Here is a 56,826-nt window from a genome sequence, read left to right as displayed (position 1 = left end):
TGGAGGGAGTGTCAATGGGAACGTCACTAACTGAACATTTGGTGCCACAGATAGAGCCACCTTTGGTTCCCACCAATGATACCGCGTTGGGTGTACCGGTGGCGGTGGTGGAACACCTGGTGATTAAGCACATCTCTGCGTATCCGAAAATTGATCTGATCGAACTGTCACACCGGTTGTGTGTTGTTTCACATATTGTCGAAGATGCTCTGGCACAGTTACGCAAACGTAGCTGGATAGAAGTCTACCAGCCTGTTACGACGCTATCTGAAAGTTCATATGCCCAGGTGCGTTATGGGTTAACTGAACTGGGGATGGCAGAAGCCGAACTGGCGTTTCGTCGTGATGCTTATATCGGTCCGGTGCCGGTTTCCATGGAACAATACTGGCAAGTGGTGCAAGCGCAGGATTTGCGTCGTCAGCCGATTGGCCGTGCCGATGTGGAGCGGGCCTTATCTGACGTCTATGGCTCTGAACGTTTGGTTCAGGTGCTGGGGCCTGCGATTAACTCTGGCCGTGCCATGCTGCTTTATGGCCATGCCGGGACAGGGAAAAGTTACGTTGCAGCCCGAGTGCTGAATGCACTCAATACGTCGGTGTTTATTCCGTATGCGGTGTACGCCGACGGCAACATCATCAAAGTGTTCTCTGAGCATCATCACCGCCGGATGGACGATGACCATACTCAGGTGTTTGTTAAAGTCACTCAGCACTATGACAAACGCTGGATACTGTGCGAGCGACCAAACATTCAGGTGGGCGGTGAGTTGACTCTGGAGATGCTGGAAGTCAATCACAGCGATCACAATCGGGTGTGGAATGCACCACTGCAGATGATGGCTAATAATGGCATTCTGGTGATTGATGACTTGGGGCGTCAGTCTATTTCGGTGGCGGCATTACTCAACCGATGGATAGTGCCAATGGAATATTTCGTCGATCACCTGGCGTTGCCCAATGGCCAGCATATTTCTGTGCCGTTCACGCTGACGCTGGCTTTCTCATCCAACCTTTCTCCGAGCTCTATTGCCGATCCGGCTTTTCTACGACGTCTCGGATACAAAATTGAGTTCAACCCGCTCGAAGAAGCAGAGTATCTGGAATTGTGGTCTGAAATGGCGACAACGATGGACATTGAGGTTGAACCGTTAAGCATAACAACGTTGTTGGCACTACATAACGAAAATAATGTTGAGTTCTTTCCTTGTTTACCAAAGGACTTGTTAGGGATCAGTCGAGATATCCTGACGTTTGAGGGAGGGAGCAGTGTTGTCTCTCCCGATATTCTTGTGAGGGCGTGGGGATTGTACTTCACCACGGATTAACATGGAGGTTTCATTATGAGCCGGAGCCAAGTCGTCATTCTGCTTCTTCTCTCGGTGGTATTCGGTCTGGCGGCCGTTATCGTTGCGAAAAAGTGGATAGACAGTCAAACCACACCGACCGTTGAGGTCGAACGAGTTGAACGCCATCCTGTTGTTATTGCAGCCAGTGAACTGGAGCCGGGGACGGTACTCGAAAGCAAGCATCTCACCACCAAATTACTGGAAGTAAAATGGATAAATGAAGAGACGCTGGAAAAACCGGAAGATGTCGTAGGGCGCATCGTCGCCAACACCATCTACGAAGGGGAGTTGATCCATCCCGCTCGTCTGGCCTTGCCTGGGGAAGGGGCCACACTGGCGGCATTGATACCGGACAACAAGCGTGCGGTCACCATTCGGGTTAATGATGTTATTGGTGTCGCGGGATTTCTATTGCCGGGCAATAAAGTTGATGTGTTGAACACCGTCAAAATTGGTAAAGCGCGAGCCACCACGAAAACAGTGCTGAAAAACATCAAAGTTCTGGCGGTGGACCAGACTGCGAAAACCAAAGAAAACAAGCCGGTTATCGTTCGGGCTGTAACACTGGAAGTGTCGCCGAAAGAAGCCGAACGCCTGCTGACAGAGAACAGCAAAGGCGATATTCAGCTTGCGCTAAGAAACCCTCACGAGATCGACAAACCTGCGCCGGTCAGAAAATACACGCCGGCACCGAGTGTAACCATTATAAAAGGTGCTCAGGCGTCTAACGTTCGAGTAAGTAATTAGGTGACTTATGAAAAGAATAATATTCGTGATATGTCATTTACTTATGACAAGTTTTGCGCTTCACGCTGCCACGATCCCATCCGGCAAGGTTGTCAGTGTTGCTCATCATCAGTCGACTCAGGTTGTGATTTCTGGGTCGGCGAAGAAAGTGACGTTAGGGGATCCGTCGGTGGTCGACATTCTGGTGTTACGCTCAAATGAGTTATTTCTGGTCGGGAAAAAGCTTGGCTCTACCAATGTGTCTGTGTGGGATCGCCGCGGTCGATTGATTGAGTCGTTTAACGTTGAAGTAACGCATGACCTAAATACGCTCAAAGCTAAACTGCATCAGTTTTTGCCTAACGACCGGATTGAAGTCTACAGCTCTCAGGAGAAAATCGTCCTGCGTGGTCTGGTGAGTAATCAGCAGAACATGGATACCGCAGTGAAGATTGCTGAAACCTTTGCTGCCGGGAAAGCGGCGGATGAGGGGGACGACAAGAATGACGACGATGCTTCGGTGATTAATTTGCTGACCATTGGCGGTGCTCAACAGGTCACTCTGGAGGTTACCGTGGCCGAGGTACAGCGCACGCTGGTAAGACGTTTTGATTCGAACTTTCACTTTTTCCAAAAGAGCGGAGATTTCACCTGGGGAACCACTTCAGCGGGGGCGGCAATCGACAGCATTGGTCCGATTCTCAATATCCCTGCAGCAAATGATTTCGGCTTCCTCGGTTCGTTTATCGACAGCAATACCTTGTTCACATTTGCTTTAGATATCGCGAAGCAGAACGGTGTGGCCAAAGTCCTGGCGGAACCCAGTTTGACCGCACTGAGTGGCACCAAGGCCGATTTTCTGGCGGGGGGGGAGTTCCCGATTCCGGTGCCCAATGATGATGGCATCACCATCGACTATAAAGAGTTTGGTGTGGCGCTGGATTTCATTCCGTACGTGCTGAGTGACAAGAAAATCAACCTCAAACTGTCGGTGAATGTCAGTGAGATCGCTAACTCAGGTGTACTGACGTACAACCCAGGCGACGTGAATGCGGCCTTCTTTATTCCGCCGATCACCAAGCGCAGTGCCGGGACCACCCTCGAACTGGCCGACGGTCAAACCATCGGTATCGCCGGGTTGCTCAGTGAGAATGCGCGCGACGTCAACAGCCGTATGCCGGGTTTTGGGGATATTCCGGTATTGGGGCAACTGTTCAAGAGTGAGGAATTTACATCCGGTGAAACTGAGCTGGTTATTTTGGTGACGCCGCGCCTGGCTCAGCCTATTGACCGTCGCCGAGTGTCGTTACCTACGGATGGCTTTGTCAGTCCGAACGATGTGGAATTCTACTTACTGGGTCGCGGGGCTCGTCTTGACTACAGCAAATACAAACGCGGAACCACCAGTCAGGGCAGTGCAGAGTCTTATAACTATACGTCGTCAGAGGGTGGCTCTGAAGGTAAGTTCGGCCACAGTCTGTAAGAGGAATACGAGATGAAAAGCGTACATATTGCCTTAACCGGAGCACTGTCGCTCGTTTTGCTGGGCTGCGCCAATGAGCCGAGTATGGGGATGTCAGTCAGCCAGTTAAGAGCGGAACAAACCCTGAACCCCACCGCATGGCAGGAAAACCTGGGTTACCTGCCTGAAGGAAGTGGGGAAAGAACATACGTCAGTCTGGAAGTTTATAACAATAATGGAGTCGCCAAAGAGTAAGTGATTTCTATCACGTAGGAGGGGCTATGTTAGTGCTTCATCATGGCCGACGTAAAGGAACGCAAAAAGGCATTACGCTGGTATTGATCAGTCTGATTATGCTGCTGTTGTTGGGTGTCGCAGCATTCAGTCTGGATTTGAACCACATGGTGCTGAACAAAACCCGGCTGCAAAATGCCGTTGATTCGGCCGCTTTGGCCGGTGCGGTGGTGGCAGACGACACAGGTGATGTGGATCAGGCTGAAGTTGCCGCTATTGCTGCAATGAACAGTTTTGCCACGTCAACCGGAAACTCAGAACTGACGTACACCGCAGAGAACATTGCTGTCACATTTTCTTATGACTATCAGACCTTTGTCCCTGCCGCGAGCTTTTCACCACCATCGGAAGATGCGGACATTTATGTGCGCGTGGCGGTGACGGATGTCTCTTTGACCGAGTTTCTCAGCTCATTGTTTGGTATCAACAAAGCGGTGGCAGCCAGTGCTGTGGCTGGTCGCAGTGCGGCCATCACTTACTCATGCAATATAACACCGATGGCGGTATGTGGTGATCCGGTCGCTGGGCAGGACGCAGTGTGGGGCTATCAGAACGACCCAAATATCTACGATGACATCAACTTGCCAGATCAGATTCATGAGTTGAAAGTGGGAGATCAGGATAACTCCGGCATGGGCCCCGGGAATTTTCAGCTGCTCGACTTTGGTCAAGGGGATGGCAATGGCGGCGGTGCCGCGTTGGTACGTAAGGCGATGTCCGGAGAGTATAACGGCTGTGCCACCATTGGGGATACGGTAACCACCAAGCCGGGGAACAGCATTGGCCCGGTGGCGCAAGGATTAAATACACGCCTGAACGATTTTACCGGGCCGATTCCTAACGATGGTACCGTCTTGCCGGATCTCTATGTTCGTGAGCCAAATACTTTGGCTGAGTCAGATACGCCTTATGCCGGAGATCTGTACTACAGCGATTACCTCAACGAGCTCAGAAACTGTGAAGGTAATGGGGCCGAAGCTTCATGCGTACCGAACGACTACATAGAAAGTGGGCAAGCGGGGCGCCGTATCTTGCGGATTCCCATCGTGAACTGCACCGACGCAGGCGGTAAGACCGATCTGGATGTGCTTGGCTTCGGTTGCTTCTTCTTGTTGCAGAAAGTGGAAAACTCCGGTCAGTCGAGCGTGTTTGGCCAGTTCTTGTATGACTGCCCGATAAAAAACGGTTCGACGGGTATTGAAGCCAGTGACGTCGGTTTGTATCGCATCCAGCTGTATAAGGATCCGCTAGGGGGAGTGTCATAATATGCGTGTCATTACTCCCGTTAACCATCAGAAAAAATCGCAAGGGTTGGCAGCGCTGGAATTCATCATCTGTTTACCCGTGTTGTTGATGCTATCGGTACTGGTTCTGGACGTTGGACGGGTATTGATCCAGTACACCGAACTTAACAAAGCACTGCAAAATGGTGTGCGTTATGCGGTCGTGGATACCTACGGTACGCTCGATTTTACCGCGATAGCGGATGAAGGCAGCATCAAAAACGTGGTGATTTATGGTAATCCGCAGGTGAATGACAGTTCGGAGCCGATGATCGATTACATCTCAGCTGACGATATTGTCATCACGCAACCGACGCCGATCAGCAAAGAAGTGACCCTGTCGGCCAGCTTCGTTTATGAGCCGTTTTTCTCTGAGCTGCCATTTTCCGACGTCTCACTGGCGTTTAACGTAGCGGCCTCATCGAAAATGAGGACAGCGCCATGAAGATATCAAGATTGCACCGTTTACAACGTGGTGTCACGCAATTGGAGTTCTTGATCATTGCGCTGGCGGTATTGCTGATTATCTTCGCCATTCTGGAGTTTGCGGCTTATTTCTATTCGATTCAGATGGTGAACGAAGTGACAAGGCGCTCGGCCAGGCTGGCCACGGTATGTTATATCGCCGACCGGGACGATATTCCTGAAATGGAATCAGTTTCCGGCCTCTATCCGGCGGGTTTTTCCAAAAACAACCTGGAAATTACCTATCTGGATCAGAACGGCAATGAAGTCGATGTGTCCGGGTTTTTATCCACGCCGCCAGCGGACAATGCCACGCTGGATGCACAGTTTTCACAAATCAAGTATGTCAAAGCGCGCTCGGTGAACTATACCTTCCGATTTTTTGTGTTGTCAGCGTTGATTAACGCCATCGGTACCGCGCCCAGCTTTGAAACCATACTGCCGGCTGAGAGTCTGGGGATTCTTCGGCCGACCAGTCCGACAAGTACGGACAAGTCAGATTGCTAATGGAGATAGCCATGCTGAAGCCAGTGAAAGTGGAAAATGAATACGCCTCTCTCAAGACCAACCTGGTGTTGTGGGCGGTGTATTCGACGCCAACCTTTAAAGCTCACATGAGTAATGAGTTATCCAAATGTCTTAATCTCAATATTGAATGGATAGAACTCAGTGACTTCAACCTAGAAAAAATTCAAGGCAAACCGATCCCGGATCTGGTTTATATCGAAACCGGTGACAAATGGGCGCAAAAAGTCGCTCATGTGTATTCCAATGGTGAAAACTTCCAGAATGCCCACACATCGTTGATCGTCTTTGGTGACGAACACGACACCCCCTCGCTTAAAATGGCGCTGCGCCTCGGGGCGTCGGATTACTTTTCCGATCAGGTGATGTTTGAAGAGCTCTACCCACTGCTCAAAGAGGTAGCGGACGATAAGGTGGCGAACCGGAAAATGGGCAGCCTGACGTTGTTCCTTAATACTAAAGGGGGCTCGGGGGCAACGACGCTGGCGTTGAACACGGCAATTGAGCTGGCCGGTTACGCCAAGAGCAGCGTGTTACTGGTCGACCTGGACATGCGATTCAGTGACAGCGCGGACTACCTCGACTGCAAACCGAAGTACAGCATCAACAGCGTGATCGATTCGTTGAATGATCTGGATGAAATGTCGTTGGAAGGGTTGGTACACAAACATCACTCTGGGCTGAATTACCTCGGTTTTGATCCTTTGAGTCTCAAAGATAACCACGACCACGCCGGGCGGGTCAGCGCGTTGTTACCTGAACTGAGACAGTACTACGCACACATCATTGTGGATATGTCCGGTGGGGTGGAGCATATGTTCCAGAAAATCGTCTCTCCTGCCACGCGGGTTTTTCTGGTGATGCAGCAGAACGTGATTTCGGTGAAACATGCGTCGCAGTACCTGCGTAGTCTGGAATACGATTTTGGTCTCAACAAAAGCCAGATAGAACTGCTGGTGAACCGCTATGACAAAAAGGCCTCGATCTCGACCAAAGACATTGAAAAAGCGATTCCGAACGTACCGGTGCACATGGTGCCAAACAATTTCAACCTGGCGATGGAATGCGCCAACCTGGGTAGCCCGATTGTTCAGTCGAAGAAAAACAGTGCACTGAAATCGTCTCTGGCCGAAATCTCACACAAACTGGAAGTGCCTGATGAGGAAAACGCCAGTTGGATCAAGAAACTCTTTTCTTAAGGGGGAGCTATGTTTTTCAAAAGAAAAGCCATCAACAGCGACTACGAAGAAACCAGCTCTCTCGGTAATCTGGTTCAACGCTCTGAAGAGCTGAAAGCGGCCGAAGTGCTAGAAGAAAGCGGCACCAAGTTGTCCAACATTGACGCCAAAGTGAAGTTTATCGAAGAGCAGAAAAAGCAGCTTGAGCAGGAGATGGAAATTAAGCATTACTACCACAAGAAGCTGCTGGATACGCTTGATTTAGGCCTGCTCTCTCACCTTGAAGAGGATCGAGCCCGGACGGAATTGCGTGAAGCCATCATTCACCTGCTCAATGATGACCGTACCCACCCGATGAGCTCGGAAGCGCGTACCCGAATCATTGCGCAGATTGAAGATGAAGTGTTTGGCTTGGGGCCGCTGGAGCCGTTGCTGTCAGATCGCACCATCTCCGATATTCTGGTCAACGGGCCGAAAAACATCTACGTGGAACGGTTCGGTAAGCTGGAGCGAACGCCTCATACCTTCCTGGATGAGCGTCATCTGCGCAACATCATTGACCGGATTGTCAGCCAGGTCGGCCGGCGTATTGATGAGTCCTCTCCTATGGTGGATGCCCGCCTGAAAGACGGCTCCCGCTTTAATGCCATCATTCCTCCTCTGGCGATTGACGGGCCATCAGTCTCGATTCGCCGGTTCTCGGTGGATCGCCTGACGATGGATAACCTGCTGGAACTCAACTCGTTGACGCCACCAATGGCTAAGTTTCTTGAAGCTGCCGTGGTGGGGGAAATGAACATCCTGATTTCTGGGGGGACCGGTTCGGGTAAAACCACCACTTTGAACATTTTTTCCGGCTTTATTCCGAAAGATCAACGTATTGTCACCATCGAGGACTCGGCGGAACTGCAATTGCAACAGCCGCATGTCATTCGTCTCGAAACCCGCCCGGCCAATATTGAAGGCAAAGGGGAAATCACTCAGCGTGAGCTGGTGAAAAATTCACTCCGGATGCGTCCGGACCGGATTGTGATTGGTGAGGTGCGCGGCAGCGAAGCGGTGGATATGCTGTCGGCGATGAACACCGGTCACGACGGTTCTCTGGCGACCATTCACGCCAACACACCACGCGACGCCCTGAGCAGGATAGAAAACATGTTCTCTATGGCTGGCTGGAATGTTTCGACCAAAAACCTGCGTTCCCAGATTGCCTCGGCGATCCATATTGTGGTGCAAATGGAGCGCTTGGAAGACGGTAAACGTCGTATGGTCAGCGTGCAGGAAATCAACGGTATGGAAGGCGATATCATCACCATGTCTGAGATTTTCCGCTTTCAGCGTCAGGGAGTCGACGAAAATGGCAACGTGATTGGTCAGTACATGCCGACGGGGATAGTGCCGCATTGCCACGATCAATTGGTCAAACGCGGGCTGGATGTTCCGTTTGAAATTTTTAACGACAAGGCTCGTTAATTAGGGAGGCGCTATGGATAGCCAATTACCCATCTTTTTAATCCTGTTGTTTTTGTCGGTGTTTTTCATCAGCCAGGCGCTGATCCTGCCGTCGGCCGGGAAGAAGGTCAGGCACAAACAACTGGTGAAGCGACTGCGGGACAGTCAGCGCAACATCGATCAGGAGAGCATTTCCCTGTTGAGAGAAAATGCGCTTAAGGATCTCTCTCCGTTGGAGAAATGGCTGATTCAGTTCTCGTATTTTGAAGGCTTTAAGAAAAAGCTCGAGCTGGCTGGGATTCAAATGTCGTTCAGTAAGTTCATGTTTTTATCTTTCTTGCTGGCCTTTACCGCAGCGCTGGTGTTGGTGTTGTTTGATCAGGTTTGGTATGTCTGTCTTGGTGGCGCGCTGAGTGTTTGGGGAGCCGAGCATTTCTTCATCAGTAAACGCATTTCCGATCGGTTGATGAAGTTTGAAGAGCAGTTGCCTGAGGCGCTAGACATCATCAAGCGGGTATTGCAAGCCGGCCAGCCGATCAATCAGGCGTTCGGCGAAGTTGGACGGGAAATGCCTGAGCCCATCGGCTCTGAATTTCGCAATACGTTCAACCTGCTGAACTACGGGTACGATATCCGTTTGGCGGTCACGCAGATGTCCGAACGGACACCTACCGTGTCGATGCTGGCATTTTCCAGTGCGGTGTTGTTGCAGAAAGAGACCGGCGGTAACTTAACCGAAAACCTCGATAAGTTGTCTCGGCTGTTGCGGGCCCGATTTAAACTCGGGCGTAAGATCCGGACCATCTCTGCGGAGTCCCGTATGTCGGCCTGGGTGCTGGTGCTGGCGCCGTTTGCGCTCTACATCATTATTGCGCTGATCAAACCGGACTATATCTCGGCCTTGCATACTCACCCGACCGGGATCAAGCTGGTGGGCGGCGGGATGGTGGCGTTGTTCCTCGGCACCTTGTGGATTCGTAAAATCATCAACATCGAGGTGTGAATCATGAATACTGATGCCATTCGTTCCTGGTTTAATTCTCTGTTGGTCAACCAAGAGCTGTTATTTATCGCTTTTGTCGTGATTACTACTATGTTGTTAGTACTCACTGTCGGCTCCGTGTTGATCGGCGTACGTTCGCCGATGAAAAGAAAACTGGCGGAGTTGTCGGGAGAGAAAGCCGATGTGACACCGAACCCGAACGTATTTTCAACTCTGGAGTCACTGGCGCCGATCATGTCGCCGAAAAGTGACAAAGAGCGTCAGAGTACCCGTGCCAAACTGATGCACGCTGGGTTCCATCGCGGCAACGCGTTGTCACTGTTTTATTCGCTTAAATCGGTGACCACCATTGTCGGGTTGGTGGCCGCAAGCATTATTTATCTGTCGATTCCGGATTCTAAATATCTGGTTCTGAGCATGGTGTTTGCGGTGGGATTGGGCTTGTTCCTGCCGGACATCGTCTTGGCCAGAATGGTCAAAAACCGACAAAAGAACATTCGTGCCGGTATTCCTGATGCGCTGGATCTGCTGGTGGTTTGTACCGAGTCGGGGTTGGGGTTTAATGCCTCTTTGCGGCGTGTGGCCGACGAGTTGGTGATCTCTCACCCGGAACTGGCCGATGAACTCGATACGGTGTGCGTCAAGATTAAAGCGGGGATCACCATGCCGGATGCGCTGCGAGAGCTGGTGGTTCGTACTGGTCTGGAAGAGTTGATGGGGCTGGTCAGTATGCTCAGCCATGCATCACGTATTGGGGGCAGTCTGGTCAATTCTTTGCGTGAATATACTGAAGATTACCGGGACAAACGTCAGCAGGCTGCGGAAGAGATTGCGGCAAAAATTCCGGTAAAAATGATGTTTCCGATGGTGCTGTTTATCTGGCCGTGTTTCTTTATCGTTGCAATCGGTCCGGCTCTGATTTCTCTGTCTGAAGCTTTTGCTAAGTAAGGGGGCGTTATGTGGATGAAAAAGGGAATGGTTGTCATCACCCTCGGTGTACTGACAGCGTGTAGCACAGGACCACAAGGTCCGAATTTTGACGATACGCTTTATGCCGGTAAACCGGTGGACTCGCTGACCAGCGATGCGCCGCCCAAAACGGAGAAAGAAGCCATCACCCGGGGTGATGTCGCGTTATCCAAGAAAAACGTGGATCTGGCGCTGTATGAGTACATACGTTCGCTGTCATTTCAGAATGCACAATACAAAGATCAAACGCTGTATACCATTGGTCGTATTCACCTGACCCGCGAAGACAATGCACTGGCGGAAAAGGCATTTCTAGCGTCGATCGATGCCAATCCGAACTTTCCCGGATCATTGGAAGAGCTGGGAGTCATGTACGCCAAGCAGGGTCGCAAAGATGAAGCGATGGGGTATTTCCTCAAAGCGATTAATGCGGACCAGATTCGCCTGGGTGGCAAACCGGATCTGACGTTGAGTAATCTCAATGAAGACAAAGTGGCGCAATTGAAAGAAGACGCCAAATCACCGCTGAAAGCACTGGTGGGGATTGGGGTATTGTATGATGTCAAAGACGAGCATGTGCTGGCGCAAAGCCTTTACAATAAAGCCTTGTCGGCGAATGCCCAGAATGTCAGCGCGTTGGTGAATCTCGGGTATTCATACTACATGTCGGATGAATACAACGATGCAGAGCAATATACCAACCGGGCGTTGAGTTTGGATCCGGGCAATGAACGGGCGATCAATAACTTGGCGTTGATCTACATTTCCAAAGGTAAGATGCGTCAGGCGCTGAATATTTTCAGCCGTCATATGAGTGAACCGGAAGCGCTTAATAACATTGGTTATTTTCTGATCTTGCAAGATCGTCCCGAAGAGGCGATCCCTTATCTCCAGGAAGCGATAGACAAGAGTCCGTCATACTATCCGGTGGCCAACGAAAATCTTGAACGGGCGCTGGCTGAAGTGCGTGAAATGGACATCAAAACCTGAAATCAGGATCATTCGGTGATTCCAACCGTCAAAAAGGAGAGCATCGGCTCTCCTTTTTATTTGTTTGGCGGTGGGTGTGTACGCGAACGCTTAAAAACTACCGAGTATCAGCCCGCTAAAAATAAACAACGCCACCATCCAGACAATCGGCAGGCGCCACTGTTTAAGCAGGTAAACGCCCAGCAACACCATCGCCAAATCCAGGGGAGCCGAGACGGCGCTGGTGAACACTGGCGTGTATAACGCAGATAACAACAAGCCCACCACGGATGCATTTACTCCGTTCACCGCACCTGAGATAGCCGGCCGGCGGGCCAGAAGCTGCCAGTTTTTCAGTACTCCGAGCAGCAGCAGAAATCCCGGTAGAAAAACCGCCAGAGTGGCCAGAAGGGCACCGAGCAGTGGAGTATCGGGTAGCAGTTCAAACCCCAGGTAAGTGGCAAAAGTAAACATCGGGCCCGGAACCGCCTGAGCGGCGGCGTAGCCGGTCAGAAAGACATCACGGGAGAGTTGTTCGCCGATGAGGTTTTGCAACAGCGGCAATACTACGTGACCACCGCCAAACACCAGACTGCCAGCTTGATAAAAGTGGCTGAACAGTGCTAGTGCCGGATTGAGATTGGCGAGCCAGGGGAGCGCAATCAGTAACGTAGCAAACAAGAATAGGGGAAGGATGTTCGTCGATAGTGTCTCTTGAGCCTCCGTCGAATCCGGTCTTTGACTAAGATATCGCACACCGATCACGGCCGAGCCGACCAGTACGGTGATTTGAGCCCATAGTCCTGGCACCAGTAATAAGGTGATGGCAGTGAACAGACACAGCGTGACGGTGAGGCGGTTCTGGCAAAAGTTGCGATACATGCCAAGCGTAGCATCGGCAACCACTACTACGGCCAGCAATTTCAGCCCGTGTACCGCATGGTGAAACAGGCTGGCATCGGTGAACTGGCTGCTGAGCGTTGCCAGTAATAGCATCAACAGAACAGAGGGCAGTGTAAAACCGATAAAAGCCAGACATGCGCCCGCCAAACCACCGCGTTTATACCCCAGAGCGAAACCTACCTGACTGGAGCCGGGACCAGGCAGAAACTGACTCAGCGCCACCAGTTGTGCGTATTCGTGATCGTCCAGCCACTTCAGTTTTTCAACGAAGGTTGTCCGGAAGTAGCCGATGTGCGCCGCTGGTCCGCCAAAACTTATCCAACCGAGCGCAAAAAAGGTTTTGAAAATTGAGAACATGATGACTCTCTGAACATGAACAACAGGCTTAATCTAAGGCTTGCTTTATAATGACTCAAATTAATAGTTTAGATAATTAACATGAATAAGATGGGATATTGTGAAAATGCGTACGGATATCAACTGGAGAAGTATTGATCTTAATTTGCTGGTCAGTTTTTCGTTTCTCTATCAGTATCGTAGTGTGAGTCTGGCTGCGGAGCAGTGTCATGTCAGCCAGTCGGCCATGAGCCACAGTTTGTCGCGTCTGAGGCAATGGCTGAACAATCCGTTGTTTGAGCGTCGGGGTTATCTCATGGAGCCGACGGAGGTCGCGCACCAGTTGGCGCCGATCATTGAACGGATCCTCTGCACCGTCCAGAGTGAATTGCTGACCGTGCCGGAATTTATTCCGGCTGAATATCAGGGAGTCTGCCGAATCGGGTTGACCGATTATGCCGAGTTTATTTATGCGCCGGATCTGTATGATGCGATTCACACTGCAGCCCCTCAGGCTCAGGTGAGCTTTGTGAATGTCAATCGTCACAATTACCAAAAAGTGGTGGAGGAGGACAAGCTGGATTTGGTGATTGGCAGCATTGCGAAGCCCGCTGAGGCTTTTGAGACTCAGTGGCTCTATACCGAGCAGCACGTGTGTCTGTTTGACCCCAACTGCGTCCCTATGGAGGCGCTTGATGATGTTGCGACGTTTGCTTCAATCGAGCAGGCGCTGGTCAGCCCCGATGGTCAGCTAGGCACGCCGGTGGACGCCAGTCTAGCAGAGCATGGACTGACACGTCGTGTGACGGTGGCGTCGCGCAATTTTCTGACCATTCGCAGTTTGCTCAGTCGCCGACCTCTGGTGGCTATTGTGCCCAGACAAATGGCATTGGCGAGTGGGTTTGATGATGCGCTCGCGTTTGCTCCGCCTCCTGTGGTGGTGGGGGATTTTGACATTTCGATGCTGTGGCTGAAAGCCCGCACACTGGATGACAAAAGCGGTTGGTTAAGACAACTGGTGCAAGCGCGTCTGGGCGACAATGGCGAGAAAAAGACTACACTGAAATAAGGTAAGGATACCAAGGCGGAGGCTCAGTGGCCGAGCTTAGTCGCAGCAAACTTAATCTTCAGGTGGATTGGCAGGCAGTCAGAATGGACTTATACCAGGATCGACTGCTGTATTGGTTTGTGCTGTTTTCGTCTCTGGTCACGGCGGTGATAGTGTGGTTCAACCGCGAACGCATCGTCTATCAGTACCAGTTTGATGTGTACCTCAGCCTGATCTCAACCTGCCTGAGCGCGACGTTTATCTGTTGGGTGATTTACTACTATTTTCGTCTGATGTTTCAGCGCGAGCCGAGGCCGTTTCTGAAATTTTATCAGGCCGTGAAGGCTATGGTGTGGCCTCTGAACCGACCGATCACGTTTGCGGTCAGGATCCTGCTGCTCAACATCTGTTTCGCCAATTACACCTACATCAAAGAGATCATTCCCGAGCTGCAACCATTCCAGCTTGATGAGATGTTTTATCGTTGGGATCAATGGCTGCATGGCGGCGTGGATCCATGGCAACTGACACATGCCGTGTTTGCCAATCAGTACGCATCCCTGTTTTTGAATGTGTTGTATCACCTGTGGTTTTTCTTTTTGTGGGGCAGTTTTCTGTATTTTGTCTGCGTGTGTCGTCAGCAACGTTTGCGGTTGCAGTTTTTGCTCAGTTTGCTGGTGTGCTGGTTTGTGCTGGGGAATCTGCTGGCGATTGCGCTGTCGTCCGCCGGGCCATGTTTTATTCAACTGCTTGAGCCGGCTAACAGCAGCTATCAGCCCTTAATGGCGTTACTCGAACAGCAAAACCTTGCCCTCAAGTCGGCGCAGTTTTTTGAACTCTGGGCGCTCAATGTTCAGGATCTGCTTTGGCAGGCACATACTCATCGTGGAACGCAGCTAGGCTCCGGGATCTCGGCTATGCCGAGCATGCACGTTGCTTCGGCGGTGTTGTTCGCACTGGGCGCTTATCAGGTGAATAAACGCCTCGGATGGGTGATGTGGGGCTACGCCGCATTGATACAAGTAGGCTCAGTTCATCTGGCCTGGCATTATGCCGTGGATGGTTATGTGGCCGCGGCGGCGACGCTGTTGATCTGGTTCAGCGTGAAATGGCTGCTCAGTCGCACATCGTCATGTTGAGCCGCGATATCATTTAGCGAACTTCGGCCAACAAGGCGTCAATCACGGGTTGATGGTGGGCTTCCACACCGGCGAGGTTACCGTATTTGGGAGCCTGACGGTCATTTTCCAGAGGGAAGTGCCAACCCACCGTATGTTCTACAAAGTGACGGGCAAATTGGGCGGACACGTTCAGACAGCCGGCCAGGACAGTATCAACGTACGTCTGCATGATTGGGCTGAGCGAGCAAGGTGGCTCAGGTGTGTCTTTAACGTATACCCAGATGGTTTGTCCGCGTTCGAAGTGATGCTCGGCTTCTATTTGCTCTGCATCGATGGCGACGCGGTGATATCCTCGCTCGCGGCGGTCAAACTCTTCCAACGCTGCCGGATCGATATCAAGCAAAACGCCATTGACCTGACCTTCTCCTCGGTTAACCACCAGTGGCGACAGGGTGTAGCTGTCATCAATTTTCCCCCAGTAGCGCACCAATCCATGCGCGATCGCCGGAATGGCCTGGCCAGTCTGGCCTGTAAGTTGACGAGAGGCGGCGTTAATCAGGCTTCCGTAGCCAAAAATGTACATGGTAATTTCCTTGTGAGTCGGCTGAGAAGGTTTTATTGATTCCATCGAGTCATATTGACTTGTTTTTGGTTGAGTCAATATGACCACACTGTCATTCAATGTATTGATTCTCTTGGTTTTGTTTAGTTGGAACAAAAGCTGCATTGGTCAGATAAGTTTTTATGATGGTCAATGCCTGACTGGCTGCTTTGGAGTTCCGTCTTGCTCAATATTACTGATAAACGCGTTGAAGAAAAGATCCCGGCGTGGTTGCGCTTGGGATTTCGTCCTTTTTTCCTGCTTGGTTCGACGTACGCGCTGATTGCCATTCCTCTCTGGGTGTGGATGTTTCAGCATGGACAACCCGAATGGTTGCGTGTCCCGGCGTTGTGGTGGCACGTGCACGAAATGTTGTTTGGTTTCGCCATGGCCATAGTCGCCGGGTTCGTGTTGACTGCGGTGCAAAACTGGACTGGCATCAATGGCACCAAGCATTACCGTTTGGCGCTGTTAGTGGGGCTGTGGCTGGCGCCGCGTATTTTGTTCTGGACTCCGACGCCGTTGTGGCTGATTTCCTCCATTGAGGCGCTGTTCTTACTCTTGGTGGCTGTGGAGGTGGGAAGTCGGGTGGTCAAAGCGCGTGGATGGCGGAATCTGTTTTTTGTGCCTTTGTTGTTACTGGCGCTGGTGGCGAATTTTGCAGCCTACGCCACGATCAAAGGCATGCCGCCGTTCAGCAGTGCTGCAGTGTGGCAGGCGATGTTGTGGTGGTTCACTCTGTTGTTGTCGGTGATGGGGGCGAGGGTGATTCCGTTCTTTACCGCACGCCGTTTTCAGTTCGACAAAGCCCAGCCGTTAGCATGGCTGGAGTGGGCGGCGAATCTGCCGTTGGTGGCCTTGTTTGTGCTGAGTTTCTTTCCGCTGGCCTTTGCTGAACTCGGGCGCGGACTGATGGTGTTGGCTGGCGCAGCGCAACTGGTGAGAATGTGGCGTTGGAGACCTTGGACAACCTTGAGCGAGCCGCTGGTCTGGTCGCTGCACGCCGGTTATTTGTGTTTGCCTCTGAGCTTGTTGATGCGCGGCTTGTGGTCCAATCCGTTGGCGCAGCACAACATGATTCACCTGTTTGCCATTGGCGCGCTGGGTGGGGTCATTCTGGCTATGATCGCACGTGTGACTATGGGGCACACCGGACGGGCCATTTATCAGGGGCCGGATATGCGTCTCGCATTCGCAGCGATTGTGCTGGCGGCGCTGGTTCGCGGGCTGGGTGTGGCGTTGCTGCCCCAGTTTATGATGTGGTGGCTAGACATCAGTGCCGCTCTTTGGGTACTGGCGTTCGGACTGTATCTGTGGCGCTTCGGTTACATGCTGGTAACGCCGCGTCAGGACGGACATCCAGGCTAGAGGCCGGGCGTATTGCCATTCTCAGCAATACGCCTCGGTGATTGCGTCGTCGAGGCGTTATTTGCCGACAAAGCGCAGTCGGCGCAGCAGCAACCATTCTGCACCAAAGATTGCGATCAGGGCGATACAGAACCAGGTAAAGGCCATCGGCGATTCCACGCCGGGCATCCCGCCGATGTTGATCCCAAGTAACCCGGTTAAGAAGCTGGTGGGTAGGAAAATCGTAGCCACAACCGTAAACAGGTAGCTGTTCTGGCTGACTTTCTCTTCATGGCGTTGATGCAGTTCTTCTTTAAACAGCTCCAGTTCACCGAGGTAGAAGTCGATGGTTTCGTTGATGCGGGTGATGTTGTTGAGCGCGTAACGGATCTGGTGCGGCCGGCTGGCCAGCAAGCTTACGTCGGATTCGGCCAGATCCCGAATGGCGTATTGCTGTGGACGTATAAAGCGTTTAACGGCCAGCAAGGCTTTCTGGGTTGGGATAATATCATGGCTGTCTTCGTCATCGATATCCAACTCATCCACTCGGTTTTCGACCGTTTCTAAATGTTGATCAATTTTGCCATTGAGGCCATCGATGATCTGGATAAGCAGATCTGCCAGTTGTTTGGGGCCGCGCTCTTCAGCCAGAGCCTGACGGATCTCCATAATGGCACGCGAGGGGACTTTGCGGGTGGAGATCAACGCTCCGTTGTAAAACAGAATACGAACACTGAGCATGTCTTCCGGGGCGGCATCCTGATTCATGTTCATGCCCCGCAGGATCAGCATGAAATTTTGCTCATCGTACTGATGGAAAGAGGGACGAGATTCATCAGCGAGCAGGTGTTTTACCGTACTTTTGGGGATCTGATTGTTCAGCAACCAGTCACGGATGTCCGGATGCTGACGTTCACAGTGATACCAATGATTGGCTTGGATGACGTTGCTGTCCGCTTCCAGCCGTTGTGCAGGCTGTGGGGTGAAATCCCACTGCTCAATCATAAATCCCATAGCGCTTCCTTTTTTGGTTCAGCTCGCCGGTCATGAATGTGGTCGAGTACTGTCGCATTATGGGAGGTGTGGCGTATTACTGTCCAATAAAAAAGCCTGCATTTGCAGGCTTTTCACACAGGATTTCAATAAGTTTACTTAGCTGACCTTACACAGGCTGAGTACTTTATCTTCCGGATGCTGCGCTTTGATGTAGTCGCTGACCGCTTGCTGAGCCGTTTGATCCAGATACAGGCCCAGCTTGGTACGACGCCACAGCAAGTCATCGGCTGTCTTAACATGCTCATGGTCGATCAGATAGTCGATCTCACGCTGGTAAACGCCTTCGGCAAAGCATTCTCCCATGTCTTCCAGGGTATCAACGTTGGCCAGCATCTTACGCGTGTAAGTACCGAACTGACGCACATAACGCATCGCCAATTTTTCGGTTAGCCAAGGGTATTGATCACGCAGTGACTGAGCAAGTTGCGCGCGACTGCAACTGAAGTTACCGCCAGGCAGACTTTCGTTCGCGGTCCAGGATTTGCCCATGTTCGCAAAGTAAGGTTCCAGTTTTTTCATCGCGGCTTCACCAAGCTTACGATAGGTGGTCAGTTTGCCGCCAAAGATAGACAACAATGGCGCCTGGTCCATCTCCTGTTCAAGTTCCAGCGTGTAGTCACGTGTAATGGCTTGAGGAGAATCCGACTCATCATCGCACAGAGGACGGACGCCACTGTATGTCCAGACCACATCGTCACGGCTGAGTTGTTTGATGAAGTGCTGGTTAACGATGTCGATCAGGTAGTCAACTTCATCGTCCACAATCGCCACTTCACGCGGATCGCCCTGGTATTCTACGTCGGTGGTGCCGATGATCGAGAACTCATCCATATACGGGATAACGAACACAATCCGGTTGTCTTTGTTTTGCAGAATGTAAGCCTGCTCTTCATCGTGTACGCGTGGCACAACAATGTGTGAGCCTTTGATCAAGCGGATGTTGCGAGGTGACGGTGAGTGCAGACCGTCATCAAAGAACTGTTTGACCCAAGGACCCGCTGCATTGACTAGGGCTTTGGCACGACGTTCGAACTGCTCACCGGTGATCTGATTGGTGATGGTGACACGCCAGATACCTTGTTCACGGACGGCGCTGTCGACTTTACAGTAGTTGGCCACTTCGGCGCCGTTTTCTTGTGCGGCCAGAATATTAAGCAGTACCAGGCGCGCGTCGTCTACCCAGCAATCTGAGTATTCGAAACCGACTTTCATCTCTTCTTTCAACAGGCCGGACTTGGCTAAATCCACGGTGTGGCTCGCCGGCAGTGTCGTGCGCTTGCCCAAGTGATCATACAGGAACAAACCACAACGGATCATCCAGGCCGGGCGCAGGTAAGGGCGATGGGGGAGGCGGAAGCGCATCGGCTGAGCCACATGGGGGGCTTTTTTCAGGATCACTTCGCGTTCAGCGAGCGCTTCCGAAACCAGACGGAACTCGTAGTGCTCCAGGTAGCGCAGGCCTCCGTGGATCAGTTTTGAACTGGCCGACGAGGTAGCAGAAGCAAAATCGTTCGCTTCAAACAGGCCAACCGTTAAACCACGACCTGCTGCATCGGCGGCGATACCGGCACCGTTAATTCCGCCACCGATAATGAGCATATCGAGGAGGCGAGTGTCTTTGTCTTGCTTCTTCATATCCATAGTTACTGACCTTGTTAAATTTGAGCGAACGAGCATTTAAGAAGATAAAGGAACTATAGCGTGACTTTCGTTTGTGATCATCTTTTATTTTCGTTTTTGAGCGTTTTGTGTGATTTGGACATAAAAAAACCTCTTCGTTAGTCGAAGAGGTTATCAGTTCGGGTGACTAGGCGGGGGCGTTCAGCGTTCGGCAGCCACTTCCATTGGGATCTGATGCTCATGCAAAATCGCCTGAATCTCTGCCGGTGGCGCCTGGTCGGTAAACAGCGTATGAATCTGAGCAATATTTCCCAGTTTGACCATCGCATTGCGGCCGAATTTGGAGTGGTCGACGGCAAGAAACACGCTGCGGCTGTTTTCGATGATGGCCTGTTTGACGCGTACTTCATGGTAGTCGAAATCGAGCAGCGAGCCGTCCAAGTCAATACCGCTGATGCCCAGAATGCCGAAGTCGAGACGGAACTGTTTGATAAAATCCAGTGTGGCTTCGCCGACAATGCCGCCGTCGCGGTTGCGTACTTCACCGCCGGCCAGAATCACGGTGATCTCCGGGTTGGGCAATAAGATGCTGGCGACGTTAAGGTTGTTGGTCACCACGCGCAGTTGAGTGTGGTTCTTGCATAATTCCCGGGCGACGGCTTCCGGAGTCGTGCCGATGTCGATAAACAGCGTGGCCCCGTTGGGAATGTGTTTGACCAGCTCTTCTGCGATCAGATCTTTTTCGGTGAAGTTGTGCGATTTGCGTGTTGAGTAAGAGGTGTTTTCAGAACTGAGAGGAATGGTAGCACCACCGTGGTAGCGACGGATTTTGTTTTCGTCGGCCAGTTCATTGAGGTCGCGGCGGATGGTCTGCGGGCTGACGTTGAAACGCTCAACCAGTTCATCGGTACTGACATAACCCTGTTTTTTGACCAGCTCAATAATCTGCTGGTGGCGTGGAATTTGTTTCACACATGACTCCCTGATGTGTCCGGAACGCGCCGGAAATCTTCGAAAATGCTCACTCACGCTATTGTGCGCCAAATTTTCGGAGTCGAGAAGCAACAATCCTCAGGAATCGGGGCCGAAACGCAAAAAGAGCGTTCATAGAACGCTCTTTTGCTCATTAATCGCTATTACCGGGGTTAGTCTTCGCTGGCACGCAGCTCTGCCCAGGTTTGGGCACATTTGACTGCGCGCTTCCAGCCTTTGTAACGACGGTCGCGTTTCTCTTCGTCGTGGTGAGGCAAGAAGGTGCGATCCAGCACGGCTTTGTCTTTCACTTCTTCAATACTGTTCCAGAACCCAACGGCCAGGCCCGCCAGATACGCCGCCCCCAGCGCCGTTACTTCCGTCACTTGCGGGCGGTGCACTGGTGTATCCAGTACATCTGACTGGAACTGCATCAGGAAGTTATTCGCCACCGCGCCACCGTCCACACGCAGCGCAGAAAGGCGGATACCGGAATCGGCCTGCATCGCATCCAGCACATCACGGGTTTGGTATGCAATCCCTTCGAGTGTGGCACGGATGATGTGGTTTGAATTCACGCCGCGGGTCAGACCAACGATGGTGCCGCGAGCGTAGGCATCCCAATATGGCGCGCCCAGACCAGTAAAGGCTGGAACCACATAGACGCCGTTTGAGGTGTCCACTTTGGTCGCGAAGTATTCAGAGTCGTGCGCGTCTGAGATCAGTTTCAGTTCATCACGCAGCCACTGAATAGATGCACCGCCCATAAAGACTGCGCCTTCCAGTGCGTAGGCTGGCTCACCTTGCGGGCCGCACGCCAGAGTTGTCAGCAAGCCGTTTCTTGAGGTTACTTTTTCCTGACCTGTGTTCATCAGCAGGAAGCAGCCGGTGCCGTAGGTGTTTTTTGCCTGACCGGCCTGGACACACATCTGACCATACAGCGCGGCTTGCTGGTCTCCGGCAATACCGGCGATTGGGATACGAGTCCCGCCCTTACCACCGATGTTGGTCTGGCCGTACACTTCCGAAGAACGTTTGACTTCCGGCATCATAGAAGCAGGGATACCCATCTCATCCAGCAACTTCTGATCCCATTGCAGGTCATTGATGTTGAACAGCATGGTGCGCGAGGCATTGGTGTAGTCGGTCACATGCACACGGCCCTGAGTCATTTTCCACACCAGCCAGGTATCGACCGTACCGAACAGCAGTTTACCCGCTTCGGCATCTTCACGCGCACCTTCGACATTGTCGAGGATCCACTTAACTTTGGTGCCTGAGAAATACGGGTCAAGAACCAGACCGGTATTGTCACGGATATACTCTTCCAGACCACGTTTTTTCAGTTCTTCACAGATGTCGGCGGTGCGGCGGCACTGCCAGACAATCGCGTTGTACACTGGTTTCCCGGTTTCTTTGTTCCACACGATGGTGGTTTCGCGCTGGTTGGTGATACCGATGGCGGCAATCTCGTCGCTGCGGATACCCGATTTTGCCAGTGCTTCCACCATGGTGGAGCTCTGAGAGGCCCAGATCTCCAGTGGGTTATGTTCAACCCAGCCCGCTTCAGGATAGATTTGATCGAACTCGCGCTGAGCGACGCTGACGATATTGGCGTCGTGGTCCAGAATAACGGCACGTGAACTGGTGGTGCCCTGGTCTAAGGCGACGATGTACTTTTGCTCGTTCATGTTGGAATCCTTGTATTCTTTTCTATCTGTAATTTTAGGCGATCTGCGTTAGACGCGAGCCTCTTCATTGGTTTCTATGTCTTCACATTGATTTGGAATGGTACAGCCATGCCCCTGTTGTGGCAGGTAAGCGCCAATCGCTTTCGGGTACAACCAGGCACCGAAACAAGCACCAAATATCGGCGCCAAAAGTGGAACAATAAAGTAAGGGATATCACGCGCGCCGGACAGGGCGTAATCCCAACCTGCCAGGTAAGCAAACAGTTTCGGGCCAAAATCACGGGCCGGGTTCATCGCAAAACCGGTCAATGGACCCAGTGAACCACCAATCACCGCGATCAGAATACCGATCAGCAGAGGGTTCATCGCTCCGCGTGCGGCGCCATTGTTTTCATCGCCCAACGCCAGGATGGCAAACATCAGCACGGCCGTGATCACAAACTCAACGGCAAAGGCACCGGAGATGCTCAGAGCGGAGTTCGCATAGGTTGAGAAAATGCCAGCGGTGGCCAGGGCCTGCTCGCTACTGCGGACAAAGTTGTGCGCAATCTCGTAGTCGGTAAACAGGTTGCTGTAGAGGCTGTACACCAGCGCCGCAGAGCAGAACGCGCCCAGCATTTGAGCAATGATGTACGGAATGACTTTGGCTTTATCGAAGCCATGGAATGCCGCCAGAGCGATGGTGACCGCCGGATTAATGTGGGCGCCGGATACGCCAGCGGTGCAGTAAATGGCGATGGAGACACCAAAGCCCCAAACAATACTGATTTCCCATTGGCCGAACTGGGCTCCGGTCAGTACCAGAGCGGCTACGCAGCCTACGCCGAAGAAAATCAGCAATCCTGTGCCGATAAATTCGGCCAGACACTCACCTAAGAGTGTCGGTTGTTTTTGTGTCGTCATGGTAAGAGTCCTTGTTAGTTTCACTTATGCCTGTGTCATTGTTATCTGGCATGGTGTAATTCTGCACAATTAAACGATTGCGAAAATAAACAAACATTCAAAATGAGCGTTCGAGCATAAAATTATTAACTAAAAGTGGAATTTTTGTTAAATGCATCATCATTTGCGCAAAAACGAATCAAAATTGACGTGAAACTGCTAAGGCAGGGAATAACAACAACGGGTTAATATACGCTTTTTGTCATAACTGGTTGTTGATATTACATTTTATTAACCGAAGGCTAAGTGCTTAATGATGAATCTGTGATTTTAGTGGCACACTGGCGGTGCGATAGGGTGACCGATGACCAGTTTGTTTATTTACTGGTCAGACCAAACTGAGAGTTAAAATGTTCGCATAGGAACATTGGGGTTACGTTAATGGGGAGATGAAGCCAGGATCTGGCGATATTTGCTTTCCAGCTCATGCAATGCTTGCGACACATCAGGGTCGGGTTTACTCAGGTGGCGGATCAGCGTCATGAAGTAGCAGTCCATCAATAGCGGCAGCTTTGCTTTCAATGCCGGAGGCTGGCTGACATGGTCGAACAGCTGTTGGTTAAAGTTCTGATAATACTCCAAATCCCAGATGACCTCTTTCAGCAGAGCGCGACTGAGCGCAACGTTGGCAAAGTAATACTGGTAGTATGTGCGAGCTAGGTGCATACCGGTATCGAACTCGCCGTTGCCCGAGTGTTGCGTCAACGCCAGCTGGCTTAACTGGGTCAGTTGAGACAGCATGCCTTCGCGCAGCAGGGTCAGTTTATTAGGGAAATGGCTGAACACAGTGCCATCGGCCACTCCAGCGTGCCGGGCGATCTGTCGGGTGGTGGTTTCTTCATAGCCGGATTCGGCAAACAGCTGCCAGGCAGCCTGCAAGATACGTTCTCGGGTCTGTGCGCGTTTACTCATTTGGGATCTCTGATACGAAAACTTGGCTGATCATACCCTTGGGCTGAGTTATTGACAAACTGAGCGTGCTCAATTATAAAAAATGAGCGCGCTCATTTTTTTGGAGGTGAATCATGGATTTTATTAAAACGTTCGGGCAGTGGCTGATTTTCCTGCCAGCAATTTTTTGCTTTTCATACGTACTCAGACCAATGTTGCTGGTACTCCTGATCCCTGGGGGACTTTTGCTCTTAGCCATTTTGGGCGGGCAGGAAGTACGTCAGCCTTTATTTGCCATGCTTAAGGAGCAATTATGGCCAGGTTCGACACGCTGCCAGAACACAGCGCCCTGATAACCCGGCGGGCGCAGTGTGACTTTTGTGATGCCGTAAGCTTTGTTCTGCCCGATGCGGAGCCTGCATGGCAACCTGATCAGGTGTATGCGGAAGTGTTTGCTCGCTTGCCCGGTTTTGTGGAACGTATGATGCTGTTGCGTAACGCGCTGGTAAAACCGTTGGGATTTCGGGTTCAACCTGTTGGCCTGACGGTGTCATTGGCGGAACTCAGAGCCGGACAGGGAAGTGGCTTACATCAGATTGACATCTTGACGGAGAATGAAATCGTCTGCACCAGTGAGGAGCGGCATATGCAAGTATCGCTGTCCGTCTATCGTCGTACGCCGCGGGAGTTTACACTCTCCACCATGGTGACCACTCACTCTCGGCTGGGATATTGGTATCTGCAGGCTATCATTCCTTGGCACAAAGTGATTGCAATGGCGAGTGTCCGGCAGATGGTTAGACGAATGGAAATGGAAGTTGCAACCCAGCGATAAAAAAGCCGGGCGTTTGGCCCGGCTCATTTCAGTTCACAATGTGCGCGTTAGTTGTTGCTGTGCAACTCGCTGTTCAGCTCTACCGCGGTCTTGTTCGCCAGGCACTCGATTTGTCCGGTGACTGAGTTACGACGGAACAGCAGATCCGAGACGCCAGCCAGATCACGCGCTTTGACCACTTCGACTTCGTTGCCGTCAGAGTCCAGCATGCGTACTTTTGAACCGGCAGTGACATACAGACCGGATTCAACGGTACAGCGATCACCCAGTGGGAAGCCCAGTCCTGCGTTGGCACCCAGCAGTGAGTTTTCGCCAATGGAGACCACCACTTTGCCACCGCCAGACAGTGTACCCATGATCGATGCGCCACCGCCGATGTCGGAACCGTCACCGACTACCACACCAGCTGAAATACGACCTTCGACCATGCTGACGCCTGTTGTACCGGCATTGAAGTTAATAAAGCCTTCATGCATCACTGTGGTGCCTTCACCCACGTGTGCGCCAAGACGGACACGTGAGGTGTCTGCAATGCGTACGCCGTTTGGTACCACATAGTCGACCATTTTCGGGAATTTATCCACGCAGTCGACACTCAAAACCCGGCCAGCCAGGCGAGCTTCAATTTGGCGCTCAGCAAGTTCAGGCAGATCGATCGGACCTTCGCTGGTCCAGGCGATGTTGTGCAGCAGGCCAAAAATGCCGTCCAGCACGGTGCCGTGTGGTTGCACCAGGCGGTTCGAGATCAGTTGCAGTTTCAGGAAGCCTTCGGCAACAGACTGAGGTTGTTGGTCTTCTGCCAGGATCACCAGCACCAATGGTTGTGCAGATGCTGCGGCTTTGGCTGCGAAAGCAGCATTCGCCTGGTCACCGTGAGCTTCAAATGCTTGCGCCAGCTCGGCGCTTTGCTCGGCTCTGATTTCCAGAGTTTGATTGCCTTGGGTGTAACCACTGACGGTTGCCAGATCTGCAACCAATTCGTCGCTAGGGTTGAGTACCGGATGAGGGAAAAATGCTTCGATGATTTTACCGTCACGGTTTTTGGTAGCCGTACCAAAGGCCAGAGAAAAATGAGCCATGTTGAATCTCCATGTAAAGAGTGAGTCCGACGCCAGGGCGGCAGACCGGAATTGAGCTGCTTTCATCTTAATGACAGCGTTTTCGACTTTAAAGAGCCGCAGGAGAGAAAGTCTTGGAACCGATATGTTTTGTCTGATGAGAGATATTGGTGTCTTTTGGGAAAAATGCATTGCTCGTCTGCGGACCAGCGTAAACCGTCACGAGAAGCCATTAAAAAGCCCGAAGCGTTCACTTCGGGCTTTATCAGACTTTACTTTTAACTGATTGGCGATGCGCTGTGCGCTTATGCTTTATCTCGGTCCAACCATTCACCCGTTGAGCGGGGTGTTAAAAGTGAATTACTTTTTAGCCAGGTCACCAGCGTGCTCAGACAGGAAGCTTGCTACGCCTTTCGGAGATGCGTCCATACCTGCTTTGCCTTCTTCCCATTGTGCTGGGCAAACTTCACCGTGCTTCTGGTGGAAGTTCAGTGCGTCAACCATACGCAGCATTTCGTCGATGTTACGGCCCAGTGGCAGATCGTTAACAACCTGATGACGTACTACGCCTTCTTCGTCGATTAGGAAAGAACCACGGAAAGCAACGCCTGCTTCTGGGTGCTCTACATCGTACGCTTTAACAACTTCGTGTTTAACGTCAGCAACCAGTGGGTATTTAACTTGACCGATACCGCCGTTCTCAACAGCAGTGTTACGCCATGCGTTGTGAGAGAACTGAGAATCGATAGATACGCCGATTACTTCTACGCCTTTCGCTTGGAAGTCTGCGAAACGGTTGTCGAATGCGATCAGTTCAGATGGGCAAACGAAAGTGAAATCTAGTGGGTAGAAAAATACGACAGCTTTCTTACCTTTAGTGAATTCTGCAAAGTTGAAGTTATCAACGATTTCACCGTTACCTAGCACTGCTGCAGCAGTAAAATCAGGGGCTTGACGACCTACTAGTACCATTTTTTTGCTCCTAAGATGAATGGTTTAGTGCCAAAGCCGGGCAAGATGCCCGGCTTTGGTCCGTGTTTGTACGAGACAAACTATAGTACAGATTGTAGTATTGAAAAAAGCGAAATAAATAGATTGAGTTAATCGAAAAAAGCGATTTAACCAAGTAAATAGATAGAGGGCTGCGTGGTGCTCTGTAGAGTGACGCAGATAGTAGTGAAGCAATGAATAAATGGCCAAGTTTAAAGCAGTTACATTATTTAGTGACGCTGTATGAAACGCGTCATTTCAGCGATGCAGCGCAGCGTTGTTTTGTCAGTCAGTCGACGCTGAGCAAAGGGATCCAGAATCTGGAAACTTTGATCGGTTGCCCGCTGTATGAGAAAAAAGACAAAAAGAGTCCGTTGGTGTTTACTCAAGCAGGGGAACTGGTGGTTCAGCACGGGCGAGACTTGTTGGCGAAAGGCCAGGATCTGGTCGAATTGGGTAATCAATGCCAGGGCGACACCATGCAAGGTCAGCTGAAAGTTGGTTGTATTCCGACCATTGCGCCCTTTTTGCTCGGTGATTTGGTGCAGGAAGTGAATGGCCGTTTTCCGCAATTGAACCTGCTATTGCGCGAAGACACCACCACGAACCTGTTGACCGCGCTGCGTCACGGTGAGTTGGACGTTTTGATTCTGGCATTGCCGGTTGAAATTGATGGCATGGAGAGCCGGGTGGTGGGCATCGATCCGTTCAAAATGGTGATCAGCCGTCATCAGGCCGACGGTATCCGGGTGCCGATCAAGTATGATGATTTGCCGGATGAGTCGGTATTTTTGCTCGAAAAAGAACACTGTTTGACCGAGCATGCGGTGTCGGCCTGTAAACTGACTGACAAAGAGAAGATCAACCCATTTACTGCGACCAGTTTACACACCTTGGTCCAGATGGTCGCGAATGGCCTTGGAACGACGTTTATTCCGCAGATGGCGATTGAACATGGCTTGCTGGATAATCAGAATCTGGTGGTGGTTGAACCTCCGGGCCAGCAGGCATATCGTGAAATTGGCCTTGTCTGGCGGCCGAGTTCGTCTCGGGTAAATACCTTCAATAAATTGGCTGAGGTGGTCTCCGGTCTACTTTAGCCCTAAGTCTTACCCCCATTTTTTACCATTTACCTCGGAAAGCACACTGGTTTTCGTGTGCTTTCTAGCATTTTATCCTGTGCGTTAATTTTAACTTGTAAAATTTCACAGACGTTCTTTAGTGAAGCTTTCATAAAATTGTGAAATTTGACAATGTTAATTTTACATTTCCGTGAGTCGCTCTTGTTTGACTGGCCTCTCTATACCACTTCTCCCGCCATACGCACTCCGGCTGTTGTCATGCACATCGATATTCATACGTGCGTTTAAAACTCTAAATTGCCTCGCATTTGAGTGTAATTAAATTACGTAACTGGTTACATTTTTAGTGCTGAATTCAAGCATTTGTTTGAAACGGAATAAAACTTTGAATTTAACGTTTTGTTTACTTTAGTACTTTTACTCTAACGTATGTTGGTATAAGTTAAATAAAGGCTCGGTAAGACTTATGTCTAGCTTGAAAAGCGAGAGGCAGTAAGTGAAAGTGTCACTGTTAAAAACAAAAGATGATGCAATTTGCCGACCCATGAAGTGATGTAATTTGTGGTTCTAAATTTACAAATGTAGTCAGGTCTAGTGAAGGAATACGAATATGCTTGCAAACACACCAGAGAAAATGCCGAGTCACGCCGAAGCCCAAGATACCTTAGGCATGCTTGATGTTGTGGCGACACTTTCGTCACAACATCAGGCTATTTTCCCTGTCGAAGCCCAAACTTTTTTATCTCAATTGTGTAGCAAGTTTGCTTCCCGGGTTGATGAGCTGCTTGAGGCGCGTGAACAGCGTCAGTTGCACATCGACCAAGGGGAGTTGCCCGACTTCCTCAGCGACACTCAAGATATTCGCGAGGGAAGCTGGAAAATCCTTGGTATCCCTGCGGATCTGCAGGATCGCAGGGTGGAGATCACCGGTCCGACCGAGAGAAAAATGGTGATCAATGCGCTCAATGCCAACGTCAAAGTTTTCATGGCAGATTTTGAAGACTCCATGGCACCTGCCTGGGACAAGATGCTGGATGGTCAGATCAACTTGCGAGATGCCGTGGACGGTACCATCAGCTACACCAATCCGGATAATGGCAAGCAGTATCAACTGAGCGATGATCCCGCGGTCTTGATCTGCCGGGTTCGGGGTCTGCACCTCAAAGAGAAACACGTCACGTTTGCCGGACAGATCATTCCCGGCGCGCTGTTCGATTTCGCACTGTACTTCTTCAACAATTACCGAGCGCTGTTGGCAAAAGGCAGCGGTCCGTACTTCTACCTGCCTAAGCTTCAGTCTCATCACGAAGCGAAATGGTGGAGTGAGGTGTTTCATTTTACCGAAGACTATTTTGGCCTGGATACCGGCACCATCAAAGCCACCGTGCTGATTGAGACATTGCCTGCGGTGTTTGAGATGGATGAAATCCTGTTTTCGCTCAAAGAGCACATCGTCGGATTGAACTGTGGTCGTTGGGATTACATTTTCAGCTACATCAAAACGTTAAAGAACCATCCGGATCGGGTACTGCCGGACCGTCAGGTGGTCACCATGGATAAACCGTTTCTCAATGCCTATTCCCGTTTGCTGGTGCGCACTTGTCATCGCCGTGGTGCGTTTGCGATGGGCGGTATGGCCGCTTTTATTCCAGCGAAAGATCCTCAGGTCAATCAGCAGGTTCTGGATAAGATCCGTCACGATAAGCAGCTTGAAGCGGACAATGGCCACGACGGTACTTGGGTTGCACACCCGGGCTTGGCGGACACTGCGATGGCGGTCTTCGATCAAGCCTTAGGCGGGCGCAGCAATCAGTTGGAGGTTAGCCGTGATACAGATGAGCCTGTGAGCGCGCAGCAGTTACTCGCTCCGTGTGAAGGGCCACGCAGTGAAGCCGGCATGCGCCACAACATTCGCGTGGCATTGCAATACATTGAAGCCTGGATCTCCGGCAACGGATGTGTGCCTATCTACGGGATGATGGAAGATGCGGCCACCGCAGAAATTTCAAGAGCGTCGATTTGGCAATGGATCAAACATGGTAAGGAACTGGACAACGGGCAAGTGGTGACCAAAGCCCTGTTTGAGCAATACCTGACTGAAGAAATTGAGATAGTAAAACAAGAACTTGGCGCAGAACGTTTTGACAATGGACGTTTTGCCGAAGCGGCGCAACTGATGAGCCGACTGACCACCAGTGATGAGCTGAGTAACTTCCTGACGATTCCCGGATACGACTACCTGGACTGAACACTGAGTTATTCAACCGATAACGATAACAATCAATAACGTGAACTGTTTTCAAGGGCAGAGAGGGATGTACTGCTCGCGAAAAGGATGACCATGCGCTTGCGCATCAATATAAGAGGGACTGAACATGACATTAACTCGCCGCCAACAAATTGAAGCTCTGGAAAAAGACTGGGCAACCAATCCACGCTGGAATAACGTAAAACGTCCGTACAGTGCAGAAGAAGTGGTCGAACTGCGTGGCTCTATGGTGCCCGCCAATACCATTGCCCAGCGTGGTGCTGACAAGCTGTGGTCTCTGGTCAACGGCAGTGCCAAAAAAGGTTATGTGAACTGTCTTGGCGCACTGACCGGCGGGCAGGCTGTCCAGCAGGCGAAAGCGGGGATTGAAGCCATCTATCTGTCGGGCTGGCAGGTGGCGGCGGATAACAATACCGCCTCCACGATGTATCCGGACCAGTCACTCTACCCGGTGGATTCCGTCCCTTCAGTCGTAAAACGCATCAACAACTCCTTCCGTCGCGCCGACCAGATTCAGTGGGCTGGTGGCAAGTCTCCGGATGAGGAAGGTGGTATTGATTACTTCCTGCCTATTGTCGCCGATGCGGAAGCTGGCTTTGGTGGCGTACTGAACGCGTACGAACTGATGAAGTCGATGATCGAAGCCGGGGCGGCAGGCGTGCACTTTGAAGACCAGTTGGCGTCAGTGAAGAAGTGTGGCCACATGGGCGGTAAAGTGTTGGTTCCGACTCAGGAAGCGGTACAAAAGCTGGTAGCAGCGCGTCTGGCGGCCGACGTTGCAGGCACGACCACACTGGTTATTGCACGCACCGATGCCAATGCAGCCGACCTGTTGACGTCGGATTGTGATCCTTACGATAAGGATTTCATTCAAGGAGAGCGGACACAGGAAGGTTTCTACCGAGTGCGCGCTGGTATCGATCAGGCGATATCACGTGGCCTGGCTTATGCGCCTTACGCCGATTTGATCTGGTGTGAAACCGCCACTCCGTGTTTGGAAGAGGCGCGTAAGTTCGCCGAAGCCATTCATGCTGAGTACCCGGATCAGCTGTTGGCTTACAACTGCTCGCCTTCGTTCAACTGGGAGAAAAACCTGGATGCTGAAACGATTGCCAAATTCCAGCAAGCGCTTTCAGACATGGGGTACAAATACCAGTTCATCACGCTCGCAGGTATTCATAACATGTGGTTCAACATGTTTGAACTGGCACATGCGTATGCGCAGGGTGAAGGCATGCGTCATTACGTTGAAAAAGTTCAGCGTCCAGAGTTCCAGGCGGCAGAGAAAGGCTATACCTTCGTCGCGCACCAGCAAGAAGTGGGCACGGGTTACTTTGACAAGATGACCAACACCATTCAGGGCGGAAATTCATCCGTTACAGCCTTGACTGGCTCTACCGAAGAAGATCAATTCTAATCACTAACAACCTTAACGTGGTGTTTGAGCGGCTTCGGCCGCTCTTTTTTTATCCGGTTCTGGGGGTAAGAGACTCGGCGACAACGGAGAGAAGCGGGGCTGTCTGGGGGATCTCAGTCGAACGCTTGTATCTCTTCCGGTTCACTATCTTCTTGCAGCTCCAGCAGGTTGATGGCGATGGCCACAAAGTCACTGTCGGTGATAATGCCGACCAGCTCGTCTTTATCGACCACAGGCAGACAGCCGACTTTGTGTTTTTGCATGTAGATTGCACTCTGTTTGAGCCCCGCTTTCGGGCTGACGGTCATGATGCTGGTGTGCATCACATCGACCAGCGGGGTGTTCATGGTGTACGAATTTTCATCCGATACCTGCTGCAGGCTGGAATCCTGTGCGGCCAGAATATCGCGTTGAGTAATAATGCCCAGTAAGCGGCGTTCAGTGTCCACCACCGGAATATGGCGAATATCCAGCGCTTCCATCATGTGCTTGGCATCAGCAAGGGAATGAGAGCGCAGCAACGTATGCGGGTTGCGAGTCATCATATCTTCGACCTTGATCATGGTGGCCTCCTGCTTCTCGTGAATATGCATTTAATATAGTTGTTTTTGGGCCGGCGGAATGAGAGCTGCTTCGGTTTTTGTTTTGCTATCCCTAAAAATTGTAAGGCAAATTGTGCCGGGTCAAATCGAGCTGAGATTTAAGTTTCGAAACAAACTCTCTCCTTGCTATTGCCTCGGGTACGCCTATACTAGTCGGCTGCGAAAAAACTCGTCAAAAGACCGTTTAATCACCTGATAAGACCTTATTAACATGCAAGTATCCGATTTCCATTTTGACCTGCCTGATGAACTCATCGCCCGTTACCCTCAACCTGAGCGTACTGCCAGCCGTCTGCTGCAATTAGATGGCAACAGCGGCGAGCTGACCGATGGTACGTTTACTGATGTACTTTACCAGGTACAGCCCGGAGATCTGGTGGTGTTTAACAACACTCGTGTGATCCCGGCACGTATGTTTGGCCGCAAGGAATCGGGTGGCAAACTGGAAGTGCTGGTTGAGCGCATGCTGGATGATAAGCGCATTCTGGCACATGTACGTTGTTCGAAATCGCCAAAACCAGGAACGACGATTTTTGTTGGTGAACAAGATGAGTACCGCGCACAGATGGTTGCACGTCATGACGCACTGTTTGAGCTCGAATTTAACTCAGAGAAAACCGTGTTGGAGATTCTGGAGCAGATTGGCCACATGCCATTGCCTCCGTACATCGACCGTCCTGACGAAGAAGCGGACAAAGAGCGTTACCAGACCGTATATAACCAGAAACCGGGCGCGGTGGCGGCCCCGACCGCCGGTCTACACTTCGACGAAGTGTTGCTGGAGAAAATGAAAGCCAAAGGGGTGGAGTTTGCTTATGTAACTCTGCACGTTGGCGCGGGTACATTCCAACCGGTCAAAGTGGACAATGTCCATGAACACCACATGCATGCTGAATACGTAGAAGTGCCGCAAGACGTGGTGGATGCTATTCAGGCGACCAAAGCGCGCGGCGGCCGGATTATTGCCGTTGGCACCACCTCTGTGCGTTCACTGGAGAGCGCTGCGCAGGATGCACTGAAAAAAGGCACACCGCTGGTGCCGTTTTTTGGTGACACCGAAATCTTTATTTTTCCGGGATACGAATACCAACTGGTGGACTGCCTTATCACCAATTTCCACTTGCCAGAGTCAACTTTGATTATGCTGGTCAGTGCGTTTGCCGGCTACGAGAACACCATGAAGGCGTATCAACACGCGGTCGCCAATCAGTACCGCTTCTTCTCTTATGGTGATTCCATGTTCATCAAAAAGAAAACCGCTTAGGCGAAAATCAACCAGCCTGTCCGATAAGGTATCCGGATAGGAAGAATTTACGAGTGCTAGCAGTAAGCTAGGAGAGCGGGGCCAATTCTGCTCTCTCGCAGGGAATACGCGACCGCTCCTCATTGAGCCCGACAGGGCTCTGAAATAACCGTCAGACTGTTTCTCTGACATTGGAGGCTTCGTGAAATTAACGTTTGATCTAAAAAAGAAAAATGGCAACGCCCGTCGTGGTCAGTTGACCTTTGAACGCGGTACGGTGCAAACCCCGGCATTCATGCCAGTGGGCACCTATGGCACGGTAAAAGGGATGACGCCGGAAGAAGTCAAAGGCACCGGCGCTGAAATCTTGCTGGGCAACACATTCCACTTGTGGCTGCGTCCGGGTCAGGAAGTGATGAAAATGCACGGTGACCTGCATGACTTTATGAACTGGCATGGTCCGATCCTGACCGATTCAGGCGGTTTCCAGGTATTCAGCCTGGGTGACATCCGCAAAATCACCGAAGAAGGGGTGCACTTTCGTAACCCGGTGAACGGTGACAAGATTTTCATGGACGCAGAAAAGTCGATGGAAATCCAGAAAGACCTGGGCTCAGACATCGTGATGATCTTTGACGAATGTACCCCATACCCAGCGACACACGCAGAAGCGAAGACGTCGATGGAAATGTCACTGCGCTGGGCGCAACGTTCTCGCGACCACTTTGACAAACTGGACAACCCGAACAATCTGTTTGGTATCGTACAGGGTGGTGTGTATGAAGATCTGCGTGACGTGTCAGTCAAAGGGCTGACCGAGATCGGCTTTGATGGTTACGCGGTCGGAGGACTGGCAGTCGGTGAACCGAAAGAAGACATGCACCGAATTCTGGAACACACTTGTCCGCAGCTACCGGAAGACAAACCTCGCTACTTAATGGGAGTTGGCAAACCGGAAGATTTAGTAGAAGGTGTGCGTCGCGGTATCGACATGTTCGACTGTGTGATGCCAACGCGTAATGCACGTAACGGACACCTGTTTGTGACGGGGGGTGTGATCAAGATCCGTAATGCGAAACACAAAACGGATACTTCTCCACTTGATCCGCAATGTGACTGTTACACTTGCCAGAATTACTCGAAGTCATACCTGCACCATTTGGATCGTTGCAACGAAATTCTGGGTGCGCGTCTGAACACCATTCATAACCTGCGTTACTACCAGCGTTTGATGGAAAGTATTCGTAAAGCGATTGATGAAGATCGCTTTGACCAGTTTGTGGAAGAGTTTTACGCTCGCCGAAACCGCGAGGTTCCGCCGCTGAGCAAATAACTCAGCGAGTGACAAAATATAAGCAATAGCGCTCGATTTTTGAGAGGGTGATCTCTAATACACTCTTTGACAGTTGAAACTCGGGCGCTAAAGCTCAACTTGTTGGATTATCAATAAAAAATAACAGAGGACATTACTCGATGTTTATCAATAAAGCTTACGCAGCAGCAGAAGGCGCTTCACAGGGCGGCGGTTTTGAAATGCTCATCATGCTGGGCATGTTTGCCGTTATCTTCTACTTCATGATTTATCGTCCGCAAGCGAAGCGTGTTAAAGAGCACAAGAACCTGATGGCTGCAATGGCAAAAGGTGATGAAGTGCTGACCAGCGGTGGCTTGGTGGGTAAGATCACTAAGATTTCGGAAGAAACGGATTACATCTCAATCGAGCTGAATGCCAACAATGAAGTTGTGATCAAGAAAGATTTCGTTACTGCTGTACTGCCAAAAGGTACGCTTAAATCTCTATAAAACAGCCTGAGGATCCTCGCTGTGCTAAATCGTTACCCGTTATGGAAGTACCTGATGGTGCTGATGGCCATCTGTGTCGCAGCGCTGTATGCACTTCCGAACATATACGGTGAAGATCCAGCTATTCAAGTAACAGGGGCGCGTGGCGCCTCTGTTGATATGTCGACGCTGGATGCTGTTACCGACACTCTGAAAAATGACACCCTTTCCTACAAATCCGCCGCGCTTGAAAACGGTTCCATCCTGATTCGATTCAACGATACTGACACCCAAATCAGTGCTCGTGACGTGATCAGTGAAGCGTTGGGGGAAGATAAAATTGTTGCGCTCAACCTGGCTCCGTCAACCCCACATTGGCTGGAAGCAATTGGCGCAGCGCCAATGAAGCTCGGTCTTGACCTGCGTGGTGGTGTACATTTCCTGATGGAAGTGGACATGGACGCGGCGATGGAAAAGCTGGTCAGCCAGCAAGAAGAAGCGTTCCGTAGTGAGCTGCGTGACGAAAAGATCCGTTATCGTGCGATTCGTCCTTCCGGCAAACAGGCAGTGGAAGTCGTCCTGCGCAATGAAGAGCAACTGGATCAGGCGAAACGCTTACTGACCTCCAAACACCCGGACATGACGTTCAGTGAAAACGGCTCAAACAGCCGCTTTGCGCTGATTGCGACGTTTACGGAGCCGCGTCTGCAAGAGATCCGCAACTATGCGGTTGAGCAGAACATCACCATTTTGCGTAACCGTGTGAATGAACTGGGTGTGGCAGAACCTCTGGTTCAGCGTCAGGGCGCCAGCCGTATTGTGGTGGAGCTGCCTGGTGTTCAGGATACCGCTCGCGCCAAAGAGATCCTGGGCGCTACTGCGACACTGGAATTCCGTGAAGTCGATGACAAAGCCGATCTGGCCGCAGCGGCGGCCGGTCGTGTGCCTGCCGGCAGTGAAATCAAATACGACCGTGACGGTCGCCCTGCGGTACTGAAAAAGCGGGTGATTCTGAGCGGAGCCAGTATCACGGATGCCAGTTCAAGTACGGATGAATACGGTCGCCCTCAGGTGAACATCTCGCTCGACAGCGAAGGTGGTAACAAAATGGCGGCATTCTCGAAGAAGAACATCGGCAAGCTGATGGCGACGGTCTTCGCAGAATACAAAGACAGTGGTCGCAAAACGCCAGAAGGCAAAGTGATTCTGTCTAAGCACGAAGAAGTGATTAACCAGGCGACCATTCAGTCAGCACTGGGGCGTAACTTCCGCATTACCGGTATCGACTCTGCGGCAGAAGCGCACAACCTGGCGCTGTTATTGCGTGCCGGGGCACTGATTGCGCCAATCTCAATCGTGGAAGAGCGTACCATTGGTCCGTCTATGGGTCAGCAGAACATCGATATGGGTATTCAGGCGTGTATCTGGGGTATGGTCGCTGTGATGTTGTTTACCCTGTTGTACTACCGTGGATTCGGCCTGATTGCGAACCTCGCGCTGATGGCTAACCTGGTACTGATTATCGGTGTGATGTCGATGATTCCGGGCGCGACGATGACCTTGCCGGGGATCGCCGGTATCGTTCTGACCGTCGGTATGGCGGTGGATGCGAACGTGCTGATCTTCGAGCGTATTCGGGAAGAACTGCGGGATGGACGTAATCCGCAACAAGCGATCCATCAGGGCTATGCTAATGCGTTCAGTACCATTGCCGATGCGAACATCACCACACTGATTACCGCCATCATCCTGTTTGCAGTGGGTACCGGTGCGATCAAAGGTTTCGCGGTGACACTGTCCATCGGTATCCTGACCTCTATGTTTACTGCCATCATTGGTACACGTTGTGTCGTGAACCTGATTTACGGCGGTAAGCGTGTGAAGAAACTGTCGATCTGAGGCTGAGAAGAGTTATGTTTCAAATTCTGAAAGCAGGAAAAGCGATCGACTTTATGCGTTGGTCGAAATTCGCCTTCATCTTCTCTTTGTTGATGATTGGCGCGTCTATTTTCACTTTATCCACCAAGTGGCTCAATTGGGGCCTGGACTTTACGGGTGGTACGCTGATTGAAGTCGGTTTTGAACAGCCGGCCAATCTGGAAGAGATCCGTACCTCGCTGGAAGCGCAAGGGTTTGGTGACGCTACCGTACAGAACTTCGGTTCGGCACGTGAAGTCATGGTGCGTTTGCGTCCGCGTGAAGATGTTGCCGGTGAAACGCTGGGTAACCAGATTCTGTCTGCAATCAAAGACGGCACGGGCAAAAGCGTGGAAATGCGTCGGATTGAGTTCGTCGGTCCGAACGTCGGTGATGAACTGACCGAAGCCGGTGGCCTGGCGATCCTGGTCTCTCTGATCTGTATCCTGATCTACGTCTCAATGCGTTTCGAATGGCGTTTGGCTGCCGGTGCGGTACTGGCCTTGGCGCACGATGTGATCATTACCTTGGGCGTCTTCTCGCTGATGAAAATCGAAGTGGATCTGACGATCGTGGCTGCATTGCTGACTGTGGTGGGGTACTCACTCAACGATACCATCGTGGTCTTTGACCGTATCCGCGAGAACTTCCGCAAGATGCGCAAGGGCGAGCCCGCCGAGATCATGAACAGTTCGATTACTCAGACACTGAGCCGAACGTTGATCACCTCGGGGACTACCTTGTTTGTGGTGATTGCGCTGTTTACTCAGGGCGGGGCGTTGATCCACGGCTTTGCCACTGCCTTGTTGCTGGGCATCACGGTCGGTACGTATTCTTCCATCTATGTCGCGTCAGCTTTGGCTTTGCGACTGGGCATCACCAAAGAGCATTTGATGCCACCTCAGGTGGAAAAAGAAGGCGCCGAATTCGACGAAATGCCATAAACATCCCAAAAAGCTACTGCCAGTCAGTAGCTTTTTTTATGTCTGACGCTTAAGGAGGGCTCTATGCCTATTACTACGCTTGATCGCCACTGCGCGCTGATTGTGATTGATTTACAATACGGTATTGTCCCGCTCCCGCCCGCTCAGGACGCCAAACGTGCTGTCGAGCACAGCGTTGCGTTGATTCAGGCCTTCCACAGGGCAGATCACCCCGTCGTGTTGGTGAATGTGGCTGGCAGTGCACCGGGTCGCACTGATGTCGGACCAAGCCGTGTTGAGCCTGCGTCGGACTGGGCGGAACTCATTGAGGCTTTACCGCGGCGAGAAGAGGATATTTTGCTCACCAAACGGAATTGGGGAGCGTTTATTAATACCGAGTTGCATTCTCTGTTGCAGGCGCGTGGGATCACGCAGGTGGTGGTGTGCGGTATTGCGACCAGTATTGGGGTGGAGTCCACGGCCAGGCAGGCGTTTGAGCTTGGGTATCATGTCGTATTGTGCCGTGATGCCATGACGGATCTGGACCCGTACAACCACCGTCATGCCTGTGACAAAATTTTTCCTCGTCTGGGCCAGGTGTGTGACAGCGCAGAGGTGATTCGACTGTTGGAGAGTCCGACGGTATAAAAAAAGCCCCGGCACTTATGGTGCAGGGGCTTAGACTGGTAATCAGCGTGACGGGCTTAGCATTACACAGTCGCGATTATTTCATCATCGCTTCGTTGCCGTTTTCACGGATGTGTTTTAGGATGCCTTTCACACCGCGTGCGCTGGAGGTGACAACATTGCCTGATTTCATGTAATCAGTACCACCGGCGAAATCGGTGATGATGGCCCCCGCTTCACGAGCGATCAGCTCACCTGCAGCCATATCCCAAGGTTTCAGGCCCAGCTCAAAGTAACCATCGACACGGTTCGCTGCCACGTAACACAGATCCAGAGCGGCAGAACCAGTGCGACGGAAATCGGCAACGTCGGTGAACAGTGACGTCATGATCTTGAAGTAAGATTCAGAGTGTTGTTTCTGCTTGAACGGAAAGCCCGTTGCCAGAACAGTACCTTGCAGATCTTTCAGTTGCTTAACACGGATACGTGCGTTGTTCAGCTGAGCACCTGAACCACGTTGTGCGGTGAACAGTTCATTCAGCATAGGATCGTAAACACAGGCAACTTCAGTTTTGCCTTTGATGCGAACCGCGATAGATACAGAGAAGTGAGGCAAACCTTTTACAAAGTTTGTGGTGCCATCCAGTGGGTCGATGATCCATTGTACGTCGTTGTCTTTGCCTTCCATCAGACCGCCTTCTTCAGCGATGATTGAGTGCTCAGGATATGACGCTTTGATAGTGCTAACGATAATAGCTTCCGCTTCTTTGTCTACGTTCGTAACAAAGTCGTTAATGCCTTTTTGTGTTGATTCGATTTTTTCGGCGTTTTCTAGAGATTTAGCAATATGGTTGCCTGCTTTTCGCGCAGCGCGAATAGCGATATTTAGCATTGGATGCATACGGGTTTCCCAACGGATGTTAAAGAACGAAAAAGCGGGCGGCAGTATATCAAAGTTTTTTCAAAAAGGAAGTGGTTATTTTTTGAACTTTTAGTTGCACAAAGTTCGAGGGTCTGACCATTTTACTCAGGTATGTGTTAATATCGTGCGGCTTTTCCATTTGGGGTATGAAATCCATGTTAGATAACGTCAAAGTCGTGCTGGTCGGCACATCACATTCAGGTAATATCGGCTCTGCTGCCAGAGCAATGAAAGTGATGGGACTGAGCCAGATGGTTTTGGTTGACCCTCAATGTGAAGTGGATGCTCAGGCGGTGGCACTGGCGGCTGGAGCGAGTGAAATCGCTTTGAATGCGCCCGTGGTTTCAACGCTGGAAGAAGCGGTTGCAGATTGCGGTCTGGTGGTGGGGTCAAGTGCCCGTTCCCGAACGCTGGAGTGGCCGATGCTGGAGCCGCGTGAATGCGGTGAGCGTTTTGCGGTGGAAGGTGAGCAACACCCGGTCGCACTGGTGTTTGGCCGTGAACGAACCGGTCTGACCAATGAAGAGCTGCAACGTTGCCATTATCATGTTTGCATTCCGGCAAACCCGGAGTACAGTTCGCTCAATCTGGCCATGGCGGTGCAAACCTTGAGCTACGAAGTGCGTATGGCACATCTCAATCGCCAGCAACAGCAGTATCCGCCTCAAGAAGCACAGGACTATCCGCGCCATCAGGAGCTGGAACGTTTTTACCAGCACCTTGAAAAAGTGATGCTGGACACCCAGTTCATTTCTGAGCAGCAACCAGGACAGGTGATGAACAAACTGCGTCGTCTGTTTAGCCGAGCAAGACCAGAGGCTCAAGAAATCAATATCTTACGTGGCGTTTTAACCGCGGTAGAGAAAAGCCTGATGAATAAGAAATAACCATTTTTATTTAGTGGTTAAATACCTGACTAATTTACTCAAATAAATACTTGACCATTTTAGTCAGGTATGAAAAACTCATACCACACAAACAAAGTGGATATGGTGTGATATGAGACTTACATCTAAAGGAAGATATGCGGTAACAGCCATGTTAGATGTGGCTCTGCATTCGCAACAAAACCCAGTTCCACTGGCGGATATTTCAGAACGCCAGGGAATTTCGCTCTCTTATCTGGAGCAACTGTTTTCTAAACTGCGCAAAGCAGGCCTGGTGGCTAGCGTGCGTGGTCCTGGCGGTGGTTACCGCCTCGGCGCAGAAGCGACGACGATTTCCATCGGCACTGTGATTGCTGCGGTGGATGAGTCTGTGGACGCGACCAAATGCAATGGTAAAGGTGATTGTCAGGGCGGTACGCGCTGTCTGACTCACACACTTTGGCGTGATCTAAGTTCACGCATCAGCGACTTCCTGAATAACATCACCCTGGGTGAGTTAATGATTGATAATGAAGTCCTGGAAATTTCAGATCGTCAGGATATTGAGCTGTCGGTCAACAATGGGTTCGCACAGAAAAAATCAAACACCGCCCCCATCGGTGTGAATGTTCGCTCATAGCGGCAATGTTTTACATTGGAGTAAAGAATGAAACTGCCTATTTATCTTGATTATTCAGCAACCTGCCCGGTCGATCCTCGCGTTGCTGAAAAAATGGTTCAGTACATGACAATGGATGGCGCATTCGGTAACCCGGCGTCACGTTCGCACCGTTATGGCTGGCAGGCAGAGGAAGCAGTGGACACGGCTCGTGAGCAGATTGCTGACCTGCTGAACGCGGACCCGCGTGAGATTGTCTTCACTTCTGGTGCGACGGAGTCGGACAACTTGGCGATCAAAGGTGTGGCGCATTTCTACAATAAGAAAGGCAAACACATCATCACGTGTAAAACAGAGCATAAAGCGGTGCTTGACCCATGTCGTCAGCTGGAACGTGAAGGTTTCGAAGTGACGTACCTGGAGCCTGAGTCAAATGGTCTTATCGACCTGAACAAACTGCAGGCAGCCATGCGTGATGACACGGTTCTGGTGTCAATCATGCACGTGAACAACGAAATCGGTGTGATTCAAGACATCACCGCGATCGGTGAACTGTGTCGTGAGCGTAAGATTGTCTTCCATGTTGATGCTGCGCAATCTGCGGGTAAATTGCCGATCGATGTTCAGGAAATGAAAGTAGACCTGATTTCTCTGTCGGCGCACAAGATTTACGGCCCGAAAGGCATCGGTGCCCTGTACGTTCGCCGTAAACCACGTATCCGTCTGGAAGCCCAGATGCACGGTGGTGGCCACGAACGTGGATTCCGTTCAGGCACACTGGCAACCCACCAGATCGTTGGTATGGGTGAAGCATTCCGCATTGCAAAAGAAGACATGCAGAAAGATTACGATCACGCTCTGGCATTGCGTAACCGTCTGCTGGATGGCGTAAAAGATCTGGAAGCGGTCACAATCAATGGTGATTTGGAGCAGCGTCTGCCAAATAACCTGAACATCAGCTTTGCGTTCGTTGAAGGTGAATCGCTGCTGATGTCTCTGAAAGACCTGGCGGTCTCGTCAGGCAGTGCTTGTACATCAGCCAGTTTGGAACCGTCGTACGTACTGCGTGCTTTGGGTCTGGACGATGAGCTGGCTCACAGCTCAATCCGTTTCTCATTCGGTCGTTTCACGAGCGAAGAAGAAGTGGATTACGCAATTGAACAAATCCGCGTAGCGGTTAACAAGCTGCGTGACATGTCTCCTCTATGGGATATGTACAAAGAGGGAGTCGATTTGAGCACCGTTGAATGGGCGCATCACTAATCGTTCCAAGGACAGAAGTAGAGGATTCGAGGTAATTTATCATGGCATATAGCGAAAAAGTAATTGATCACTACGAGAACCCACGTAACGTAGGTTCGTTCGACAAAGAAGACCCAAGCATTGGTAGCGGTATGGTCGGTGCCCCAGCTTGTGGTGACGTAATGAAACTGCAAATCAAGGTAACGCCAGAAGGCATTATCGAAGATGCGAAGTTCAAAACGTACGGTTGTGGTAGTGCAATCGCTTCAAGTTCACTGGTTACTGAGTGGGTGAAAGGCAAGTCAATCGACGAAGCGGCAGCAATCAAAAACGCTGAAATCGCGGAAGAGCTGGAACTGCCTCCGGTGAAAGTTCACTGTTCAATTCTGGCTGAAGACGCGATCAAAGCCGCGGTTGCAGATTACAAGAAAAAACACCAACAGTAAGACTTTAAATTATGGGGAGCCCTTTGCTCCCCATTCGTTCGACCTAACAGACAACGATAAAGGTGCAGTATGGCCATCACTCTGACTGAAAACGCAGCATCCCGCGTGAGAACATTCCTGGAAAATCGAGGCAAAGGTATCGGTTTGCGTCTGGGCGTGAAAACGACTGGGTGTTCAGGTATGGCGTATGTGCTGGAGTTTGTTGACGATCTGAATGAAGAAGATCAGGTTTTTGAACATAACGGCGTGAAAATCATCATTGATGCAAAAAGCATGGTCTACCTCGATGGTACCGAGCTGGATTACGTCAAAGAAGGCCTTAACGAAGGTTTTGAATTCAACAACCCGAATGCGAAAAGCGAATGCGGTTGTGGTGAGAGTTTCAACGTTTGAGCAAAAACCGTCGGGCCGTCTGGCCCGGCACTGACTATCCTGAGCGAATGCTATGAACCATTTTGAATTATTTGGGCTACCAAGTCAGTTTCAGCTGGATGGTAGCCTTCTTTCTTCTCAGTTCCGTGAACTGCAAAAGCGATTCCACCCAGACAACTTTGCCTCAGCTTCCGAGCGAGATCGCCTGTTAGCCGTGCAAAAAGCAGCGCAGATCAATGACGCCTACCAAGTGCTGAAAAATCCGCTCTCGCGTGCGGAGTACCTGTTGGCTGAAAATGGGGTAGAAATCCGCGGTGAGCAGCAGACGATGCAGGATCCCATGTTCCTGATGGAGCAGATGGAACTGCGCGAAGAGTTGGAATCGCTGGCGGATGACAGCGATGCGATGGATCGACTTTTTGACTTTGACAGCAAGGTCAGCAAAATGTACCGACATCATCTGGCGGAAGTCGAGCGCGAACTGGATAGCGGGTTGTGGAATGAAGCCGCTGATCGTGTACGCAAACTCAAATTTGTCGCCAAGTTAAAACACGAGATTGAACTGGTTGAAGACAAGTTAGCGGGCTAACCCGCGCTTCAACAAGGAACCGAAAAAGGACCCATAATGGCATTACTTCAAATTGCAGAGCCAGGTCAGAGTAGCGCGCCACACGAGCATAAGCTGGCAGCGGGGATCGATCTGGGGACAACAAACTCTTTGGTGGCGTCCGTACGCAGTGGCAGTGCGGCAACGCTGACCGATGAGCAAGGCAGAAGCATTCTGCCGTCTGTTGTGCATTATGCCAAAGAAGACACGCAAGTGGGTTATGCCGCCCGAGATAAGGCGCAGCAAGACCCGCAAAATACCATTATTTCTGTAAAACGCCTGATTGGCCGTTCACTGGCTGACATCCAGCAACGTTATCCGACACTGCCTTATCAGTTCAGTGAAAGTGAGAATGGCCTGCCGGTACTGCAAACGGAACAGGGCGCGAAAAACCCGGTTCAGGTCTCGGCTGAGATTCTGAAATCACTGGCTCAACGCGCCGAACATACTCTGGGTGGCGAGTTGTCCGGGGTTGTGATTACCGTCCCTGCGTATTTCGATGATGCACAGCGTGCCAGTACGAAAGACGCAGCCCGTCTGGCGGGTCTACATGTCTTGCGTTTGCTCAATGAGCCGACGGCGGCGGCGATCGCCTACGGCCTTGATTCCGGTCAGGAAGGGGTGATAGCGGTCTACGATCTGGGTGGCGGCACATTCGATATTTCGATTCTTCGCCTGTCGAAAGGGGTATTTGAAGTGCTGGCCACGGGCGGTGACTCTGCGCTGGGTGGCGATGATTTTGACCATCTGGTGGCTGAACATCTGCAAGCCAAAATTGGCATTGACGGGCCGTTGAGTGCTGGCGACAACCGCGCGTTACTCAATGCAGCCACAGCGGCCAAAATTGCGTTATCAGACCGCGACGTCGCCGAGCTTGATGTGCTGGGGTGGCAAGGTACGCTGAGCCGTGATGAATTTGATGATTTGATTCGCCCTCTGGTGAAAAAAACGCTGATGTCATGCCGCCGCGCACTGAAAGATGCGGACGTGGACACCGATGAAGTCCAGGATGTGGTGATGGTCGGTGGGTCGACGCGTACGCCGCTGGTCCGCGATATGGTGGGGGAGTTTTTCAATCGCACCCCGCTGACCAGCATTAATCCGGATGAAGTGGTTGCCATTGGCGCCGGCCTGCAAGCGGATGTACTGGCCGGAAACAAGCCAGATTCTGAGATGCTACTGCTGGATGTGATTCCGCTGTCTCTCGGTATTGAAACCATGGGCGGTTTAGTGGAGAAAATCATTCCGCGCAACACCACGATTCCGGTGGCGCGTGCGCAGGAGTTCACCACGTTTAAAGATGGCCAGACCGCGATGGCAGTGCATGTGGTGCAGGGAGAGCGAGAAATGGTGGATGACTGCCGCTCGTTAGCCCGTTTCTCTCTGAAAGGCATTCCGCCTATGGCCGCAGGCGCTGCTCACATTCGGGTCACCTATCAGGTGGACGCCGATGGTTTGCTGTCGGTCACCGCAATGGAGAAAAGCACCGGTATTCAGGCCGAGATTCAGGTGAAGCCTTCGTATGGTCTGAGTGACGATGAAGTGGCGAATATGCTGAAAGACTCAATGACGCACGCAAAAGAAGACATGCAAGCGCGTGCGTTGGCGGAACAGCGTGTGGAAGCGGATCGGGTAATTGAAGGCCTGATCGCAGCGATGCAAGCGGATGGCGACGAGCTGCTCAGTGAGAGTGAGCGTCAGGCGCTTGTCACCGCGATCGAATCGCTGATCGAACGGCGTAATGGTGATGATGTAGCAGCGATTGAGCAGGGCATCAAGGACACCGATAAAGCGAGCCAGGATTTTGCCTCTCGCCGAATGGACAAATCAATCCGTGCCGCACTGGCCGGTCAGTCTGTCGACGATATTTAAAGAGATTAAAACTATGCCAAAAATTGTTGTTCTCCCTCATCAGGATCTTTGCCCGGAAGGGGCGGTACTTGAAGCCAGCGAAGGCGAAACGGTATTGGACGTTGCGTTGAAAAACGGCATTGCGATCGAACACGCGTGTGAGAAGTCGTGCGCGTGTACGACTTGCCACGTGATTATCCGTGAAGGCTTTGATTCGCTTGATGAAAGTGATGAGCTGGAAGATGATATGCTGGATAAAGCCTGGGGGCTGGAGCCAGAATCCCGTTTGGGCTGTCAGGCGAAAGTGGCCGATGAGGACTTAGTGGTTGAGATCCCTCGTTACACCATTAACCTGGCGAAAGAAGATCACTAATCATGCATGGCGGTTATACTCAGGGTAACCGCTGTGAGTAAGACAGGAAACCGTTATGAAATGGACTGATTCGCGCGATATTGCGATTGAACTGTGTGATAAATTTCCGGACATCGATCCGAAAAACGTACGTTTTACCGATCTGCATCAGTGGATTCTGGATTTGGAGGATTTTGACGATGAGCCTAACCGCTCAAACGAGAAAATCCTCGAAGCGGTGATACTGTGCTGGATGGACGAAATGGACTAAGCATTTCGCTTGGCAAAACCCTGCGCAGTTAACAATTCTTACTAAAAAAAGCGGACCTTATGGTCCGTTTTTTTCTCAAGTTGACATTTTTACCCTACATAATGCTAACATTCGATGGTTATGAATAGTGCGGCCAGGCAAAGCCGCGGAAAGACAAGGAGAAACCATGTCTGCACATATGTCAGTTTTTATCAGCCGTGAACCTGCCCAGCCTCAGTGGGGAGACAAGGCACTGCTCTCATTTTCTGAAAATGGCACCACCATTCACCTGACTCAGGGGAATGCTCAGGACGCGATTCAGCGAGCGGCGCGCAAATTAGATGCACAGGGTATTCGTACAATCTCACTCGCCGGTGATGGTTGGGATCTGGAGACGATCTGGACTTTTCATCAAGGTTACCGTAATCCGAAAAAGAACAACCAGCTAGAATGGTCAACGCTGGCAGAAGGCGAGCAACATGAGTTGCTGGCTCGTATTAAAGCGGCTGACTGGACACGCGATATTATCAACAAAAGTGCGGAAGAAATTGCACCACGTCAGTTGGCGACGCTGGCGTCGGAGTTTATCAAGTCCGTGGCTCCTGAAGGTACCGTTACCAGCCGCATCGTGAAAGATCGCGATCTTCTGGCCGAAGGCTGGGAAGGCATTTTTGCCGTGGGGCGTGGCTCTGAACGTACCTCCGCCATGCTGCAGCTCGACTTCAACCCGACAGGGGATGAGAATGCACCGGTATTCGCCTGTCTGGTGGGCAAAGGTATTACGTTCGACTCTGGTGGTTACAGCCTGAAACCATCGAATTTTATGTCGGCAATGAAAGCAGACATGGGCGGCGCCGGCACTATTACCGGTGGCCTGGGACTGGCCATCATGCGTGGCCTGAACAAGCGGGTAAAATTGATCCTGTGCTGTGCTGAAAACATGGTTTCTGGTCGTGCGCTGAAACTGGGTGACATCATCACTTACAAAAACGGGACAACTGTCGAAATCATGAACACCGATGCTGAAGGTCGCTTGGTGTTGGCCGATGGTCTGATTTACGCTTCAGAGCAACAGCCGCAACTGATCATTGACTGCGCGACCTTGACGGGCGCGGCCAAGAATGCGCTTGGTAACGATTACCATGCGTTGATGAGCTTTGACGATGAGTTGTCTCATCAGGCACTGACGGCCGCTCGTCATGAACAGGAAGGTTTGTGGCCACTGCCTGTGGCTGATTTCCACCGTGAGATGTTGCCTTCTAGCTTTGCGGATCTGTCGAACATCAGCTCTGGTGACTACTCTCCGGGCGCCAGCACAGCCGCGGCGTTCTTGTCCTACTTTGTCGACGATTATAAGCACGGCTGGCTGCACTTTGACTGTGCAGGTACTTACCGTAAAGCGGCGTCAGACAAATGGGCGGCGGGTGCCACCGGTATGGGCGTGCGTACACTGGCCCGAGTGCTGGTGGAGCAGGCCGACAAATAAAGTATTACTGGTTCCGCGAACAGCGGAACCAGACTTATAACTACAATGATATGAAGTAGAAGGATACCTCTTATGGCTCTGGAAAGAACATTTTCTATTATTAAGCCCGATGCAGTCGAACGTAATCTGATTGGTGAGATTTACCATCGTATTGAAAAAGCGGGTCTGACCATCATTGCGGCGAAAATGGTTCGCCTGACAGAAGATCAAGCGCGTGGATTCTACGCCGAGCACGAAGGCAAACCTTTTTTTGAACCACTGAAAGAGTTCATGACCTCTGGCCCCATCATGGTTCAGGTTCTGGAAGGTGAAAACGCCATTGCGCGTTATCGTGAACTGATGGGAAAAACTAACCCGGAAGAGGCGGCATGTGGCACGCTACGTGCGGATTACGCACTGAGCATGCGTCATAACTCGGTTCATGGCTCAGACAGCCCGGAATCAGCGGCTCGCGAGATTGAATTTTTCTTCCCGCAGGCAGAAGTTCATCCACGTTAAATCGAATTGAATAACAAAGCCCCGGAATTGTTCCGGGGCTTTTTTGATTTTTCTGTTTTGTCCTGATGTGCATTCACACATTGACGGCGCAACGGTTTTCAGAGCATATCGACCGCTTTCTCAAGCGCAGCAATCAAACGTTCCACATCTTCCGAAGTATTGTAGATCGCAAAGGAAATCCGCACCGTCCCGGTCACCTTGAGGGCGTCCATCAGCGGGTGTGCACAGTGGTGCCCGGCCCGCACTGCGATCCCTTGTTGATCGAGCAAGGTTGCGATGTCCTGATGATGCACACCTTCCATGACAAACGTCAGCACTGCCGCATCAGGCTGATAACCCAGTACCCGGATGTCAGCCATGGCCGCCAACGCAGCGTAGGTGCGTTGTTGCAAGTGATGTAGATGCGCTTCGACCTCAGAGCGCGGAAACTGTTGATACCAGTCGATGGCACTGGCCAGCGCGATGGCGCCAGCCACATTGGGGGTGCCGGCTTCAAATTTGCCCGGCAACGCTGAGTAAGTGGTGTGTCCGAACGTCACTTTCTCCACCATTTTGCCTCCGCCGTGCCACGGTGGCATGGCTTCTAACAGGGTCAGTTTGCCATACAGCGCGCCGATGCCAGCTGGCGCGTAAAGTTTGTGGCCGGAAAAGACATAGAAATCTGCATCCAACTGGGTGACATCGACCGATTCATGCACGATTCCCTGAGCACCATCAACCACTACAACGGCATTGTGCTGATGTGCTTTGGTAATGACGGTTTCAATTGGCTGACGCGTTGCAGTGACATTGGTGATGTGCGCCAGCGCCACGATTCGGGTGCGAGCACTGAGTAATTGGTCGTATGCCGTCATATCCCACTGGCAATCCGGCGTCATGGGCACTTTCACCACCTTGGCGCCGGTTTGCTCAGCAACAATTTGCCAAGGCACAATGTTCGCGTGATGCTCCATCTCACCAACCAGAATTTCATCGCCAGGCTGGAGTGTGCCGCGCGCGTATGTTTGGGCAATCAGATTGATGGCTTCGGTGGCGCCCCGGGTCCAGATGATCTCTTTACTTGTCGAGGCACCGATAAACTCAGCGACCTTGTCTCGGGCTGCTTCAAACTGGCTGGTGGCATGAGCCGTCAGGCTGTGACTGCCGCGATGTACATTGGCGTTTTGTGAACTGTAGTAGCGGGAAATGGCATCGATCACCACTTGCGGCTTTTGTGTGGTCGCGGCACTGTCGAGGTAGACAAGCGATGAATCGTTGACCTGTTGTTGCAGGGCCGGGAATTGCGCCCGGATCGCAGCGATGTCTATCATGCGTCGTTACTCAGTTTGTGGTATTGCAGTGTCGGGATCACGACCATGGGGTCTGCCACCTCTGCTGCCAGTTGTTTACCGGACAGCTTAATGATGATCTCCATCGCGAACTCCAGAGCGGTGCCCGGCCCCTGACTGGTGATCAGGTTGTGATTGATGTCAATCGTAACGCGTTTAGGGCGCCATTTGTCAGCCGGAATGTGCGATTGAAAGCCAGGGTGACAGGTCATCAGAGCGCCGGGATAGAGATTGTGATGCTGCAAGACCAGTGCCGGAGCTGCGCAGATGGCGGCAACAAGGCGGCCATCGTATTTTTGTTGGCGAACGATTTCGACCAACACAGTGCTGTCTCTGAAGGTTTCAGCTCCCCCGACGCCGCCCGGTAAGATAACGGCATCAAATTCTTCATCAGCAATGTCAACCAGTTTGCAATCGGCCGTCAGTGTAACGCCTCGCGAGGCTTTCATCGTCAGCTCGCCTTCAAAGTCTGCGCTGGCGACCACCACCTCATATCCGGCCCGAACCATAATATCGATAACAGTGACTGCTTCCATCTCTTCGGTGCCAGGAGCAATCGGTATAAGTACACGTTTGGTCATGATGAAGTCCAACTTAATTCTGTGTGTTTAATCTGCTGATACAGGGCGCTATTCGTTGGTACCTCAATACCATGATGTGTGGCACGGCGAAGGAGGTAACCCGTAATAAAGTCTATCTCGGTTTTCCGCTGGTAGAAAACATCCTGCTGCATGGAGGAAAAGTTTGTCGCTGTGGCCGCAATGACGTTGTGAATGTTACTGCGCAGAGCTTGCTTGGATACATCGATGGATTCAGCGTGCATCACCTGAACTAACTCGTCGATGATGGCCTCCAGTGGTGCCTGAAATTGCGGGTCTGCTAAATCACCATTGCGACACTGATGTAACGCGGTCAACGGGTTAATGGCGCAGTTGATCGCCAGTTTGTGCCACAGCGCGGACTGGATATGCTCATTCCATTGCACGTCTGGGAGTGCGTGGTGCAGAACGTCGGTCAGGAACTGACACTGCTGTCCCTGCGTGTTGTAAGCCCCCAGTTGCGTGTGACCCAGGCCGGTGTGATTCACCTGATTCGGGGTTGGTTTGAATGCGCCGTGCGTCGTGGTGGCCAGAACCATCGGATGCGAGGAGAGCGTTGGCGCCAGTTGGTCAAGCGCGCCCATCCCGTTGTGACAAAACAGCAATATTGTGCGAGGGTCGAGATGGGGAATCAAAGGCCGTATGGCCGCGTCAACCTGCCAGGCTTTGACTGTAACCAGCAGCATATCCGCTTTGGTTAATGCAGAGCGCTGATGATTGGCAAAGGAGAGGCTTGATGTCTTACCCAGTGCCAGATTAATTGAAGTCACGTGTTGGCGACTCCATAGCGACACGTTGTGCCCGGCCAGAGCCAGATGACAGGCCCATAACGAGCCGATGGCACCTGGGCCGACAACCACAATATTCATCCTGCTTCCCACGGTTGTTGCGAATGGGAGCAAGGATAATGTCCTGTCTCAGGAAAGCAAACAAAAATGGCGCCATCCGGCGCCATTTTTAAAAGCAGAGTTCTGATTAGAACTTGTAGGTTACTGCCAGATAGTGGCTGAAACCAGTTGATTCAAGCTCTAGGCCGTTACCGATGTCCAGACCGTCTTTCACGCCGTAAACGTCTTTGTATGCTTTCAGGCCGTAACCAACAGCAAAACGCTCAGAGTGCCAGTAGATACCGTTAAACATTACGCCACCGTTAGAGGATGTCGTGCCAAACTTGTTACCTGCATCATCATCCATACCGAATTGGTAATCGATGTAACCTTGGTAAGAAATGAATGAACCGTTCTCGAAGAAGTAGAATGGTTTGAACCAGTTGGTCGAGATTTGGAAACCGTTCCAGTCTTTTTTGTTGATGTCGTAAAGGCTGTACACGTTCAGGCCAACTTTACCCAGCCAAGGTACGTTCACATCAGAACCCAGACCCCAGAAAGAGTTGTTTACACCGCCATTGTTACCACCCCAGTTGTACAGAGTTGCAAAGTACAGCTCTTGTACAGGACCGAAAGACAGGTCTTTACCAGTGACTGCGTCCAGAGAAACACGCGGTGCAAATTTCATGAACATTTTGTCAGGAGCGCCGTTCTCGATGGACTTATCCTGATTGTCTTTAGTCGCTAGGTTAAATACATCAACGTAACCGTATAGATCGAAGATTCCTGAGCGACCGCCAAATTCCATTTCCAGGTAATCGTGGGCGTTGTCGTCAGCGCCTTTTACGCGAGGCATCTCATCGATTGAGTACATGTAGTTAAACTGCATCCACTTGTAATCGTTTTTGTGGATATCGCCATCTGAGTAGTCAGCGGCCAGAGCTGGCGCGGAAGTCGCTGCTAACAAGCTAAGAGCTAAAAGTGATTTACGCATAAGGGGACTCTCTATAGGTTTGTTTGTTTTTTGGATACACGATCTGATTGCCGTGCTTCCAGATGGCGGGAATGATAGCGATAAAAATCTCAATTGAAAGTGATACCCAGTGCAAAACCAAACAAAATTAGTGACGAAGATCTCAACTTCGTTTTATTTCACGGAACTTATTTTGTGTTGCATGGCTTTTCATTTTATGTGTGATCTTGATCGTTTGCTTGGCGATTTTTAGGTTTTTTTATGCTTATCGTTAAACCAACATTTTTCGTTAGTGATCGGGCTGGCACCCCTTGCGTAATAAGGGGTGCCAGCTAAAAGGAATGTGTAGATGAACGAAATTAAGTTGTTTCCGCTGAGTTCAATGGTGTTGCCCGAAGGTAAAATGAGTTTGCGTATCTTTGAGCCACGTTATAAGCGTTTAGTTGCTGAGTGTTCGCGACAAAACAGTGGGTTTGGTATCTGTCTGCTGGACAGTGACGCCGGTCTGGCACCGGGTAACGTGTCGTCGATTGGTACTTACGTAAAAATCGTTGACTTCGAAACATTAGACGACGGGTTGCTGGGGATTACCGTGTCCGGAACTCAGCGCTTTGTGGTTGAGCGTGTTGCAGCCGAGTTTGATGGATTGCGCAAAGCCCACGTGCGTTGGCTGGACAACTGGTCTCAGCAGAAAATCGAACGATCACAACAATATATCAGTGAACAGCTCCAATTTGTTTATCGGCAGTTCCCCCAGATAGGCGACTTGTACTCGCACTGTTTTTTTGATGATGCAAGCTGGGTCAGCCAACGCTGGTTGGAGATATTGCCACTGGAATGCACGCAGATGGAACAGTTGGCCGGGCAACGGGACTGTAGCGCGGCTATGCACTTTTTGAGCATGGCAATTGAGGGCAGTGTGACGACGCAAAGTAAATGGTCTTCCTAGAATGGTGTGTGTGGACGCAGTCACTATAATTAGAAGACTGCAGGGTGGCCGTAAATGTTACACGCCGTTGTGATCGCAACGTGATGGTTAAACGTAAACTAGGCAACGAAGTCAGTGAAATACGGACACAATCACGCTCAGTCTAACTCTGAGTGTTAAGGGATAGGGAAGCACATGAGTCAAACCAGTTCCCAGGATATGACCCGCGCGGAGTGGGAAGAATGTATGAACCGCGTCAAACAACGTGACAAGTGCGCGTTTGCACAGGTTTTTACTCACTTTTCACCGCGGTTAAAGCAGTTTGCTTATAAGCACATTGGCAACGAACAGGTGGCGCTAGAAATGGTGCAGGAAACGTTGACGACGGTATGGCAGAAATCACATTTATTCGATGGTCGTAAAAGTTCATTATCGACCTGGATTTACACCATAGCCCGAAACCTGTGCTTTGATTTACTGCGTAAGCAGAAAGGGCGGGAATTGCACATTCATTCCGAAGATATCTGGCCCGCCGACTACTGTCCGCCAGATTTGGTGGAGCATTATGCGCCGGAGCATGACATGTTGAAAGAGCAGGTGGTCAAGTTTCTTGATTTGTTGCCCGAAGCGCAACAAGCCGTGGTGAGGGCGGTGTATTTAGAAGACCTACCTCATCAGCAGGTGGCCGACATGTTCAATATTCCTCTCGGAACCGTGAAGTCCAGATTGCGTCTGGCCGTGGAAAAATTACGACACTCAATAGAAGCGGGGCAGTTATGAGTTATCATCCGGAACAACATCTTTTAGATGCGTATGCAGCTGGTTCAATCGATGCGGTTCATGGACTGGCAGTGGCGACGCACCTTGAGTCATGCAGTCGTTGCAGAGCGTTAGTTGCAGTCAAAGAGCGGGAATGCGCTCAGGCTGTAATGAACGGGCCGGCAACGCTGGTGGCCAACGGCAGTGAGGAATTTGCCGGAATGTTCGAGGCCATCGTGGCTTTGGATCCTATTCAACCCAAAGCGGTGCAAGCGCCGCCAGCAGCTGTGTTAGAAGTGAACGGTAAGCAATTTCGTCTGCCTGGTACGCTGAGCAAGCATGTACGACAGATTGGTGAGTGGCGCAGTTATGGCGGTAAGGTGTACAGCGCGGCCATGGATTTGGGCGAGGACAATGTGCGGGTCAATCTGATGTACATCGCTGAAGATGTCCACATCCCGCAACACACGCACAAGGGGCTGGAGTCCACTTTAGTGCTGCACGGCGGCTTTAGTGACGAAGACGGACATTACGAAGCCGGCGATTTCATGACCCGTGACGCGTCGGTTCGTCACAGCCCGTTTACACGTACCGGGGAAGATTGCCTGTGTATGACGGTGCTGACCGAGCCTATGCTCTTCACTCAGGGTGTCGCGAGGATCTTCAATTTATTTGGCAAGGGGCTTTACCCATAACATGATGAAAAAGGGATGCAGAGCATCCCTTTTTTTTATCGTTTGAGGCTGGTCTAATTCTCGTCGTGACGATGCGCTTTATTGAGTAAATCGGTGAAATAGTGGCGAAGCGAATACAACATGATCAGGCTTGGGATCACCATCAGGGCCGTGAGCACAAAAAACAGTGACCAGTTATTGAGGTAATCGGCCAGTTCGCCACTGAAAGACGCCAGAGTGGTGCGTCCAAAGTTGCCCAGTGATGCCAGCAGAGCGTATTGTGTTGCGGAGAACGCTTGTCCGGTCAGCACCGTCAGGAAAGACACAAACGCTACGGTTGAGAAGGCTGTGGTAAAGTTATCGACGAAGATAGTCGCCAAGAACAGCTGCTCATTAGGACCGACTTCGGCAATCCAGGCAAACATCAGGTTACTTGCAGCCATTGCTGTGCCACCGATCATCAACCCTTTCACGATGCCGAAACGGACATTGACCATACTGCCGATCAGCGTAAACAGCATGGTGGCGCCCCAACCGATCAGTTTGGAGTAATAACCTATCTGTTCATTGCTGAAACCGACCTCTTTATAAAAAGCAATCGACATGCGGCCAAGAAACGCTTCCCCAATTTTAAACAGGAAGACGAACAATAAAATGGTGATTGCGACCCGGGTGCCATTGCGCCGGAAAAAGTCCATAAACGGTTCCAGCACGGTTACCGTCAGCCAGGCGACAACACGAGATCCGACCAGGGCATTGTGGCGCTCTTCCGCCTGCGCCTGAAGTTGTTCCCGCTGGGTAACTGGTTCGCCAACCAGCAGAGTAAACAACATCAACAGGCCGACGATCAAGGCCATGCCGTAGTACACCCCGTTCCAGCCTATCGAGTCAGCGTTGATAAAAGCCACATAACCCGGCAGAGAATAACCGGTCCACCAACCGATCACTGCCATAGCCGATGCCTGTGGCAGTTTGCTGGCTTGCGACTTAGGAAAAGTATCAATCCGGAAGGCATCAATGGCGATATCCTGAGTGGCCGATGCAATCGCGATTCCCAGAGCCAGCATCGATGTCAGAACAATTTGAGTGGCAGGATTGACGCCGGCGATCAGTAGAGTGCACACCAATACGACCATCTGACACAACAGTACCCAGCTTCTGCGTTGTCCCAGTGCCTTGTGCAATATTGGCAGTTTTACCCGATCCACCAAGGGAGCCCAAAGGAAGTTAATCGCATAGACAGCAAAGACACTGCCAAAATAGCCGATTGCGGCGCGTGTCATTCCTGCGTCTTTCAGCCAGCCTGTCATATTGGAGCCGATAAGGACCCAGGGAAAGCCACTGGAACATCCCAGCATAAACACCCACAACAAGCGTTTATCCAGGTAACTGCGGACCGTACCCATCCAGGTAAGTGAAGACGAATCTGATGACATAAAACTCGGAGTCCTGCTAAATGGTGAGAAAGGCTCTGAGCAGGAGCGCTCAGAGCCGGATGGATTATTTAATCAGAGTGGCTTTGGTGATCACGATCGGTGTAACGGGAACATCCTGCATCCGGCCGGAAGAGCGGGTCGGTTGCTGAGCCATTTTCTCGACGACATCAAAACCTTGGGTGACTTCACCAAAGACCGCGTAGCCAGGTGGGCGCTGCGCGTAGTTGAGGAAATCGTTGTCGACCAGATTGATGAAAAACTGGCGGGTGGCCGAGTTTGGATCATTAGTACGGGCCATCGCCAGCGTAGCACGATCATTTTTCAGACCATTCGATGCTTCATTTTTTATCGGCGCGTAGGTTGGCAGGCGATTCATTTCTTGGTCAAAGCCGCCACCCTGAGCCATAAATCCCGGGATAATACGATGAAACTGACTGCCTACGTAGCTGCCATCTTCAACATATTTAACGAAGTTCGCGACCGTTACCGGCGCTTTCTCCTGATTGAGTTCAACCGTAAATGAGCCCAGGGTGGTATCAAACTCCACCTTAGGCCCGGCGAACGCACCGCAACTGATCAGAGCCAGCGTAGTGGCAACCCATTGTTTCAGCATTAAAAACGCTCCTGCATGTATTGTTTGAGTTCTCGGTCGTTAGAGATCTCTTTCAGCACTAAGTTCACGGTATCGTTAAGAACGGTTTCAATTTCCTGGTTGGAGGCGCTCAATGTACCGGAACGCTGTGCCGTGCCTGTATACGTCTTGACCAGTTTGCCCTGAGGGGTCTCTGCGGTGACTTCCAGCACGACTTTGGCATCCATGTCGTTCGACATGACCGAGTGCTTGAC

General features: G+C 51.3%; 58 protein-coding genes (1 of these 58 running past the window's edge). 39 read left to right on the top strand and 19 right to left on the bottom strand.

Translation table 11 applies throughout. The annotated features are described in order from the left end of the window. Positions 1-14 precede the first annotated feature (14 nt). Genes VPR01S_RS13715 through VPR01S_RS13660 form a run of 12 tightly spaced genes read left to right on the top strand, consistent with a single transcriptional unit; the run spans position 15 to position 11,693 of the window. Positions 15-1,325: a DUF8689 domain-containing protein gene (locus VPR01S_RS13715; RefSeq protein ID WP_021705941.1), complete on the top strand. Its 1,311-nt coding sequence runs from the start codon at positions 15-17 to the stop codon at positions 1,323-1,325. Positions 1,326-1,340: 15 nt separating this feature from the next. Next, positions 1,341-2,093 carry a Flp pilus assembly protein CpaB gene (gene cpaB / locus VPR01S_RS13710; protein WP_021705940.1) on the top strand — a complete coding sequence of 251 codons (753 nt, stop codon included), beginning with the start codon at positions 1,341-1,343 and terminating at the stop codon, positions 2,091-2,093. 7 nt (positions 2,094-2,100) lie between these two features. Further along, positions 2,101-3,555 carry a type II and III secretion system protein family protein gene (locus tag VPR01S_RS13705; protein WP_040902766.1) on the top strand — a complete coding sequence of 485 codons (1,455 nt, stop codon included), beginning with the start codon at positions 2,101-2,103 and terminating at the stop codon, positions 3,553-3,555. A 12-nt stretch (positions 3,556-3,567) separates the two neighbouring features. Then, a complete protein-coding gene (locus tag VPR01S_RS13700; RefSeq protein WP_021705938.1) occupies positions 3,568-3,789 on the top strand; it encodes a hypothetical protein in 222 nt (73 codons plus the stop codon). Between the two features lie 26 nt (positions 3,790-3,815). Continuing rightward, complete coding sequence (locus tag VPR01S_RS13695) at positions 3,816-5,093, top strand: pilus assembly protein TadG-related protein (protein ID WP_021705937.1); 1,278 nt, start codon at positions 3,816-3,818, stop codon at positions 5,091-5,093. Position 5,094: 1 nt separating this feature from the next. Further along, positions 5,095-5,556 carry a TadE/TadG family type IV pilus assembly protein gene (locus VPR01S_RS13690; RefSeq protein WP_021705936.1) on the top strand — a complete coding sequence of 154 codons (462 nt, stop codon included), beginning with the start codon at positions 5,095-5,097 and terminating at the stop codon, positions 5,554-5,556. A 2-nt stretch (positions 5,557-5,558) separates the two neighbouring features. Next, entirely contained in the window at positions 5,559-6,083 is a 525-nt protein-coding gene (locus VPR01S_RS13685) for a TadE/TadG family type IV pilus assembly protein (protein WP_425585316.1), read from the top strand. A gap of 11 nt (positions 6,084-6,094) precedes the next feature. Further along, complete coding sequence (locus tag VPR01S_RS13680; RefSeq protein WP_021705934.1) at positions 6,095-7,300, top strand: AAA family ATPase; 1,206 nt, start codon at positions 6,095-6,097, stop codon at positions 7,298-7,300. A gap of 9 nt (positions 7,301-7,309) precedes the next feature. Next, the gene (locus tag VPR01S_RS13675) at positions 7,310-8,752 is read left to right on the top strand and encodes a TadA family conjugal transfer-associated ATPase (RefSeq protein WP_021705933.1); all 1,443 of its coding nucleotides are present in this window, start codon (positions 7,310-7,312) and stop codon (positions 8,750-8,752) included. Between the two features lie 13 nt (positions 8,753-8,765). Beyond that, the gene (locus VPR01S_RS13670; RefSeq protein ID WP_021705932.1) at positions 8,766-9,734 is read left to right on the top strand and encodes a type II secretion system F family protein; all 969 of its coding nucleotides are present in this window, start codon (positions 8,766-8,768) and stop codon (positions 9,732-9,734) included. Positions 9,735-9,737: 3 nt separating this feature from the next. Then, positions 9,738-10,682 (top strand): type II secretion system F family protein, encoded by a 945-nt coding sequence (locus VPR01S_RS13665; protein WP_021705931.1) that lies wholly within the window; start codon positions 9,738-9,740, stop codon positions 10,680-10,682. A 9-nt stretch (positions 10,683-10,691) separates the two neighbouring features. Then, the gene (locus tag VPR01S_RS13660) at positions 10,692-11,693 is read left to right on the top strand and encodes a tetratricopeptide repeat protein (protein ID WP_021705930.1); all 1,002 of its coding nucleotides are present in this window, start codon (positions 10,692-10,694) and stop codon (positions 11,691-11,693) included. Positions 11,694-11,783: 90 nt separating this feature from the next. On the opposite strand, the gene chrA is transcribed toward VPR01S_RS13660, so the two are convergent. Next, complete coding sequence (chrA, locus tag VPR01S_RS13655; protein WP_021705929.1) at positions 11,784-12,932, bottom strand: chromate efflux transporter; 1,149 nt, start codon at positions 12,930-12,932, stop codon at positions 11,784-11,786. Positions 12,933-13,038: 106 nt separating this feature from the next. On the opposite strand from chrA, the gene VPR01S_RS13650 reads away from it, so the two are divergent. Together VPR01S_RS13650 and VPR01S_RS13645 are read left to right on the top strand one after the other, a co-directional pair. Then, on the top strand, positions 13,039-13,980 hold the full coding sequence (locus tag VPR01S_RS13650; protein WP_021705928.1) for a LysR family transcriptional regulator: 942 nt from the start codon (positions 13,039-13,041) through the stop codon (positions 13,978-13,980). Positions 13,981-14,006: 26 nt separating this feature from the next. Beyond that, entirely contained in the window at positions 14,007-15,098 is a 1,092-nt protein-coding gene (locus VPR01S_RS13645) for a phosphatase PAP2 family protein (protein WP_021705927.1), read from the top strand. A gap of 13 nt (positions 15,099-15,111) precedes the next feature. Here the strand turns inward: VPR01S_RS13645 and VPR01S_RS13640 are convergent, their stop codons facing one another. Then, positions 15,112-15,663 (bottom strand): gamma-glutamylcyclotransferase family protein, encoded by a 552-nt coding sequence (locus tag VPR01S_RS13640; RefSeq protein WP_021705926.1) that lies wholly within the window; start codon positions 15,661-15,663, stop codon positions 15,112-15,114. 201 nt (positions 15,664-15,864) lie between these two features. On the opposite strand from VPR01S_RS13640, the gene VPR01S_RS13635 reads away from it, so the two are divergent. Continuing rightward, on the top strand, positions 15,865-17,049 hold the full coding sequence (locus VPR01S_RS13635; protein ID WP_021705925.1) for an NnrS family protein: 1,185 nt from the start codon (positions 15,865-15,867) through the stop codon (positions 17,047-17,049). Between the two features lie 57 nt (positions 17,050-17,106). Here the strand turns inward: VPR01S_RS13635 and VPR01S_RS13630 are convergent, their stop codons facing one another. The 6 genes from VPR01S_RS13630 to VPR01S_RS13605 form a co-directional block, all read right to left on the bottom strand. Further along, complete coding sequence (locus VPR01S_RS13630; RefSeq protein WP_021705924.1) at positions 17,107-18,042, bottom strand: CorA family divalent cation transporter; 936 nt, start codon at positions 18,040-18,042, stop codon at positions 17,107-17,109. A gap of 138 nt (positions 18,043-18,180) precedes the next feature. Next, a complete protein-coding gene (gene glpD / locus VPR01S_RS13625; RefSeq protein WP_337247539.1) occupies positions 18,181-19,719 on the bottom strand; it encodes a glycerol-3-phosphate dehydrogenase in 1,539 nt (512 codons plus the stop codon). Positions 19,720-19,905: 186 nt separating this feature from the next. Then, complete coding sequence (locus tag VPR01S_RS13620; protein ID WP_021705922.1) at positions 19,906-20,676, bottom strand: DeoR/GlpR family transcriptional regulator; 771 nt, start codon at positions 20,674-20,676, stop codon at positions 19,906-19,908. A gap of 173 nt (positions 20,677-20,849) precedes the next feature. Next, entirely contained in the window at positions 20,850-22,367 is a 1,518-nt protein-coding gene (gene glpK, locus VPR01S_RS13615) for a glycerol kinase GlpK (RefSeq protein ID WP_021705921.1), read from the bottom strand. A gap of 48 nt (positions 22,368-22,415) precedes the next feature. Beyond that, positions 22,416-23,270, bottom strand: a complete 855-nt coding sequence (locus VPR01S_RS13610) for an MIP/aquaporin family protein (RefSeq protein ID WP_021705920.1) — start codon at positions 23,268-23,270, stop codon at positions 22,416-22,418. A gap of 417 nt (positions 23,271-23,687) precedes the next feature. Further along, on the bottom strand, positions 23,688-24,221 hold the full coding sequence (locus tag VPR01S_RS13605) for a TetR/AcrR family transcriptional regulator (protein WP_021705919.1): 534 nt from the start codon (positions 24,219-24,221) through the stop codon (positions 23,688-23,690). 292 nt (positions 24,222-24,513) lie between these two features. Between VPR01S_RS13605 and VPR01S_RS13600 the strand changes: the two genes are divergently transcribed. Further along, positions 24,514-25,035 (top strand): DUF2867 domain-containing protein, encoded by a 522-nt coding sequence (locus VPR01S_RS13600; RefSeq protein WP_021705917.1) that lies wholly within the window; start codon positions 24,514-24,516, stop codon positions 25,033-25,035. Between the two features lie 47 nt (positions 25,036-25,082). Here VPR01S_RS13600 and dapD read toward each other — a convergent pair whose 3' ends face one another. Then, positions 25,083-26,114: a 2,3,4,5-tetrahydropyridine-2,6-dicarboxylate N-succinyltransferase gene (gene dapD / locus VPR01S_RS13595; protein WP_021705916.1), complete on the bottom strand. Its 1,032-nt coding sequence runs from the start codon at positions 26,112-26,114 to the stop codon at positions 25,083-25,085. Positions 26,115-26,453: 339 nt separating this feature from the next. Beyond that, a complete protein-coding gene (locus tag VPR01S_RS13590; protein WP_021705915.1) occupies positions 26,454-27,065 on the bottom strand; it encodes a peroxiredoxin C in 612 nt (203 codons plus the stop codon). 212 nt (positions 27,066-27,277) lie between these two features. Here VPR01S_RS13590 and VPR01S_RS13585 point away from each other — a divergent pair, with 212 nt between their 5' ends. The 3 genes from VPR01S_RS13585 to aceA all read left to right on the top strand — a co-directional run bounded on the left by VPR01S_RS13585 (position 27,278) and on the right by aceA (position 31,851). After that, a complete protein-coding gene (locus tag VPR01S_RS13585) occupies positions 27,278-28,183 on the top strand; it encodes a hydrogen peroxide-inducible genes activator (RefSeq protein WP_021705914.1) in 906 nt (301 codons plus the stop codon). A gap of 592 nt (positions 28,184-28,775) precedes the next feature. Then, positions 28,776-30,413, top strand: coding sequence for a malate synthase A (gene aceB / locus VPR01S_RS13580; RefSeq protein WP_021705913.1), 1,638 nt, complete (start codon positions 28,776-28,778; stop codon positions 30,411-30,413). 127 nt (positions 30,414-30,540) lie between these two features. After that, the gene (aceA, locus tag VPR01S_RS13575; protein ID WP_021705912.1) at positions 30,541-31,851 is read left to right on the top strand and encodes an isocitrate lyase; all 1,311 of its coding nucleotides are present in this window, start codon (positions 30,541-30,543) and stop codon (positions 31,849-31,851) included. A 113-nt stretch (positions 31,852-31,964) separates the two neighbouring features. Here the strand turns inward: aceA and VPR01S_RS13570 are convergent, their stop codons facing one another. After that, complete coding sequence (locus VPR01S_RS13570) at positions 31,965-32,414, bottom strand: CBS domain-containing protein (protein ID WP_040902764.1); 450 nt, start codon at positions 32,412-32,414, stop codon at positions 31,965-31,967. Between the two features lie 250 nt (positions 32,415-32,664). Here VPR01S_RS13570 and queA point away from each other — a divergent pair, with 250 nt between their 5' ends. From queA to VPR01S_RS13540, 6 genes are all read left to right on the top strand, one after another. Then, positions 32,665-33,717: a tRNA preQ1(34) S-adenosylmethionine ribosyltransferase-isomerase QueA gene (queA, locus tag VPR01S_RS13565; protein ID WP_021705910.1), complete on the top strand. Its 1,053-nt coding sequence runs from the start codon at positions 32,665-32,667 to the stop codon at positions 33,715-33,717. A gap of 181 nt (positions 33,718-33,898) precedes the next feature. Further along, positions 33,899-35,029 carry a tRNA guanosine(34) transglycosylase Tgt gene (tgt, locus tag VPR01S_RS13560; protein WP_021705909.1) on the top strand — a complete coding sequence of 377 codons (1,131 nt, stop codon included), beginning with the start codon at positions 33,899-33,901 and terminating at the stop codon, positions 35,027-35,029. A 140-nt stretch (positions 35,030-35,169) separates the two neighbouring features. Continuing rightward, positions 35,170-35,499, top strand: coding sequence for a preprotein translocase subunit YajC (gene yajC / locus VPR01S_RS13555; RefSeq protein WP_021705908.1), 330 nt, complete (start codon positions 35,170-35,172; stop codon positions 35,497-35,499). A 21-nt stretch (positions 35,500-35,520) separates the two neighbouring features. Beyond that, positions 35,521-37,377 carry a protein translocase subunit SecD gene (secD, locus tag VPR01S_RS13550; RefSeq protein WP_081693171.1) on the top strand — a complete coding sequence of 619 codons (1,857 nt, stop codon included), beginning with the start codon at positions 35,521-35,523 and terminating at the stop codon, positions 37,375-37,377. Between the two features lie 14 nt (positions 37,378-37,391). Continuing rightward, positions 37,392-38,339, top strand: coding sequence for a protein translocase subunit SecF (gene secF, locus VPR01S_RS13545; protein WP_021705906.1), 948 nt, complete (start codon positions 37,392-37,394; stop codon positions 38,337-38,339). 63 nt (positions 38,340-38,402) lie between these two features. Further along, positions 38,403-38,966: a cysteine hydrolase family protein gene (locus VPR01S_RS13540; RefSeq protein ID WP_021705905.1), complete on the top strand. Its 564-nt coding sequence runs from the start codon at positions 38,403-38,405 to the stop codon at positions 38,964-38,966. Positions 38,967-39,042: 76 nt separating this feature from the next. On the opposite strand, the gene suhB is transcribed toward VPR01S_RS13540, so the two are convergent. Further along, positions 39,043-39,846 carry an inositol-1-monophosphatase gene (gene suhB / locus VPR01S_RS13535; RefSeq protein WP_021705904.1) on the bottom strand — a complete coding sequence of 268 codons (804 nt, stop codon included), beginning with the start codon at positions 39,844-39,846 and terminating at the stop codon, positions 39,043-39,045. Positions 39,847-40,022: 176 nt separating this feature from the next. On the opposite strand from suhB, the gene trmJ reads away from it, so the two are divergent. From trmJ to ndk, 11 genes are all read left to right on the top strand, one after another. Next, positions 40,023-40,754: a tRNA (cytosine(32)/uridine(32)-2'-O)-methyltransferase TrmJ gene (gene trmJ / locus VPR01S_RS13530; protein WP_021705903.1), complete on the top strand. Its 732-nt coding sequence runs from the start codon at positions 40,023-40,025 to the stop codon at positions 40,752-40,754. A gap of 112 nt (positions 40,755-40,866) precedes the next feature. After that, a complete protein-coding gene (gene iscR / locus VPR01S_RS13525) occupies positions 40,867-41,373 on the top strand; it encodes a Fe-S cluster assembly transcriptional regulator IscR (protein WP_081693170.1) in 507 nt (168 codons plus the stop codon). Positions 41,374-41,400: 27 nt separating this feature from the next. After that, a complete protein-coding gene (locus tag VPR01S_RS13520; protein WP_021705901.1) occupies positions 41,401-42,615 on the top strand; it encodes an IscS subfamily cysteine desulfurase in 1,215 nt (404 codons plus the stop codon). Positions 42,616-42,656: 41 nt separating this feature from the next. Beyond that, positions 42,657-43,040, top strand: coding sequence for a Fe-S cluster assembly scaffold IscU (iscU, locus tag VPR01S_RS13515; protein ID WP_021705900.1), 384 nt, complete (start codon positions 42,657-42,659; stop codon positions 43,038-43,040). Positions 43,041-43,109: 69 nt separating this feature from the next. Beyond that, a complete protein-coding gene (gene iscA, locus VPR01S_RS13510) occupies positions 43,110-43,433 on the top strand; it encodes an iron-sulfur cluster assembly protein IscA (RefSeq protein ID WP_021705899.1) in 324 nt (107 codons plus the stop codon). 52 nt (positions 43,434-43,485) lie between these two features. After that, positions 43,486-44,001: a co-chaperone HscB gene (hscB, locus tag VPR01S_RS13505; protein ID WP_021705898.1), complete on the top strand. Its 516-nt coding sequence runs from the start codon at positions 43,486-43,488 to the stop codon at positions 43,999-44,001. Between the two features lie 36 nt (positions 44,002-44,037). Beyond that, on the top strand, positions 44,038-45,891 hold the full coding sequence (gene hscA, locus VPR01S_RS13500) for a Fe-S protein assembly chaperone HscA (RefSeq protein ID WP_021705897.1): 1,854 nt from the start codon (positions 44,038-44,040) through the stop codon (positions 45,889-45,891). Positions 45,892-45,904: 13 nt separating this feature from the next. Next, complete coding sequence (gene fdx / locus VPR01S_RS13495) at positions 45,905-46,243, top strand: ISC system 2Fe-2S type ferredoxin (protein WP_021705896.1); 339 nt, start codon at positions 45,905-45,907, stop codon at positions 46,241-46,243. Between the two features lie 55 nt (positions 46,244-46,298). Beyond that, the gene (gene iscX / locus VPR01S_RS13490; RefSeq protein WP_021705895.1) at positions 46,299-46,493 is read left to right on the top strand and encodes a Fe-S cluster assembly protein IscX; all 195 of its coding nucleotides are present in this window, start codon (positions 46,299-46,301) and stop codon (positions 46,491-46,493) included. A 166-nt stretch (positions 46,494-46,659) separates the two neighbouring features. Beyond that, on the top strand, positions 46,660-47,958 hold the full coding sequence (gene pepB / locus VPR01S_RS13485; RefSeq protein WP_021705894.1) for an aminopeptidase PepB: 1,299 nt from the start codon (positions 46,660-46,662) through the stop codon (positions 47,956-47,958). A 72-nt stretch (positions 47,959-48,030) separates the two neighbouring features. After that, positions 48,031-48,456 carry a nucleoside-diphosphate kinase gene (gene ndk, locus VPR01S_RS13480; protein WP_021705893.1) on the top strand — a complete coding sequence of 142 codons (426 nt, stop codon included), beginning with the start codon at positions 48,031-48,033 and terminating at the stop codon, positions 48,454-48,456. 98 nt (positions 48,457-48,554) lie between these two features. Here ndk and csdA read toward each other — a convergent pair whose 3' ends face one another. The 4 genes from csdA to VPR01S_RS13460 form a co-directional block, all read right to left on the bottom strand. Beyond that, on the bottom strand, positions 48,555-49,766 hold the full coding sequence (gene csdA, locus VPR01S_RS13475) for a cysteine desulfurase CsdA (protein ID WP_021705892.1): 1,212 nt from the start codon (positions 49,764-49,766) through the stop codon (positions 48,555-48,557). Beyond that, positions 49,763-50,365, bottom strand: a complete 603-nt coding sequence (locus VPR01S_RS13470) for a DJ-1 family glyoxalase III (RefSeq protein WP_021705891.1) — start codon at positions 50,363-50,365, stop codon at positions 49,763-49,765. Before VPR01S_RS13470 ends, csdA begins: the two co-directional genes overlap by 4 nt. Beyond that, positions 50,362-51,252, bottom strand: coding sequence for a 2-dehydropantoate 2-reductase (gene panE / locus VPR01S_RS13465; RefSeq protein ID WP_021705890.1), 891 nt, complete (start codon positions 51,250-51,252; stop codon positions 50,362-50,364). The genes VPR01S_RS13470 and panE overlap by 4 nt, the downstream gene beginning before the upstream one ends. A gap of 106 nt (positions 51,253-51,358) precedes the next feature. Continuing rightward, positions 51,359-52,204, bottom strand: a complete 846-nt coding sequence (locus VPR01S_RS13460; protein ID WP_021705889.1) for a nucleoside-specific channel-forming Tsx family protein — start codon at positions 52,202-52,204, stop codon at positions 51,359-51,361. Positions 52,205-52,532: 328 nt separating this feature from the next. Between VPR01S_RS13460 and VPR01S_RS13455 the strand changes: the two genes are divergently transcribed. The 3 genes from VPR01S_RS13455 to VPR01S_RS13445 all read left to right on the top strand — a co-directional run bounded on the left by VPR01S_RS13455 (position 52,533) and on the right by VPR01S_RS13445 (position 54,565). Beyond that, on the top strand, positions 52,533-53,132 hold the full coding sequence (locus tag VPR01S_RS13455; RefSeq protein WP_021705888.1) for an LON peptidase substrate-binding domain-containing protein: 600 nt from the start codon (positions 52,533-52,535) through the stop codon (positions 53,130-53,132). A gap of 174 nt (positions 53,133-53,306) precedes the next feature. After that, complete coding sequence (locus tag VPR01S_RS13450) at positions 53,307-53,891, top strand: RNA polymerase sigma factor (protein ID WP_021705887.1); 585 nt, start codon at positions 53,307-53,309, stop codon at positions 53,889-53,891. Beyond that, positions 53,888-54,565, top strand: a complete 678-nt coding sequence (locus VPR01S_RS13445; RefSeq protein ID WP_021705886.1) for a ChrR family anti-sigma-E factor — start codon at positions 53,888-53,890, stop codon at positions 54,563-54,565. The genes VPR01S_RS13450 and VPR01S_RS13445 overlap by 4 nt, the downstream gene beginning before the upstream one ends. Positions 54,566-54,618: 53 nt before the next feature. Here the strand turns inward: VPR01S_RS13445 and VPR01S_RS13440 are convergent, their stop codons facing one another. The 3 genes from VPR01S_RS13440 to VPR01S_RS13430 all read right to left on the bottom strand — a co-directional run. Continuing rightward, the gene (locus VPR01S_RS13440; RefSeq protein WP_021705885.1) at positions 54,619-55,980 is read right to left on the bottom strand and encodes an AmpG family muropeptide MFS transporter; all 1,362 of its coding nucleotides are present in this window, start codon (positions 55,978-55,980) and stop codon (positions 54,619-54,621) included. A 64-nt stretch (positions 55,981-56,044) separates the two neighbouring features. Continuing rightward, a complete protein-coding gene (locus VPR01S_RS13435) occupies positions 56,045-56,593 on the bottom strand; it encodes a peptidylprolyl isomerase (RefSeq protein WP_021705884.1) in 549 nt (182 codons plus the stop codon). Then, a protein-coding gene (locus VPR01S_RS13430) for a YajG family lipoprotein (protein WP_021705883.1) crosses the window boundary here: on the bottom strand, positions 56,593-56,826 show its 3' end. It continues 336 nt past the right edge of the window; 234 of the gene's 570 nt are visible here — the last part of the coding sequence; its start codon lies off the right edge, out of view; it ends in the stop codon at positions 56,593-56,595. The genes VPR01S_RS13435 and VPR01S_RS13430 overlap by 1 nt, the downstream gene beginning before the upstream one ends.

The organism is Vibrio proteolyticus NBRC 13287 (assembly GCF_000467125.1).
In the GTDB taxonomy this organism is placed as follows: domain Bacteria; phylum Pseudomonadota; class Gammaproteobacteria; order Enterobacterales; family Vibrionaceae; genus Vibrio; species Vibrio proteolyticus.
The sequence above is the reverse complement of the archived record's forward strand: the minus strand, read 5'-3'. Positions and strand labels throughout refer to the sequence as shown.

Bases quoted from the DNA above. Each gene is read 5' to 3' on its own strand.
- csdA (WP_021705892.1), bottom strand. From the start codon at position 49,766: ATGATAGACATCGCTGCGATCCGGGCGCAATTCCCGGCCCTGCAACAA.
- VPR01S_RS13670 (WP_021705932.1), top strand. From the start codon at position 8,766: ATGGATAGCCAATTACCCATCTTTTTAATCCTGTTGTTTTTGTCGGTG.
- VPR01S_RS13540 (WP_021705905.1), top strand. From the start codon at position 38,403: ATGCCTATTACTACGCTTGATCGCCACTGCGCGCTGATTGTGATTGAT.
- panE (WP_021705890.1), bottom strand. From the start codon at position 51,252: ATGAATATTGTGGTTGTCGGCCCAGGTGCCATCGGCTCGTTATGGGCC.
- glpD (WP_337247539.1), bottom strand. From the start codon at position 19,719: ATGAAGAAGCAAGACAAAGACACTCGCCTCCTCGATATGCTCATTATC.
- VPR01S_RS13450 (WP_021705887.1), top strand. From the start codon at position 53,307: ATGAGTCAAACCAGTTCCCAGGATATGACCCGCGCGGAGTGGGAAGAA.
- VPR01S_RS13605 (WP_021705919.1), bottom strand. From the start codon at position 24,221: ATGAGTAAACGCGCACAGACCCGAGAACGTATCTTGCAGGCTGCCTGG.
- VPR01S_RS13610 (WP_021705920.1), bottom strand. From the start codon at position 23,270: ATGACGACACAAAAACAACCGACACTCTTAGGTGAGTGTCTGGCCGAA.
- iscU (WP_021705900.1), top strand. From the start codon at position 42,657: ATGGCATATAGCGAAAAAGTAATTGATCACTACGAGAACCCACGTAAC.
- VPR01S_RS13590 (WP_021705915.1), bottom strand. From the start codon at position 27,065: ATGGTACTAGTAGGTCGTCAAGCCCCTGATTTTACTGCTGCAGCAGTG.
- iscX (WP_021705895.1), top strand. From the start codon at position 46,299: ATGAAATGGACTGATTCGCGCGATATTGCGATTGAACTGTGTGATAAA.
- VPR01S_RS13680 (WP_021705934.1), top strand. From the start codon at position 6,095: ATGCTGAAGCCAGTGAAAGTGGAAAATGAATACGCCTCTCTCAAGACC.
- secF (WP_021705906.1), top strand. From the start codon at position 37,392: ATGTTTCAAATTCTGAAAGCAGGAAAAGCGATCGACTTTATGCGTTGG.
- VPR01S_RS13570 (WP_040902764.1), bottom strand. From the start codon at position 32,414: ATGATCAAGGTCGAAGATATGATGACTCGCAACCCGCATACGTTGCTG.
- VPR01S_RS13585 (WP_021705914.1), top strand. From the start codon at position 27,278: ATGAATAAATGGCCAAGTTTAAAGCAGTTACATTATTTAGTGACGCTG.
- suhB (WP_021705904.1), bottom strand. From the start codon at position 39,846: ATGCATCCAATGCTAAATATCGCTATTCGCGCTGCGCGAAAAGCAGGC.
- yajC (WP_021705908.1), top strand. From the start codon at position 35,170: ATGTTTATCAATAAAGCTTACGCAGCAGCAGAAGGCGCTTCACAGGGC.
- VPR01S_RS13700 (WP_021705938.1), top strand. From the start codon at position 3,568: ATGAAAAGCGTACATATTGCCTTAACCGGAGCACTGTCGCTCGTTTTG.
- chrA (WP_021705929.1), bottom strand. From the start codon at position 12,932: ATGTTCTCAATTTTCAAAACCTTTTTTGCGCTCGGTTGGATAAGTTTT.
- iscR (WP_081693170.1), top strand. From the start codon at position 40,867: ATGAGACTTACATCTAAAGGAAGATATGCGGTAACAGCCATGTTAGAT.
- pepB (WP_021705894.1), top strand. From the start codon at position 46,660: ATGTCTGCACATATGTCAGTTTTTATCAGCCGTGAACCTGCCCAGCCT.
- VPR01S_RS13630 (WP_021705924.1), bottom strand. From the start codon at position 18,042: ATGGGATTTATGATTGAGCAGTGGGATTTCACCCCACAGCCTGCACAA.
- VPR01S_RS13435 (WP_021705884.1), bottom strand. From the start codon at position 56,593: ATGCTGAAACAATGGGTTGCCACTACGCTGGCTCTGATCAGTTGCGGT.
- VPR01S_RS13675 (WP_021705933.1), top strand. From the start codon at position 7,310: ATGTTTTTCAAAAGAAAAGCCATCAACAGCGACTACGAAGAAACCAGC.
- VPR01S_RS13600 (WP_021705917.1), top strand. From the start codon at position 24,514: ATGGCCAGGTTCGACACGCTGCCAGAACACAGCGCCCTGATAACCCGG.
- aceB (WP_021705913.1), top strand. From the start codon at position 28,776: ATGCTTGCAAACACACCAGAGAAAATGCCGAGTCACGCCGAAGCCCAA.
- VPR01S_RS13455 (WP_021705888.1), top strand. From the start codon at position 52,533: ATGAACGAAATTAAGTTGTTTCCGCTGAGTTCAATGGTGTTGCCCGAA.
- VPR01S_RS13665 (WP_021705931.1), top strand. From the start codon at position 9,738: ATGAATACTGATGCCATTCGTTCCTGGTTTAATTCTCTGTTGGTCAAC.
- VPR01S_RS13470 (WP_021705891.1), bottom strand. From the start codon at position 50,365: ATGACCAAACGTGTACTTATACCGATTGCTCCTGGCACCGAAGAGATG.
- VPR01S_RS13460 (WP_021705889.1), bottom strand. From the start codon at position 52,204: ATGCGTAAATCACTTTTAGCTCTTAGCTTGTTAGCAGCGACTTCCGCG.
- VPR01S_RS13640 (WP_021705926.1), bottom strand. From the start codon at position 15,663: ATGTACATTTTTGGCTACGGAAGCCTGATTAACGCCGCCTCTCGTCAA.
- VPR01S_RS13520 (WP_021705901.1), top strand. From the start codon at position 41,401: ATGAAACTGCCTATTTATCTTGATTATTCAGCAACCTGCCCGGTCGAT.
- VPR01S_RS13715 (WP_021705941.1), top strand. From the start codon at position 15: ATGGGAACGTCACTAACTGAACATTTGGTGCCACAGATAGAGCCACCT.
- VPR01S_RS13690 (WP_021705936.1), top strand. From the start codon at position 5,095: ATGCGTGTCATTACTCCCGTTAACCATCAGAAAAAATCGCAAGGGTTG.
- VPR01S_RS13440 (WP_021705885.1), bottom strand. From the start codon at position 55,980: ATGTCATCAGATTCGTCTTCACTTACCTGGATGGGTACGGTCCGCAGT.
- trmJ (WP_021705903.1), top strand. From the start codon at position 40,023: ATGTTAGATAACGTCAAAGTCGTGCTGGTCGGCACATCACATTCAGGT.
- VPR01S_RS13705 (WP_040902766.1), top strand. From the start codon at position 2,101: ATGAAAAGAATAATATTCGTGATATGTCATTTACTTATGACAAGTTTT.
- VPR01S_RS13445 (WP_021705886.1), top strand. From the start codon at position 53,888: ATGAGTTATCATCCGGAACAACATCTTTTAGATGCGTATGCAGCTGGT.
- VPR01S_RS13660 (WP_021705930.1), top strand. From the start codon at position 10,692: ATGTGGATGAAAAAGGGAATGGTTGTCATCACCCTCGGTGTACTGACA.
- aceA (WP_021705912.1), top strand. From the start codon at position 30,541: ATGACATTAACTCGCCGCCAACAAATTGAAGCTCTGGAAAAAGACTGG.
- cpaB (WP_021705940.1), top strand. From the start codon at position 1,341: ATGAGCCGGAGCCAAGTCGTCATTCTGCTTCTTCTCTCGGTGGTATTC.
- iscA (WP_021705899.1), top strand. From the start codon at position 43,110: ATGGCCATCACTCTGACTGAAAACGCAGCATCCCGCGTGAGAACATTC.
- hscA (WP_021705897.1), top strand. From the start codon at position 44,038: ATGGCATTACTTCAAATTGCAGAGCCAGGTCAGAGTAGCGCGCCACAC.
- glpK (WP_021705921.1), bottom strand. From the start codon at position 22,367: ATGAACGAGCAAAAGTACATCGTCGCCTTAGACCAGGGCACCACCAGT.
- dapD (WP_021705916.1), bottom strand. From the start codon at position 26,114: ATGGCTCATTTTTCTCTGGCCTTTGGTACGGCTACCAAAAACCGTGAC.
- VPR01S_RS13695 (WP_021705937.1), top strand. From the start codon at position 3,816: ATGTTAGTGCTTCATCATGGCCGACGTAAAGGAACGCAAAAAGGCATT.
- fdx (WP_021705896.1), top strand. From the start codon at position 45,905: ATGCCAAAAATTGTTGTTCTCCCTCATCAGGATCTTTGCCCGGAAGGG.
- ndk (WP_021705893.1), top strand. From the start codon at position 48,031: ATGGCTCTGGAAAGAACATTTTCTATTATTAAGCCCGATGCAGTCGAA.
- VPR01S_RS13650 (WP_021705928.1), top strand. From the start codon at position 13,039: ATGCGTACGGATATCAACTGGAGAAGTATTGATCTTAATTTGCTGGTC.
- hscB (WP_021705898.1), top strand. From the start codon at position 43,486: ATGAACCATTTTGAATTATTTGGGCTACCAAGTCAGTTTCAGCTGGAT.
- queA (WP_021705910.1), top strand. From the start codon at position 32,665: ATGCAAGTATCCGATTTCCATTTTGACCTGCCTGATGAACTCATCGCC.